The 57,671-nt window shown below is 62.7% G+C and carries 49 protein-coding genes and 3 pseudogenes (1 of these 52 running past the window's edge); 20 read left to right on the top strand and 32 right to left on the bottom strand.

The genetic code is table 11. The annotated features are described in order from the left end of the window. From AX709_RS14995 to AX709_RS14985, 3 genes are all read left to right on the top strand, one after another. Positions 1–1,444, top strand: the 3' portion of a protein-coding gene (locus AX709_RS14995) for a sensor histidine kinase (protein WP_066550575.1). The gene continues 92 nt to the left of window position 1, outside the view; only the last 1,444 of its 1,536 coding nucleotides appear in the window; the start codon falls outside the window, past its left edge; it ends in the stop codon at positions 1,442–1,444. Then, positions 1,434–2,057, top strand: coding sequence for a response regulator transcription factor (locus AX709_RS14990; protein ID WP_013039093.1), 624 nt, complete (start codon positions 1,434–1,436; stop codon positions 2,055–2,057). The genes AX709_RS14995 and AX709_RS14990 overlap by 11 nt, the downstream gene beginning before the upstream one ends. An 81-nt stretch (positions 2,058–2,138) precedes the next feature. Further along, on the top strand, positions 2,139–2,546 hold the full coding sequence (locus AX709_RS14985; protein ID WP_021245219.1) for a response regulator: 408 nt from the start codon (positions 2,139–2,141) through the stop codon (positions 2,544–2,546). A 61-nt stretch (positions 2,547–2,607) separates the two neighbouring features. Here the strand turns inward: AX709_RS14985 and corA are convergent, their stop codons facing one another. Continuing rightward, positions 2,608–3,576, bottom strand: a complete 969-nt coding sequence (gene corA, locus AX709_RS14980) for a magnesium/cobalt transporter CorA (RefSeq protein ID WP_004212726.1) — start codon at positions 3,574–3,576, stop codon at positions 2,608–2,610. 449 nt (positions 3,577–4,025) lie between these two features. Beyond that, positions 4,026–4,856: an SDR family oxidoreductase gene (locus AX709_RS14975; RefSeq protein WP_066550611.1), complete on the bottom strand. Its 831-nt coding sequence runs from the start codon at positions 4,854–4,856 to the stop codon at positions 4,026–4,028. 69 nt (positions 4,857–4,925) lie between these two features. On the opposite strand from AX709_RS14975, the gene AX709_RS14970 reads away from it, so the two are divergent. Beyond that, positions 4,926–5,492: a TetR family transcriptional regulator gene (locus AX709_RS14970; RefSeq protein WP_066550571.1), complete on the top strand. Its 567-nt coding sequence runs from the start codon at positions 4,926–4,928 to the stop codon at positions 5,490–5,492. A 207-nt stretch (positions 5,493–5,699) separates the two neighbouring features. On the opposite strand, the gene AX709_RS18355 is transcribed toward AX709_RS14970, so the two are convergent. The 16 genes and pseudogenes from AX709_RS18355 to AX709_RS14885 all read right to left on the bottom strand — a co-directional run bounded on the left by AX709_RS18355 (position 5,700) and on the right by AX709_RS14885 (position 19,275). Further along, positions 5,700–6,047 (bottom strand): PepSY-associated TM helix domain-containing protein, encoded by a 348-nt coding sequence (locus tag AX709_RS18355; RefSeq protein WP_082731804.1) that lies wholly within the window; start codon positions 6,045–6,047, stop codon positions 5,700–5,702. A gap of 315 nt (positions 6,048–6,362) precedes the next feature. Continuing rightward, positions 6,363–6,770, bottom strand: a complete 408-nt coding sequence (locus tag AX709_RS14960; protein ID WP_004212722.1) for a single-stranded DNA-binding protein — start codon at positions 6,768–6,770, stop codon at positions 6,363–6,365. Between the two features lie 315 nt (positions 6,771–7,085). Then, a pseudogene (locus tag AX709_RS14955) lies at positions 7,086–8,256 on the bottom strand (IS3 family transposase). A gap of 97 nt (positions 8,257–8,353) precedes the next feature. Further along, positions 8,354–8,479 carry a hypothetical protein gene (locus AX709_RS19410; protein ID WP_004212719.1) on the bottom strand — a complete coding sequence of 42 codons (126 nt, stop codon included), beginning with the start codon at positions 8,477–8,479 and terminating at the stop codon, positions 8,354–8,356. A gap of 39 nt (positions 8,480–8,518) precedes the next feature. Continuing rightward, positions 8,519–8,728: a cbb3-type cytochrome oxidase assembly protein CcoS gene (gene ccoS, locus AX709_RS14945; RefSeq protein WP_004212718.1), complete on the bottom strand. Its 210-nt coding sequence runs from the start codon at positions 8,726–8,728 to the stop codon at positions 8,519–8,521. Beyond that, positions 8,725–10,986 carry a heavy metal translocating P-type ATPase gene (locus tag AX709_RS14940; RefSeq protein WP_004212717.1) on the bottom strand — a complete coding sequence of 754 codons (2,262 nt, stop codon included), beginning with the start codon at positions 10,984–10,986 and terminating at the stop codon, positions 8,725–8,727. The genes ccoS and AX709_RS14940 overlap by 4 nt, the downstream gene beginning before the upstream one ends. A gap of 2 nt (positions 10,987–10,988) precedes the next feature. Next, positions 10,989–11,807 carry a DUF2189 domain-containing protein gene (locus tag AX709_RS14935; protein WP_004212715.1) on the bottom strand — a complete coding sequence of 273 codons (819 nt, stop codon included), beginning with the start codon at positions 11,805–11,807 and terminating at the stop codon, positions 10,989–10,991. Positions 11,808–12,005: 198 nt separating this feature from the next. Further along, positions 12,006–12,884, bottom strand: coding sequence for a cytochrome-c oxidase, cbb3-type subunit III (gene ccoP, locus AX709_RS14925; protein ID WP_004212713.1), 879 nt, complete (start codon positions 12,882–12,884; stop codon positions 12,006–12,008). Further along, the gene (locus AX709_RS14920; RefSeq protein WP_004212711.1) at positions 12,875–13,045 is read right to left on the bottom strand and encodes a cbb3-type cytochrome c oxidase subunit 3; all 171 of its coding nucleotides are present in this window, start codon (positions 13,043–13,045) and stop codon (positions 12,875–12,877) included. Before AX709_RS14920 ends, ccoP begins: the two co-directional genes overlap by 10 nt. Before the next feature lie 15 nt (positions 13,046–13,060). Continuing rightward, positions 13,061–13,813, bottom strand: coding sequence for a cytochrome-c oxidase, cbb3-type subunit II (gene ccoO, locus AX709_RS14915; protein WP_004212709.1), 753 nt, complete (start codon positions 13,811–13,813; stop codon positions 13,061–13,063). 3 nt (positions 13,814–13,816) lie between these two features. Further along, entirely contained in the window at positions 13,817–15,460 is a 1,644-nt protein-coding gene (gene ccoN / locus AX709_RS14910) for a cytochrome-c oxidase, cbb3-type subunit I (RefSeq protein ID WP_004212708.1), read from the bottom strand. Positions 15,461–15,805: 345 nt separating this feature from the next. Further along, positions 15,806–16,594 (bottom strand): YbaY family lipoprotein, encoded by a 789-nt coding sequence (locus tag AX709_RS19230; RefSeq protein WP_004212707.1) that lies wholly within the window; start codon positions 16,592–16,594, stop codon positions 15,806–15,808. 249 nt (positions 16,595–16,843) lie between these two features. Beyond that, positions 16,844–17,305, bottom strand: a complete 462-nt coding sequence (locus AX709_RS14900) for a hypothetical protein (protein ID WP_004212706.1) — start codon at positions 17,303–17,305, stop codon at positions 16,844–16,846. A 12-nt stretch (positions 17,306–17,317) separates the two neighbouring features. Next, a complete protein-coding gene (hmpA, locus tag AX709_RS14895) occupies positions 17,318–18,529 on the bottom strand; it encodes an NO-inducible flavohemoprotein (protein ID WP_004212704.1) in 1,212 nt (403 codons plus the stop codon). A gap of 40 nt (positions 18,530–18,569) precedes the next feature. Further along, the gene (locus AX709_RS14890; RefSeq protein WP_004212703.1) at positions 18,570–18,845 is read right to left on the bottom strand and encodes a DUF1971 domain-containing protein; all 276 of its coding nucleotides are present in this window, start codon (positions 18,843–18,845) and stop codon (positions 18,570–18,572) included. Then, positions 18,838–19,275, bottom strand: coding sequence for a group III truncated hemoglobin (locus AX709_RS14885; RefSeq protein ID WP_004212701.1), 438 nt, complete (start codon positions 19,273–19,275; stop codon positions 18,838–18,840). The genes AX709_RS14890 and AX709_RS14885 overlap by 8 nt, the downstream gene beginning before the upstream one ends. 109 nt (positions 19,276–19,384) lie before the next feature. Here AX709_RS14885 and AX709_RS14880 point away from each other — a divergent pair, with 109 nt between their 5' ends. The 3 genes from AX709_RS14880 (at position 19,385) to AX709_RS14870 (ending at position 22,911) form a co-directional block, all read left to right on the top strand. Next, positions 19,385–19,843 (top strand): Rrf2 family transcriptional regulator, encoded by a 459-nt coding sequence (locus tag AX709_RS14880; RefSeq protein ID WP_066550566.1) that lies wholly within the window; start codon positions 19,385–19,387, stop codon positions 19,841–19,843. Between the two features lie 257 nt (positions 19,844–20,100). Next, entirely contained in the window at positions 20,101–20,565 is a 465-nt protein-coding gene (locus tag AX709_RS14875) for a cupin domain-containing protein (protein WP_004212697.1), read from the top strand. A 78-nt stretch (positions 20,566–20,643) separates the two neighbouring features. Further along, positions 20,644–22,911: a nitric-oxide reductase large subunit gene (locus AX709_RS14870; protein WP_066550559.1), complete on the top strand. Its 2,268-nt coding sequence runs from the start codon at positions 20,644–20,646 to the stop codon at positions 22,909–22,911. 710 nt (positions 22,912–23,621) lie between these two features. Here the strand turns inward: AX709_RS14870 and AX709_RS14865 are convergent. The 12 genes and pseudogenes from AX709_RS14865 to AX709_RS19225 all read right to left on the bottom strand — a co-directional run bounded on the left by AX709_RS14865 (position 23,622) and on the right by AX709_RS19225 (position 34,597). Beyond that, positions 23,622–24,080 (bottom strand): TonB-dependent receptor domain-containing protein, encoded by a 459-nt coding sequence (locus AX709_RS14865; RefSeq protein ID WP_004212694.1) that lies wholly within the window; start codon positions 24,078–24,080, stop codon positions 23,622–23,624. Between the two features lie 171 nt (positions 24,081–24,251). After that, positions 24,252–24,980, bottom strand: coding sequence for an IS21-like element helper ATPase IstB (istB, locus tag AX709_RS14860; protein WP_025549137.1), 729 nt, complete (start codon positions 24,978–24,980; stop codon positions 24,252–24,254). Beyond that, positions 24,967–25,661, bottom strand: a pseudogene (locus tag AX709_RS14855) (Mu transposase domain-containing protein); the annotation flags it as partial. The pseudogene AX709_RS14855 and the gene istB, both read right to left, overlap by 14 nt. A gap of 401 nt (positions 25,662–26,062) precedes the next feature. Next, the gene (locus AX709_RS14850; protein WP_004212690.1) at positions 26,063–26,344 is read right to left on the bottom strand and encodes a type II toxin-antitoxin system YafQ family toxin; all 282 of its coding nucleotides are present in this window, start codon (positions 26,342–26,344) and stop codon (positions 26,063–26,065) included. Continuing rightward, the gene (locus AX709_RS14845) at positions 26,331–26,594 is read right to left on the bottom strand and encodes a type II toxin-antitoxin system RelB/DinJ family antitoxin (RefSeq protein WP_004212689.1); all 264 of its coding nucleotides are present in this window, start codon (positions 26,592–26,594) and stop codon (positions 26,331–26,333) included. Before AX709_RS14845 ends, AX709_RS14850 begins: the two co-directional genes overlap by 14 nt. 383 nt (positions 26,595–26,977) lie before the next feature. Next, positions 26,978–27,415, bottom strand: a complete 438-nt coding sequence (locus AX709_RS14840) for a DUF411 domain-containing protein (RefSeq protein ID WP_007683347.1) — start codon at positions 27,413–27,415, stop codon at positions 26,978–26,980. Positions 27,416–27,494: 79 nt separating this feature from the next. After that, the gene (locus AX709_RS14835; protein ID WP_007683345.1) at positions 27,495–28,736 is read right to left on the bottom strand and encodes an MFS transporter; all 1,242 of its coding nucleotides are present in this window, start codon (positions 28,734–28,736) and stop codon (positions 27,495–27,497) included. Continuing rightward, on the bottom strand, positions 28,730–29,716 hold the full coding sequence (locus AX709_RS14830; RefSeq protein WP_004212678.1) for a copper resistance protein B: 987 nt from the start codon (positions 29,714–29,716) through the stop codon (positions 28,730–28,732). Before AX709_RS14830 ends, AX709_RS14835 begins: the two co-directional genes overlap by 7 nt. After that, positions 29,713–31,419, bottom strand: coding sequence for a copper resistance system multicopper oxidase (locus AX709_RS14825; protein WP_015449263.1), 1,707 nt, complete (start codon positions 31,417–31,419; stop codon positions 29,713–29,715). The genes AX709_RS14830 and AX709_RS14825 overlap by 4 nt, the downstream gene beginning before the upstream one ends. Positions 31,420–31,444: 25 nt before the next feature. Further along, a complete protein-coding gene (gene adhP / locus AX709_RS14820; protein ID WP_037569599.1) occupies positions 31,445–32,470 on the bottom strand; it encodes an alcohol dehydrogenase AdhP in 1,026 nt (341 codons plus the stop codon). Between the two features lie 25 nt (positions 32,471–32,495). Then, on the bottom strand, positions 32,496–34,016 hold the full coding sequence (locus tag AX709_RS14815) for an aldehyde dehydrogenase family protein (protein ID WP_066550558.1): 1,521 nt from the start codon (positions 34,014–34,016) through the stop codon (positions 32,496–32,498). 251 nt (positions 34,017–34,267) lie between these two features. Then, positions 34,268–34,597, bottom strand: coding sequence for a hypothetical protein (locus AX709_RS19225; protein ID WP_021224454.1), 330 nt, complete (start codon positions 34,595–34,597; stop codon positions 34,268–34,270). A 153-nt stretch (positions 34,598–34,750) separates the two neighbouring features. Here AX709_RS19225 and AX709_RS19220 point away from each other — a divergent pair, with 153 nt between their 5' ends. The 13 genes from AX709_RS19220 to AX709_RS14760 all read left to right on the top strand — a co-directional run bounded on the left by AX709_RS19220 (position 34,751) and on the right by AX709_RS14760 (position 56,885). Beyond that, positions 34,751–34,921: a hypothetical protein gene (locus tag AX709_RS19220; RefSeq protein WP_231727543.1), complete on the top strand. Its 171-nt coding sequence runs from the start codon at positions 34,751–34,753 to the stop codon at positions 34,919–34,921. Continuing rightward, on the top strand, positions 34,918–35,097 hold the full coding sequence (locus AX709_RS14805) for a hypothetical protein (protein ID WP_007406401.1): 180 nt from the start codon (positions 34,918–34,920) through the stop codon (positions 35,095–35,097). The genes AX709_RS19220 and AX709_RS14805 overlap by 4 nt, the downstream gene beginning before the upstream one ends. A 446-nt stretch (positions 35,098–35,543) precedes the next feature. Beyond that, positions 35,544–35,765: a hypothetical protein gene (locus AX709_RS18985; protein WP_046765852.1), complete on the top strand. Its 222-nt coding sequence runs from the start codon at positions 35,544–35,546 to the stop codon at positions 35,763–35,765. Positions 35,766–36,171: 406 nt separating this feature from the next. Continuing rightward, a complete protein-coding gene (locus AX709_RS14795; RefSeq protein WP_021243539.1) occupies positions 36,172–37,854 on the top strand; it encodes a multicopper oxidase family protein in 1,683 nt (560 codons plus the stop codon). Between the two features lie 1,160 nt (positions 37,855–39,014). Continuing rightward, positions 39,015–40,025, top strand: coding sequence for a universal stress protein (locus tag AX709_RS18335; protein ID WP_082731803.1), 1,011 nt, complete (start codon positions 39,015–39,017; stop codon positions 40,023–40,025). A 2-nt stretch (positions 40,026–40,027) separates the two neighbouring features. Beyond that, on the top strand, positions 40,028–48,457 hold the full coding sequence (locus AX709_RS14790; protein WP_040602510.1) for a GH36-type glycosyl hydrolase domain-containing protein: 8,430 nt from the start codon (positions 40,028–40,030) through the stop codon (positions 48,455–48,457). Between the two features lie 35 nt (positions 48,458–48,492). Beyond that, entirely contained in the window at positions 48,493–50,562 is a 2,070-nt protein-coding gene (gene tkt / locus AX709_RS14785) for a transketolase (protein ID WP_066550554.1), read from the top strand. Between the two features lie 3 nt (positions 50,563–50,565). Then, positions 50,566–51,696, top strand: a complete 1,131-nt coding sequence (gene tal / locus AX709_RS14780; RefSeq protein WP_066550549.1) for a transaldolase — start codon at positions 50,566–50,568, stop codon at positions 51,694–51,696. Between the two features lie 4 nt (positions 51,697–51,700). After that, positions 51,701–53,362 (top strand): hypothetical protein, encoded by a 1,662-nt coding sequence (locus AX709_RS14775; RefSeq protein WP_066550546.1) that lies wholly within the window; start codon positions 51,701–51,703, stop codon positions 53,360–53,362. A 15-nt stretch (positions 53,363–53,377) separates the two neighbouring features. Further along, positions 53,378–54,364, top strand: coding sequence for a phosphogluconate dehydrogenase (NAD(+)-dependent, decarboxylating) (gene gnd / locus AX709_RS14770; RefSeq protein ID WP_021243095.1), 987 nt, complete (start codon positions 53,378–53,380; stop codon positions 54,362–54,364). Between the two features lie 6 nt (positions 54,365–54,370). Beyond that, a complete protein-coding gene (gene zwf / locus AX709_RS14765; protein WP_021243094.1) occupies positions 54,371–55,807 on the top strand; it encodes a glucose-6-phosphate dehydrogenase in 1,437 nt (478 codons plus the stop codon). Positions 55,808–55,995: 188 nt separating this feature from the next. After that, complete coding sequence (locus tag AX709_RS18980) at positions 55,996–56,142, top strand: HAD hydrolase family protein (protein ID WP_231729621.1); 147 nt, start codon at positions 55,996–55,998, stop codon at positions 56,140–56,142. After that, positions 56,139–56,885, top strand: coding sequence for an HAD-IIB family hydrolase (locus AX709_RS14760; RefSeq protein WP_009824013.1), 747 nt, complete (start codon positions 56,139–56,141; stop codon positions 56,883–56,885). Before AX709_RS18980 ends, AX709_RS14760 begins: the two co-directional genes overlap by 4 nt. A gap of 146 nt (positions 56,886–57,031) precedes the next feature. On the opposite strand, the gene AX709_RS14755 is transcribed toward AX709_RS14760, so the two are convergent. Then, positions 57,032–57,472, bottom strand: coding sequence for a four-helix bundle copper-binding protein (locus tag AX709_RS14755; RefSeq protein WP_026109687.1), 441 nt, complete (start codon positions 57,470–57,472; stop codon positions 57,032–57,034). Positions 57,473–57,486: 14 nt separating this feature from the next. Beyond that, positions 57,487–57,671, bottom strand: a pseudogene (locus tag AX709_RS14750) (DUF1622 domain-containing protein); the annotation flags it as partial.

The raw sequence follows: 57,671 nt of genomic DNA, 5'->3' as shown, positions 1-57,671 counted from the left end.
GACGCTGCTCGATCCTGCCGGGATCGTGCTGAGCTATAATGAAGAAGGCGAGCGTGCCGAATGCTGGCCGCTCGACCGCGTCCTGGGACAGCCCCACGACCTGTTCTACCCGCCCGACGAGATTACGGCCGGCCGGCCGTGCGTAGACCTGGCGGCCGCCCTTCACGAGGGCACGCTGGAGCGCGAAGCGTGGCGGGTCTGCGAGAATGGAGCGGAGTATCTCGCGCGCCTGACGATCAGCGCCCTGTTCGAAGGCGACGCACATCGAGGCTTTGCCTGCATCAGTCGCGATGTCACCGACGAGGCGGCGGTCCGGGCGTCGATCGAGACCCGCGAGCAGCATCTCCAGTCGATCCTGGCGACGGTGCCGGATGCGATGATCATCATCGACGAGACCGGCGCCATCACATCCTTCAGCGCAGCGGCACAACGCCTTTTCGGCTACAGCGAAGCCGAGCTCGTCGGCCGCAACGTCTCCTGCCTTATGCCCCAGCCCGATCGCGACCGGCATGACGAATATCTCGCGCATTATCTCCAGACCGGCGAGCGCCGGATCATCGGCCTCGGCCGCGTCGTGGTCGGCCAGCGCCGCGACGGCTCGACCTTCCCGATGCAGCTGTCGGTCGGCGAGGCCGGTGAAGACGGGCAGCGGTTGTTCACGGGCTTCATCCGGGATCTCACCGCCAAGGAGCAGGATGAGCTCAGGCTCAAGGAACTGCAGGCAGAGCTGGTCCATGTCTCCCGGCTGAGCGCGATGGGCACGATGGCTTCGACTCTTGCCCACGAACTCAACCAGCCGCTTGCCGCGGTCGCGCTCTATCTCGAGACGATCCGCGACATGCTCGACGAGCGGGACGACGAACCCTTCGTGTCGCTGCGGTCGGTGATGGATGATGCCGCCCAGGAAACGCTGCGGGCCGGCCATATCGTCCGGCGCCTTCGCGATTTCGTCGCCCGCGGCGAGGTCGACAAGAGCCTCCACGAGCTGCCGCAGGTCATCGCCGAGGCGAGCCAGCTCGCGCTGGTCGGCGCACGCGAGCGCGGCATCCGCAGCTTCTTTGCGGTCGAGCACGCCGCGACGCCGGTCCTCGTCGACAGGGTGCAGATCCAGCAGGTGCTGGTCAACCTGATGCGCAATGCCATCGAGGCGATGGCGGAGTGTCCGGTTCGCGACCTCAAGGTGGCGACCAGGTTGCGCCCTGACGGGCTGATCGAGGTGACCGTGGCGGATACCGGCCCCGGCATCGCCGACGAGGTCCGGGAGCAGCTCTTCACGGCGTTCAAGTCGACAAAGGCCGACGGCATGGGCCTCGGCCTTTCGATCTGCCGGACCATCATCGAAGCGCATGGGGGCCGTATCTGGATGGAGCGCCCCGACCGCGGCGGCGCGCGCTTTCATTTTACCTTGATCCATGCGCGGGCGGAGGAGGAACATGGGGGATAGACGCGTCATCCATCTGGTCGACGACGAGGAGAGCATCCGCAAGGCGGCGAGCTTTGCGCTCAAGACCGCGGGCTACGACGTCGTGACCTATGCCTCGGGCGTGGAGTTTCTCAAGGAGGCGAAGTCGGCGGCCGTCGGCTGCGTCATCCTCGACGTGCGCATGCCCGAGATGGACGGTCTCGAGGTTCAGGCCGCCATGGCAGCACGCGGGGTCAACATGCCGGTCATCGTCCTGACCGGCCATGGCGACGTGTCGGTTGCGGTGCAGGCCATGAAAGGCGGCGCGGTCGACTTTCTCGAGAAACCCTTCGAGAAAGCCGCCCTGCTCGGCGCCGTCAGCCGCGCGTTCGCGCGTCTCGACGATGTCGACCTTCGTACCCTGGAAACGTCCGAAGCAGGGGTGCGGGTCGCTGCACTGACGCCCCGGGAGCGGGAAGTGCTCGAAAGGCTGGCCAACGGCCTGCCCAACAAGACGATCGCCTATGACCTGGGCTGTTCATCGCGAACGGTCGAGGTCCATCGCGCGAGCCTGATGGCCAAGCTCGAGGTCCGCAATCTGTCCGAAGCCCTGCGGATCGCCTTTGCCGCGGGCATGGGCCGCAAGCCGAAGTGACTGCGACCTCTACGTAGCGACGGGACGAGGCGCGATATGCGATCGATGGTGCAATCGTCACACGGGTGTCCGCTTCTCGCAATGCCATCGGTCCGTTCCACCCAGCATGATGGCAGATACACCATCCTCGTCTCCGACGACGATCCCGGCGTGCGGCGTGGCCTCCAGCTGCTGCTGAGATCGCGCGGCTATGCCGTGTGGGGATATACGACCGGCCGCGCGCTGTTGGCCGACCCCCGCGCGAAGGAGGCGGACTGCGTCATCCTCGACTATCGCATGCCCGACATCGACGGATTCGCGATGCTGCGTCACCTTCGCGAGATCGGATGGTCGGGACGGGCCATCATGATCTCAGGCTTTCACGACACGCTGCTGGCCTCGCGGGCCGCCGAGGCGGGCTTCGATCACGTTCTCGCAAAGCCGTTGATCGGCAGGGCTTTGCTCGATGCGTTGGACCGGCACCGCGCCGAGACGCTTCGAAAGCATTGAACTGTGGCAACCTGCCCCCGGCGGCCTCAGCCCTGCGCGATGTGGACAGCGGTCAGCGACGTCAAAGCCAGTGGTTGCGTTTGAACCGGATGTAGAGTCCGATGCAGACCGCAGCGATGACGCCGAGGATGACGAAATATCCCCACTGCGTCTTCAGTTCGGGCATATTCTCGAAGTTCATCCCGTAGATCCCGGCAATCGCGGTAGGCACCGCGAGGATCGCGGCCCAGGCGGCGAGCTGACGCGTGATCGCACCCTGGCGCTGCTGTTCGAGCAGGTGACTCGCCTCGAACACCGAGATCAGGATGTCGCGGATGCCGGTGATGGCGCTCTCAACCCGGAGCATGTGATCGAGCAAATCACGGAAATAGGGTTTGGAGGCCTCATCAAGCCGCGGAAGCTGCAGGTTCACCAGCTTGCGACCGACCTCGAGCATGGGTCCGAGCACGCGTTGGAAGCGGACGAGCTCACGCCGCAGCGTGAAAATCCGGGTCACCTCCTCGCGGGTGAGAAAGGCTGCAAGCATGCGCTGCTCCATCTTGAGGACGTCCTCCTCGATCGCCTCGACGATCGGGAAATAGCCATCGACGATGAAGTCCAGAATGGCATGGAGCACATAGTCCGGGCCCTCGCGCAGCAGGTCCGGCGTGATTTCGAGATGCGCGCGAAGCTCGCTGTGCGAGCGTGCCGAACCCTGCCGAACGGTGATGAGGAAATTCTTGCCCAGGAAAATCGCGGTGGAGCCGTAGGCGATATGATCGCCTTCAAGATGTGCCGTCCTGGCGACGATGAACAACTGGTCACCGTAGACGTCGAGCTTGGAAATCTGGTGGCCGTTGCCGGCATCTTCCACGGCAAGCGGGTGAAGGCCGTAATTTCCGGCGATGTCGGCAAGTTCTGTTTCGCTGGGCTGGGAGAGGCCGATCCACACAAAGTCATCCTTGGCGATATGCTCGCACGCCGGATCGATCAGGGTCACCGGCCGCAGCCGTTTGCCCTCGTGATAAAGAAAGGCGGCGACGACGCTCATGGCACTTTCCGGTGCCGCCACCTGCGGCGGCGACCGGAAGCCGTGTGCCTCGCCCATTGAGACGCGTGCACAAGCAGGCGCGCCTCGCCCTTTAACCCCAGTCGCAGGAAGACGAAGGCGGCGCGCAGCAATTCGAGCGAGAGCTTATAGAAGATGCGGCGGAGCGTTGGGTTTCGCAGAAGGCCGCTCCCGTTCATGACGCGCGTGGCTGGGCGGCGCGCTGCCACATCAAGGGCACGCAGACTGCGAAGGTCCGCGCACCCTTGATTGGCGACCGCGAAGGTTTTCCTCTCTTGCGATGGTACCAAGCGATTGCCCGTTTGGCGCTTCGGCAATCGTGTCGGATGGCTATACCTAAGTATCGGATAGCGGCGCTGACGACAGGGGTTGCCGGGCCCCGGTGAGGCGCATCGCACCGCGCGGAGACGAAAGCTGGAAGACGGGAAAGCTCAACTGTCGAAAGCGACCGAGCGCGCGAGCGCTTCCTGGGACTGCAGAAAGGCGAGCCGCGATTGCAGCGCCGCCTGGACAACGCCGAAAGCGTCACCCCCCAGAGTCACGCGCAGCGGCGGATGGTCGCTGGTTGCGACATCGACGATCGCTTGCGCGATCTTTTGCGGGTCGAGCGTGTAGAGCTCGTTTCCGGCGGTCTCGAACATCTTGCGGATATCGCCGGCGGGCGTATCGCGATAGGCGGCGATCTCGCTGGCGAATTGCAGGTTGTGGCTGAAGCTGGTGCGCGCGCCACCCGGCTCGATCAGCGTCACGAACAGGTTGAAGGGTTCAAGCTCCTGGCGGAGGCATTCGCTGAAGCCCTCCAGGCCCCATTTGGCCGCATGATAGAGACTGCTCGTCGGAAGCGAGCCCTGACCGCTGGCGCTGGAGATCTGGATGATCCGGCCGCTCCCGCGCAGGCGCATCGCGGGGACAAAGGCGCGGGTGATGTGGATGGGCGCCATGAGATTGAGCGCGATCTGGCCTTCGACCTCGGCGTCCGACATCTCTTCGGTGGCGCCGATCACGCCGCCGCCGGCGTTGTTGACCAGAATATCGACGGGTCGACGCGACTGCGCCCGGGCCACGACCGCAGCAATATCGTCCTTGACCGTGACGTCGAGCGCTTCGACGCGCAGCTGGCTCGGATATTTCGCCGCAAGGTCGTCGAGGCTTTCGGGCCTGCGGGCCGTCGCGGTAAGGTCGTCGCCCGCGGCCAGGATCAGTTCGGCCAGATGGCGGCCAATGCCGCTGGACGCGCCCGTGAGAAACCAGTGATTGGACATATGCTGCTCCATATATTACCAACTGGTAGGTAGCTTTAAACGTGGAACGCGTCAATGCTTGGAGGTGTGATGAAGCAACGAACCCGGCGGAATGCCGCACAGAGCCGCGAGACGCTCCTGGCTGCAGCGACCGAGGAGTTCGCGTCCCATGGGCTGGCGGGCGCGCGGATCGACCGCATTGCGCAGGCGGCGGGTATCAGCAAGCCGATGCTCTACACCTATTTCGGGGACAAGGAGGCGCTCTTCGACGCCGCGCTGACGCAGGAAGTGATGGACGCGGCGCAGGCCGATCGCTTCGATCCCGATGATCTTGAGGGTTATGCGGGGCGCACCTATGACTTGCTGGTCGAACGCCCGCGCTTGTGGAGGCTACTGACCTGGCATCATTTGGAGCGTGGCCAGGATGTTCTGATGCTCCCGGCCGGCGAGGTCCTTCTCGGGGAAAAGCTGGACGGGATCGCAGCGGCGCAGGCCGAGGGGCGGATTATCGCCGACTTCACGCCCATGGACGTCGTCCGGCTTGTCGCCGCCCTCACCCAGCTCTGGTGCATGACCGGAGCCGCACGCGACGCTACCGAGCATGCGGCGCGCAGGGCGACGATCATGCGGGCGGTGGGGCGACTGCTGCGCGTGTGATCGTGCGAGGCGCGCGTTGCCCGCCCGCGCGCCGATCAGGACACAGCAAGCTCCATCGCACCCCGCGACATTACCCGACCGCGAAGATACGGCGGCTCATCTGCTCGCGCTGCCCGTGGGCACGGCGGGCCGAGCGACGATCAGAATTGCGCGGCCACAGCCGAACCGGAGTGGATCGGCAAGTGAGCCCGTCGCAGCGCGATGACCTCAGGTCGCAGGCCTTGATGCGCGACGTTTCGTCAGCAGTCGTTTGAGATCCTTCGCAAGGCGATAAAACAGAATGACGATCCCGGTGACCACGATGAGCAACGTCGCCGATGCAGCGACAACGATCAGTGGATGGTTGTAACTGCGCGAGGCGCCAAGGTTCATGATATGGATTTTGTAAAAGAAATCATAGAAGTCCCACAGGTCCGAACGGCGACTGAGCACCTCTCCGGTGAACGGATCCAGATAGAGGCGACTATGCTCCTTGTCGGCGAAGCTGGCGCGCCACAGCGGCCCGCCGACCTGCGCTTCCTCGGGCGCCGTTTCCTGATAGTCGACCGCCTGCAGCCTGCCGGGATCCTTTGTAGGACATCAGAGCATAGCGCCGAGCGTCTGCCAGACTGATCTCATCGACATTTTCGCCAGTGTAGGCGTTCCACCAGCTTTCGCTTCCGCCCCGCGCCTTGAGGACCCATATCGGACCGCGCGGCGTATTTTTGAGCGTGGCCTCGTTGAGGTCGGTGTGGCATGCGATCTTCGATCCCATGCGACGGAAAGCGGATAGTGCAGACGCCCCCGCCTGCAAAATCCCTCGCGAGCTATGGCAAATCCGGCTCGCCGCTGGATGCCCCCGCGCGCCACAAGCGCGCGGGGATCCGGGGGTCAGAAGGGCACGTCGTCGTCGAGCTCAGGATCAGGGTCGCCGGCCTCGTCGGACTTCGATTTCGCCCGGCTGAGGAAGTCGATCGTCTCGGCGATGATCTCGGTGCCGTAGCGCTCGACGCCGTCGCCATCGGTCCATTCGCTGTAATGGATGCGGCCGCGCACCAGCAGCTTCATGCCCTTGGTGCAATGCTCCTGCACGGTCTTGCCGAGGCCATTGAACGCGGTGATCCGATGCCATTCGGTGTCCTGGACGCGGTAGCCTTTCTCATCGCGAACGACCTTGCCTTCCGAATAGCGGGGACGCGAGGTCGCCAGGGTGAAGTGGGTGATGCGGGTCCCGCCCTGGGTGGTGCGGCTCTCCGGATCCATGCCGATATTGCCGGCAAGAATGACGATGTTCTGCATGATCAAATCTCCGTTGCTTCCGTCCGAGGGACCGTCCCTCCGACGAGACCCGGCCAAGACCGGCGGGAGACGAGGGCATCGACGCGCAAGCGGCGACCCGACCCACAAGGGCCGGAGTGGTGCGGGCAGGCGCGCGAGCGACAACCCGGTCCGGCACCGCGGGGGTTGCCCCACGGCAACCGTCCGGGCTTAGGGGATCAGTCAGGCGGAGGGCGCTTTCCCTCGGCGCCAGGCAACGGCAGAGCCATGTCGCAACATCGCGATGGGCCGAGCTCAGGACATGGACTGCCCGCAATGACTGGTCCGGTTGTGTAGTTAGTTGATCTGCGCCTCTGATACCAGCCTGGGCGGGAGGCGGAGCGTAGCGGAGCCGAGCGGCCAGGCTGGCATCTTGATCGTCTCCGGGGCCGGTGGTCGATATCCGAGACTGCTGTGGGGCCGTGCTCGGTTGTAATGATCGCGCCACCAGCCGGTGACGATCCGCACCTCCTCAAGGCTGTAGAAGATTTCGCCGTTGAGCAGTTCATCTCGCAGACGGGCATTGAAGCTTTCGATATAGCCGTTCTCCCATGGGCTGCCGGGCTCGATATAGAGGGTAATGACGCCAAGCCTGCCGAGTCACTCGCGCACCGCATTAGCGACGAACTCGGGGCCGTTATCGGATCTGATATGCTCGGGCGGCCCATGCTCGATGAACAGATCGGTCAGCACGTCAATCACGTCGTTCGACCGGAAGCGCCGCAGCGGCACCATCGCCAGGCATTCCCGGCTGAACTCGTCGATAATGTTGAGCATTCGGAACTTGCGACCGTTGTGCGTCTGATCCTCGACGAAGTCGTAGGACCACACATGCCGCGATGCTCCGGGCGCAGCCGGATGCACGATCCGTCGCCGAGCCAGAGCCGCCGCCGTTTCGGTTGCCGCTTCGGCACTTTAAGACCCTCCCGCCGCCAGATACGCTCAACCACTGACAGGCTGACCTGCCAGCCCGCCTGGCCCAGCAAGACATGGATGCGGCGATAGCCATACCGGCCATAGTCCTTGGCCAGCGCGATGATGTCGGCTGTTAGCCGCCGCTCGTCGGCATCATCCTTCGGTGGATGGCGCTGTGTCGAACGATGCTGGCCCAGAACACGGCAGGTCCGTCGCTCCGATACCGGCAACGCGCGACGGATCTGCTCGATCGCCTCACGGCGACGGGAGGGACTCAAAAAGTCAGCTTCGACGCCTCTTGCAGGATCGCCTTGTCGAGCGCGAGGTCGGCCACCAGCTTCTTCAGCCGCGCATTCTGGCGCTCCAGATCCTTCATTCGCCGCGCCTGGTCGACCTTCAGCCCGCCATATTCCTTGCGCCACCGATATAGCGTCTGCTCCGCGATCCCGATCTGGCGGCAAGCCTCCACCGCTGTGCCGCCTCGCCCCACAATCACCTCTACTTCACGCAGCTTCGCTATGATCTGCTCCGGCGTAAACCTCTGACGTCCCATACATTTCTCCAATTCTCATGCCCAAATGGGCTCTCTTCAGAATTGGACCAGTTTTTCCAAGGTAGACCACTATCCCTCCGTCAGACCGATGCCAGCCTCACAGGAGGTTTCGGGCAACAGCGGCAAGACTGAGTGCAAGCGCGACAAGGCTGGGAATGATGACCGCCGCCCCGCAGATGAAGGCAAGGACGCCCACCCAATTCCAACTCGGTGCCTGCATCATCACTTCGTCCTTTGCCCAATGGTGTCCACACCACCATCCTTATCGCAAACGATTTGCCTCGCCCTCGGTTTCGGGTCGCCAATCATCAGGTTCGACAAGAGGCTGGTCTGACTTGGCGTCGGTCACGACTCGCTCGGCCGCTCCATCCAGATCATCATACTGCCCGGTGCGCATCGACCAAAGAAAGGCGCCCAGCCCAGCAAGGCCCATCAGCAGCGCGACCGGCACCAGCCACAGGATCCCGCTCATCGGGTAGCGGCCAGGGGAACGAGGGTCGGTGCCGGCGCTCGCCTGCTAAGCCGTGATCCGCGTGCTGCGGGAATTCGCAGAGAGTTCGCAACGACCGAAATCGACGAAAGCGACATGGCGACGGCAGCAAGCAGTGGGGTGACATAGCCCGCCATGGCCACAGGAATCACCAAAAGGTTATAACCGACGGAAAGCGCCAGGTTCTGGCGGACACGTTGCCGGGCCGCGCGCGCGATCTGCACAGCGCGCGGAACCGCATCGAGATCCTGGCCGAGATAAACAATATCCGCGGCCGCCCGACCGATGTCGGCGGCATTGGAAGGAGCCATCGAAACGTGCGCCGCCGCCAGTGCCGGTCCATCGTTCAGCCCATCACCCACCATCAAGGTCAGGCGCTGACTGTCCGCCAGCGCCTGAAGCCGCTCCACCTTATGCTGCGGCAGCAATCCGGCACGCCAGTGGGCGATACCGATCGCGTTCGCGAACCCCGACACAGAAGCAATGTGATCGCCCGAAAGCAGTTCGATAGGCAGCCCAAGCGCGTCAAGCTTGGCCACCGCTTCCCGCGCACTCGTCTTTTCAACGTCCAAGAAGGCAAAATGGCCGGCAAGCTCACCATCGACCGAGAACACGGTCTGGAAACCGCCACTCTCGCCCGTGCCTGGATTCAAAGCCCAATCGGCACGCCCCAGGCGAAACAGATGGCCGTTCCGCTGGCCCTCCAAACCCCGGCCCGGCAGCTCGGAAAAACTGTCCAGATCGAGGCCGGACAAGGCGCCGCCGTTGGCGGCAATCGCGCGTGCGACGGGATGGTTGGAACGCGACGCCAGCGCCATCACGATTGCGCGATAGGGTTCATCGATGGCGATCTTGCTCACTCGCAAATCGCCATGAGTGAGCGTGCCGGTCTTGTCAAAAATCACGGTATCGACCTGTGCAAGCCGCTCGAGCGCGCTTCCATCCTTGAGCGCGATGCCGTGCTCGAACAAGCGCTTCGCCGCGGCGACCTGAACCATGGGTATGGCGAGACCAAGCGCGCAGGGACAGGTCACAATGAGCACCGAAATGGCAATGGTCAGCGCCCGATGCCAATCGCCTGTGTCAAGGAACCACCCGGCAAACACGGCCAAGGCCAGCGAATGGATGATCGGCGAGTAATAGGCCGCAACACGGTCGGCGAGACGGCGATAGCGTGCTCTGCCCTGCTCGGCCGCTTCCATCATTCGCACCATTTCGGATAGAAAGGACCGCGCGTGGCTGTTGGTCACACGCACCTTGAGCGAACCATTGAGATTCAGCATGCCCGAAACGAGCGTGCTTCCCGGTCGTACCGGCACCGGCATCGCCTCGCCCGTGACCGCGGCAGTGTCGAGATCGCCCTCGCCCGCAAGGACAAGACCATCCAGCGGAACACGCTCGCCTGGCGCGACGAGGATGACATCACCCACCGAGACATCCTCGAGCGGTCTAAAAGCGCGCGATCCATCCGTGCCGATTACATTCGCGCCCGCAGGCGTCATTCGCGTCAGCCCGAGCACGGCCGAACGGGCCTTGTCACGCATGGCATGGTCGAGCGTTCGTCCGACAAGCAGGAAAAAGATCAGCGTCACGACCGCGTCGAAATAGGCATGGCGTCCGAAATGCAGCGTGTCGTAGATGCTGAGACCCAGTGTCAGGACGATGCCGATCGAGATGGGCACATCCATATTGGTGCGTCCCGCGCGCAATGCCGACCATGCCGACAAGAAGAAGATGCGCCCCGAAAAGAATACCGCGGGAAGCGCGAGCAGCGCCGAGATGAGATGGAACAGCTGCCGCGTAGCGGGGTCGGCGCCTGACCAGACCGACACCGAAAGCAGCATGATGTTCATCGCCGCGAAGCCGGCGACCGCTGTCGCGACGATCAGCCGGCGCTTTTCGGGATCGGCGCGTTCGTCCGGTTGGCTGAGAAGATTTGCCTCGAAGCCCGCCTCGTTCAGCGTTGCCAGCAAAGGCGGTGCACTCGCGGTTTGCGCTTGCCGCCATGTGACGGTCACACGCCGCGTCGATAGATTGACCCGAGCCGCTACGACGCCCTCGAGGTTACCAAGGATGCGCTCGATCTTCGCCATGCATCCGCCGCAATGCGCGGTCGGGACCGACAGTTGCGTCCTCATCGTTCCGTCATCCAGCGATTGGCTGGCGAAGATGAGTTCATCGACCGATTGCCCGGTCAATGATGTCGGCGCCTGGACGGCAGGCATGGCATGGCTGGCCATGTCTAGGCCTGCGTGTCTGAGACCGCGCGATAGGCATGCCATGTGGCATGTCCAAGCCACGGGAAGATGACGATGAGGCCGATCAAGCCCGTAGCCGCGCAGAGTATGAAAAGCGCAAGGACGATGGCGCCCCAGACGATCATCGGCGCAAGGTTGTTCCAGACGAGCGCCGTGCTTGTTCCCATCGCCGTGAGCGCATCGACCTTGCGATCGAGGAGCATCGGAATGGCAAAAACACTGATCGCAAAAGCGAATGAGGCGAACAGGCCGCCCACCGCCGTGCCGACGCCGAGAATAATCCATCCCACCGGCTCGGTCAGCAGGAAGGCGGTTATGTGAGGCAGGCCGGGAAAGGGGCGCACGCCGAAGAACAACGCATAGATGAGCACCGCGGATCGCATCCACAGTAGCATCAGCAGGCTGAGCAGGACCCCGGTGAAAAGCACCTGCGGGCCCGCCGCCGGTTTCACCAGGAGCATTTCGCGCAGCGACGTATCGCGTCCCGCTTCTCGGTTGCGGCTTTTCTCATAGAGTCCGATGGCCAGCAGCGGGGCAATGATCATGAAGCCGGCGAGCGCGGGAAAAAGAATATAGTCGCGGCCATACAGCGCGAGCATCGCGACAGCAGCGAGAGACAGAAGGAAAATGCCCAGACCGTAGGCCAGGCTCGGCATCGGCCGATGGAAAAGATCCTGCCATCCGGCCTTGAGCCATTGGAAGCCGATGGAAGCGGGAAGATGGCGCTGAAACCGCGCGCTCTTCGTCTCCTCGATGCCCGAGGTCTGGCTCAGCAAGCCATAAGAGGGGCTTTTATCGCTCATGTCCCGCTACCTTTCAGCATGCCGATTTCGCCGCGCGATACTGCCCGCTCCCGTTCGCGCGTTCCTTCAAATGTCCCACGCATTCGGGCTGCGAGCGAAAGGCGACGTAGAAAAAATGCGCGTTCGCAAGAACGAACAGCAAAAGGCCTGCTGCCACCAGCGTCCAGACCAGCCACCGGGATCGGGATCGCATGGCCGTCATCGCTGAGGCGCGCTCAGCGAATGAACATAGAGCGCCAATATCTTGATATCCGAGTCCGTAAGCCGCTCGTCCCATGTCGGCATATGCCCCTGGCGTCCGCCATGGACGGTCTCCACGATCTGATCGATGTCTCCTCCATAGATCCAACGCGCGTCCGTCAGATTGGGAGCGCCGACATCGCGCTTCCCGCGCGCATCCTCGCCATGGCAAATCGCGCAATTGGCCATGAAGACCTCGCGCCCCGATACAATCGACGTCCGATTGGCATTCGTCACGAACTTGGGATGCGACAAGGCGTAGACATAGTTGGCCGCCAGACTGACCTGATCGGCATCGAGTATCCCGTCGCGTCCGAACGAGGGCATCTGCGAGACGCGCCCCTGCGGATGCTCCACATTGACCCCAACGCGCATGGTCTGCGCGATCGTCTCAAGGTCGCCGCCCCAGATCCAGTCGTCATCGGTCAGATCGGGATAACCATAACCCCCCTTGGCATTAATGCCGTGGCAGGCGGCGCAGTTGTCGCCGAACAACCGGTGGCCGGTGCTACGCACGATGGTCATGAGCCGGGGGTCGGCCGCGATCTGCTCGAGGTTCTCGCTTTCGATCCGCTTTATCCAGTCGGCCCGTCCCGCCTGCGAATCGACCAGGTGCTTTTCGACCGAGGTGCGCTGGTCGATGTTGAGAATTCCCTTGGTGTAGGTGTCGCCCAAGGGCCAAGTCGGCATGAGAATCCACCAGGCGAAAGCGAAGAGATGGGTGACGATCAGAAAAATCAGCACACCCTTGGGGACCGGCGTATCGAGCTCCTTGATGCCATTCCAGACATGGCCGGTCGTTTCATGACCGCTGACGGGATCGCGCTCTACGTCCATGGCTTGTCGTCCTGATCGAGAACGCTTTGTTTGGCTCGGTTGAACTTGCCACGATTGGACGGCCGGAACGTATAAATGAGGACACCGATCATCAGACCGATGAGGTAGAACAGCCCCCAGCTTTTCGAGAATGCAACAAGAGCCTCGTGGCTTATGTCCATGCCTGCCTCCTCATGTCATTTCACCGGCTCTGGCGGCTTCTGCGGCGCGGCCGTATTCTTGTACGGCACGTCGGTCAGCCGGCCGAGAACCTGAAGATAGGCGACGAGCGCGTCCATCTCGGTGACCTCGGTCGCCACATCGTCGAACACGCGAACCTGCGTTTCTTCGCCATACCGCTCGGTGATACCGGACGAGGTCGAGCTTTCCGGTGTCGCCTGGTCGAAGGCATCGACGCTCGCATTCTCGATCATGGCATCGGTGTAGGGCACCCCCGCGGCCCGCAGCGCCTTGAGGTGCAAGGGCAGATCAGCGAGGCGCAAGGGCGTCCGCGCCAGCCAGGGATAGGCCGGCATATTGGAATCGGGCACCACATCGCGCGGATTGGTCAGATGGGCGACGTGCCAGAAATCGGAATATTTGCCGCCAACGCGGGCGAGGTCGGGTCCGGTGCGCTTCGAACCCCAGAGCATCGGATGGTCATATTTGGATTCGACCGCGAGCGAATAGGGACCATAGCGCTCAACTTCGTCCTGCAGCGTCCGGATCATCTGGCTGTGACAGGCATAGCATCCTTCGCGCACATAGATGTTTCGCCCCGCCAGTTCGAGCGGCGTGTAGAGCCGCATGTCTGGCGCCTCCTCGACCGTCTCGTCGATCGTGAAAAGCGGAGCGATCTCGACGAGGCCGCCGACACTGGCAGCCGCGATGATGGCGAGCACGAAGCCGATCGCCGAACGTTCGAGCTTGCGATGAAACAGTTCCGCCACGGCTCAGGCCCTCCCCGCCGCCGTCGCGGCCTGTAGCGGGACGTCGCCTTCGAACGGCGCCTGGGCCGAGGCGGCGCGAATGGTCCTCCACATATTGTAGGCGCCGATCACAGCACCGATCAGGAACAGAAGGCCGCCGAGCGTACGCGCGATGTAATAGGGATACATGGCTCTGAGCGAATCCAGGAAGGAGTAGGCTAGCGTGCCTTCCTCCGTATAGGTCCGCCACATCAGGCCCTGGATGATGCCCGAGTTCCACATGGCAAAAATGTAGACAAGAGTGCCGGCAAGCGAGAGCCAGAAGTGCCACTCGACCAAGGCGGGCGAATACATCGCCTCGCGCTTCCACAAGGACGGCACCAGCGTGTAGAGCGAGCCGAAGGTGATGAGCGCCACCCAGCCGAGCGCGCCGGCGTGAACATGGCCAACCGTCCAGTCGGTGTAATGCGAAAGCGAATTGACGGGCCGGATGGCGAGGAACGAACCTTCAAAGGTCGAGATGCCATAAAACACCGCCGCGACCATCATGAAGCGGAGCGTCGCATCATCGCGCACGCGGTGCCAGGCGCCGTTCAATGTTAGCAAGGCGTTGCCAGCCGAAGCCCATGACGGCACGAGGAGCATCACCGAGAAGGTCATGCCCAGCGTCTGAACCCAGTGCGGTAGGGCGGTATAATGAAGGTGGTGGGAACCCGCCCACATGTAGAAGAAGGTAATGCCCCAAAAGCTCAGGATCGAGAGACGGTAGGAGAAGATCGGCCGCTGGGCCCGGATGGGCAGGTAGTAATAGAGCATGCCCAGGAAGCCCGCCGTCAGGAAGAAGGCGACGGCGTTATGACCATACCACCACTGCACCATAGCATCCTGGACGCCCGACCAGATGGTGTAGCTCTTCGCATGGCCCAGCGAGACCGGAATCGCGAGATTGTTGATGATATGGAGTATCGCGACGACGAGAATGAAGGCCATGAAGTACCAGTTGGCCACATAAATGTGTGGTTCCTTGCGGCGTGCGAGCGTCCGGATGTAGAGGATGAAGTAGGTCACCCAGACGATCACCAGCCAGATGTCGGCATACCATTCGGCCTCGGCATATTCCTTCGATTGGGTAACCCCGAGCAGATAACCGCTGGCCGCGAGGATGCAGAACAGGTTGTAGCCCACCAGCACGAACCAGGCCGAAAGCTGATCGGGAAGACGCGCCCGCGAGGTCCGCTGCACGACATGCAGCGAGGTGGCGATGAGCGCGTTGCCGCCAAAGCCGAAGATCACGCCGCTGGTGTGCACCGGTCGCAAGCGGCCGAAGCTCGCCCAGGCACTGTCAAACGTCAGGTCAGGGAATGCCAGCAGCGCGGCGACCCAGACCCCCACGAACATCGCCACCACCGCCCAAGCCATGCTGGCGATGATGCCGGCCTTGATGGGCTCGTCATAGTAGCTTTGCAAACGGGATTTTGGCGGTTCCGGTCCCCAGATGCCGCGGATTACGATGATGGCGCAAATGGCGGCAATGGCCAGGATCAGCCAGCCGTGGATTTCCATTGTGTCCTGATTGCCTGCCGCTGCGAGAACGAGGCCGCACAGACCGACGGCAACGGAAATGGCGAGCGCGATCTGGCGTTCGGTCTCGGTCAAGGTCAGTATCATGGCCGATCTATTTCCCCCCTCATCGGTCATCGCCACGGGCTGACAGCGCAGCAGCAGGTTCGCTCCCGATGGGAACACAGCTCGCGCCGAACCAGCAACACGCGGGTCGGACGGAAGTTCCCAACTATTGCCCTGCCGTCTCCCGCGGTAAACACCAAAAAATCAGTGGTCAGCGTCGCTCGCCACGCATCGCGGCCGAATTTGAACCTGTGTTTGGCGACGGCGCAATGGACTTTTGCCGATCAAGCTCTTGGACCGTTAAGCCTGTGTCCAAGACTGGCTCGACCTCCGTCTCCGATCGGTCAGGACTGAGCGGCAGCCGCTCTTCAGCATACTGCGGTCGAATCAGCGTATCGCCGCCAGGTATCGTCCGTCGTCGGCACGGAAGAGCACTGACCCATTGCTGTTGACGGACCATGAGGTCACATCCTGCAGAATGGCCAGGAACCTGGTTTCCTGGTTCCCGAGCGCCGGCACGCAAGCCCGGCGCGTCACGGCGAGCGGTCCGATCCGAAGCGACTGTTCCTCGATCGAATAGTCGCCGGTGAACCTGTTGCAGCCGGCCGATCCGCTCACTCGGCCGTCTTGCGAAAACTGCACCGTCACATTGGATTTGTCGATCAGACCGGTCTGATTGATGTCCTCCACCTTGAATTGCGGGCCGATCAAGCCTGAAGCCGCCGGGCGGTCACCAACGCGAACCATATTGAGCGTCCCCAGATCCTGCTCGAACCGCGTGGGATCGACCGAATGAACCGTATCCGTGGTCCATATCGGGTTGCCCTCGGGATCGGTAATCGTCGCACGGACTGCGTAACGCATGTTGGTCTTCAAGTCCTGTTCCTTCACCCTAATCGAAAATGGCAAAGGAACCTGCTGCCCTGCTGTCTCGCGCGTTTCCTTGGCAATGATCACCGATCTCGCATCGGCGCGCGAAACGTCCAGCAGTCTCACGTTGAATTTCGCGCGGGCGGGCAGAGCGATGCGCTGTCGATAGGATGCGTTGCCGGTTACGACCTTGTCTCTCAGCTCCGCAATGGGGGCTTGGGGATCGACGTATCGCGCGCCTGTCGCGCAGCCGCCGAGCGCGAGCATGGTCATCGCCAGTACGGCTGTGAATGGCTTGTTGAACATGGCGTTTCACTTTGCTGTGCGATTGGAGCGGAAGAGAGCAGGTCAGGCGGAACCCATGGCATCGGCAATAATGGGAGGGCTTCGAGCGGCAGTCCTGTGGGAATCGACTTCGCATAGGATGGTTCCGAACCACGAACGTCCGATGGCGGGCGGAAGATTGGGCTGGATTGGCGCGGGCGGCCCCGGCGGATATCTGATCCCCTCTTGGGAGACAGCCACTGAATTTTGGAACCACACGAAAAGCGCAGTCTAGAACCCGTGGCTTCCCGCCACTGCGCCGAGAACCGTGACAGCCGCGATACCCAGCAATATTCGGTGAAGTGTCTCCATTCGGGCAAAATCTGCGGCGGGCTTGACCGATGTCATCATTCGGCGGTGGAGAAACAGCGGCTCGATCACGAAAAGCATCGCGGCGAACACGGCCCACAGCCCTACCATCGCATGCATCCACCAGAAGCGAAGATCGAAAAAGCGGTCCCACATCTGCGCGCGATAGATCATCCAGAAGCCGCTCAGTCCTGCCAATAGCACCCAGATGCGCGCCTGCGCCGCAAAGCGCCCCTCCAGTCGATGAAAGGCCGCCAGCCGCTCCGCCGGCGGATTGGCGGCGCGCACGGACGGCATCACCACAAGCGTCACGAACGCCACGCCGCCGATCCAGACAAGGACCGCCAGGACATGAACGGCCCGGGCCAGGATGATGTCGTCCATGCCTCCGCTCCCTCAGGCCGCGAGCAGTTCGTCGGCCGGGCCGAAGAACTCATAGTGGATCCTGTCCGACGGCACACCCGCCAGCGACAGGGTCGAGACCGCATGACGCAGGAACGGACGCGGCCCGCAGATGTAATAGTCCGCTTGTGCGACCGGTGTGCTGGCGACCAACCATTCATCGGTAATTATGCCGGCCACATCGTAGTCGCTGCCCTCTGTTTCATCCTCGAGCGGGGTCTGGTGAAAATCGGTGATCGCGATCGATTGGCCATGGCTCGCCACAGCGCGGACATGGTCGCGCATCGCATGGGTGTCGCGGTCATGCGTGCCGTGGATGTAATGAACCGGCACTTCGGCGCCGTTCTGAACGAGGGCTTCGAGCATCGCCACCATCGGCGTCAGGCCCACGCCGCCCGACAGCAGTACGACCGGCCGTTCGACATGATCGGCGAGGAAGAATTCGCCAGCAGGCGCGGCCACCTTCAGGATCGTCCCGGGTTTCGCCTCGTCGTGCAACCAGCCCGACGCGAGCCCTTGCGGCTCGCGCTTGACCGAAATGCGATAGGTTTCGCCATTGGCGGCGGCCGAAATCGAGTAGTTGCGCTTGACCGGCGGATGTCCGGGAATTTCGAGCCAGAAGGTAAGATACTGGCCCGGCTTGTGGCGCATGACGGGGCCGCCGTCGACGGGGCGAAGGACAAAGGAATTGATGACGCTGCTTTCGCGCACAACGTCTTCGACGCGGAAATCGCGCCAGCCGTTCCAGCCGCCGGCCGCGTCCTTCTGTTCGGTGTAGACGCGCTGTTCCCGCGCGATCAGGATATTGGCGAGAAACCAGTAAGCTTCCCCCCAGGCCCCGAGGATTTCGTCGGTCGCCGCATCGCCCAGCACCGCCTTGATCGCACCGAGCAGTGCTTCGGCGACGTGCGGATAGTGCTCCGGCAGTATCTGGAGACCGACATGCTTTTGCGCGATGCGCTCGACCGCGGGAGCCAGCGCGCCGAGATTGTCGATATTGCTGGCATAGGCGAGAATGGCGCCGGTGAGCGCGCGCGGCTGCGAACCGGCGTCACCATGATGCGACTGGTTGAAAAGATCGCGAATGTCCGGGTTCTGGAACATCCTGGAATACATTTCATGCACGATATCCAGACCATGCGCTTCGAGCGCGGGGACCGTCGCCTTGACGAGCGCGATGGTCTGATCGCTGAGGGGCTGCGACATAAACTTCTCCTTGTTGGAAGGGATTCGAGTTTCCCGGCGATCAGGCGCCGGGCGGCTGATCATAGAAATCGACCCGCATTTTCATGGCGCCGATGGGCGTCACGAAGTGCGGCTGCTGCGGCAAGATCAATCCGGGCCGTTCGGGCGTCAGGACAACCTCCGACGGTGGATCGAGATAGGTCAGCCGAAGCTCACCCTCCAGAACGCGGATCAAACCCCAGACACCCGCCTTGGTATCATGGCGTGCCCGCAGGGCGGCCGGGAGCGTGTCCTGATCGAACACCGGCGTCGAACGATAGGGTAGAATGTCAGGCATGGGTGGGTACTCGCCGTTCGCAATGAATGGACCCGGCCTCGCCGTCAGCGACGCTTGGCCGATCGAGCCGAAAAAACATGGCAAGCTGCAGGCTCTCGGCAATCCGCTTCGCTTTCGCCTGCAGAGCCGCAGCTGCGTCGGGCGCCATCATCTCGTTTGTCGTACAGTCCCACAGCGCGAGCCAGCGGTCGAAAAGCGCTGGCGTTATCCTCGACCTGTGCTTCAGGTGCGCTGGCACGGGCTGGCCCTTGTATCGGCCACTGGCGAGCATGACGGATGACCAGAACGCCGCCAGCTTTTCGAGATGTTCCGGCCAGTCATCGATCGCGTCGTTGAAAATCGGCCCCAGGTCGGCATCTGCGCGAACGCGCGCGTAGAAGGCGTCGACAAGCTGCTTGAGCGCCTCATCCTTCAGTTCCAGCTCGGTCATTCGCCCGACTCCAATCATGTATCCCGAATGCATCTATACTTTTCCCTGAAAACATGCAAGATGAATACATCTTAATGCGACGAGCTGAGGAAGAGAGTGGGAACGCCCCATGAAACTGACCCTGTTCACCGACTATTCGATGCGCGTGCTGCTCTATCTGGGCGCGCGGCCTGACCGCCTGTGCTCGATCGGTGAGGTCGCGCAGGCCTACGGAATCTCGCAGAATCACTTGATGAAGGTGGTGAACCAACTCGCACGCAGTGGTGATGTGGAGAGTGTGCGTGGACGGTCGGGCGGCATCCGCCTGGGGCGGCCGCCCGAAGAGATCAACATCGGCGCACTCATACGCCAGACCGAGGACGGCTTCGGTCTCGTTGACTGCGGCGGATGCGTGGTCGCGCCTGCATGTGGGCTGACGGGCGTGCTGAAGGAGGCGCTCGGCGCGTTCCTGGCGGTACTTGACCGCTATACGCTTGCCGACCTGCTGACGAAGCGGCGAGATCTCGCGTCGCTCTTCGAGCGTAACGCGGCCGATCGGTTCGAAACCCCTGCGGCGCCAGATGGATGATTGACGTCTTGGCGCATCGAAGCCGAAAAGGAGGAACGTGACATGTTCTGTCCAGAATGTGGTGAACCGGTCGATCCCGCTCCCTTTGACGGTCGTCGCCGCGCGTCGCGGTCATGGATCGCCGCAGGACTCCAAATCGGCGCGCGATGGGTAAAGGTATTGCGCGCTGGACGCTCCAAGCCGGACCGCACGCGGCAGTCCGCTTGCCCGTCTTGCTCCAATCATAAAACCACGAACACGGAAAGGAATTGAACGATATGGCCCTTCACCACGCAGCGCCCGGAGAAGTCGTCGATCTCTTGCCCGAGAACGTGACGACACATGAAGAACATTCCACAGCGATCGTGAAGGCGGACCATTTCGAAACCATCCGGCTGGTGATCCCGAGCGGCACCGAAATGCGCCAGCATCAGGTGCCGGGCAGCATCATGCTGCATTGCCTCGAGGGCCATGTGAAAGTCGAGCTCAGCGCAAGCTCGATCGAACTGCGGCGTAACCAGTGGGTCTATCTCGAAGGAGGCGCGCCGCACTCGGTCAAGGGCGCGGAAAACTCTGTGCTGCTTCTGACGATCCTCTTTCCGCCTGTAGAAGGATCACAGGCAAAAGCCGGCGCCGAGACCTTGGCGGTCGATGCCTATGACGATTGCGACTGTGTCGACCGGTGGGAAGCGGAAGGCGGTCCGGTCGTTCAATCGGATCAGCCTGCCCCCAGGAAGAATTGATCACGGGCGGCATGATGGCACGGCGCGCAGCGCGCTAGTCGCTTTGCTGTACCGCCTCGTAGCCCATAGGGGAGAACCATGGATCGAACACGTCAGCTCTGGATTTGGCTTCTATCATTGCTGGCAGTCTCTTTTGCCGTCCTGCTTCTGGTTGGCCGCGACATCAGCATTCAGGCGCCGCCGCTTCCCGCCAAGGTCGTGACCGCAAACGGCGAAACCGTCTTCACCCGTGCCGAGATGCAGCGTGGCCGCCAGGTCTGGCAATCTATGGGCGGCATGCAACTGGGCTCGATCTGGGGACACGGCGGCTACGTAGCGCCCGATTGGTCAGCCGACTGGTTGCACCGGGAATCACTGGCACTTCTCGATCTCTGGGCACAGCGGGATCTGGGCGGCGCCTTTGAGAGTTTAAACGAGGAACACAAGGCGCTCCTCCAGCGGCGGCTGCAAACGGAAATGCGCCGAAACACGTTTGAAGCGAGCACGGATACCATCACGATCAGCAACGATCGCGCGGTGGCAATCGAGCGGGTGGCAAAGCACTACGTCAATCTGTTCGGCAACGACCCCGCCACCGCCGAGCTGCGCGAAAACTATGCCATGAAGAACGATACGGTCCCCGACGCAGGGCACCGAGCCGCCATGACCTCCTTCTTCTGGTGGACGGCCTGGGCGGCCACAACGGAACGACAAGGGCGGACGACAACGTATACGAACAACTGGCCGAGCGAGCCGCTGGTCGGGAATCGCCCACCATCAAGTACATTCATCTGGTCGGCCTTCAGCGTCACCTTCCTGCTTGCCGGCATCGCGCTGTTGGGTTGGCACCATGCGGTGACGCACGGACGAAGGGAGAAGGAGCACGACCTCCCCGCGAAAGATCCGCTGTGCGAGATCGCGGTGACGCCTTCGATGCGGGCGACAGCCAAATATTTCTGGGTCGTTCTCGCACTGTTTCTCGCGCAGATCATGCTGGGTGCAATGACGGCCCACTATCAGGTCGAGGGGCAGCTGGTTTATGGCTATGAAGCGGCCGAGATCCTGCCCTATTCGATCACCCGCACCTGGCACACGCAGCTTGCCGTGCTGTGGATCGCGACAGCCTGGCTGGGAACGGGCCTCTACATAGCTCCTGCGATCTCGGGCCATGAACCGAGGTTCCAGGCTCTGGGTGCCAACATCCTCTGGGCCTGCCTCCTGATTATCGTCGTGGGCTCCTTTGCCGGGCAATGGCTCGCGGTGATGCAGAAACTGGGACTGGAGAGGAACTTCTGGTTCGGACACCAGGGCTGGGAATATGTCGATATGGGGCGCTTCTGGCAGTGGTTTCTCTTCATCGGCCTGATGCTCTGGCTTGTGCTCGTCGGCCGGGCGCTCTGGCCTGCGCTCAAAGAGAAGTCCGAATCCCGCCACATCACGATGCTGTTTTTCCTATCCGCCGTAGCCATCGGACTCTTCTACGGTGCCGGGCTGTTCTGGAATGAGCATACAGCGCTCTCCATGATTGAATATTGGCGTTGGTGGGTGGTCCATCTGTGGGTCGAAGGCTTTTTCGAGGTGTTCGCCACCGCGGTCATCGCCTTCCTCTTCACGCGCCTCGGCCTCATTCCGACACCCACCGCCACGGTCGCCGTCTTGTTTGCCACGATCATCTTCATGGCAGGCGGAGTGCTGGGAACGTTGCACCATCTCTACTTCGCGGGAACCTCGATCGCGGTGCTGGCGCTTGGCGCGAGCTTCTCAGCGCTCGAGGTCGTGCCGCTCGCCTATATTGGCTTCGAAGCTTATGAACACTGGAAGCTGAGCAGCGCGACACCCTGGATGCAGCGTTATAAATGGCCCGTCATGTTCTTCCTCGCGGTATCCTTCTGGAATCTCGTCGGAGCAGGCCTGTTCGGCTTCCTCATCAATCCGCCGCTGTCGCTCTATTACATGCAGGGTCTCAATCTGACGCCGCTGCACGGACACACCGCATTGTTCGGCGTATACGGCATGTTGGGCGTCGGGCTCGTCCTGTTCTGCCTGCGTGGCATGTTGCCGAACCTGATCTGGAACGAAGGCGTGCTGAAGACGAGCTTTTGGTGCTTCAACATCGGCCTTGCGTTGATGGCGCTCCTGACCTTGCTGCCACTTGGTACGCTTCAGCTGATCGCCGCGATTGACAAGGGCTACTGGTACGCTCGCTCGGCCGAGTTCATGCAGCAACCGGTGGTCGATCTGCTGGTGTGGCTGAGGGTTCCTGGAGATATCGTCTTTTCTGCCGGGGCGGTAGCGCTCGCCTGGTTTGTCGCCAGTCTTTGGCTCAGACCCCGGTCTGACGACAGCGAGGCGCAAATTGCACAGTGATCGATCGAGGAGTCCGATGCCGCGCAGTCCCAGCCAACCCTTGCTCGTGGGCTAGCCACGTTCTGTCGACAAACGCCACACTTGGATGCGAGTTTCGGTGAACCTTTTGTCCATGCGCACCAAACTTCTGTTCGCAGGTCTGGCAGCCGGGTCGATGGCTGCTCTATCCTCGCCCGCGATTGCTCAGATGCCGCCCGGCTCACGGGACTGTTCATTCCAGTCGCTATCGCCGGAGGAAAAGTCTCGGTACCAATCCCGTTACCGGCGCCGCGTGCGCGTCGATGGGCAAGCTTTTGCCGATAAATGGCTGTATGAACAGGTGTGCATGACAGCCTCTGAGCGCAAAGCCCTCCGGCGTCCCCGCAAGGGCAAAAACTGCCGCGCCGTTTCGCGCCCCGTCACCAGCTTGGACGGATCCATGACAGTTGGCATCGGGCGCAAATGCGACTGACGCGCTCGATGCCGCACATGGCGATCATGGTGCGTTTCCAGGAGGGGACCAAATCCTACGCTAAGAATTTTGGCCAGCGATATTCTTCGCCGGTCAGGGTTATGTGCTCCCACCCCGCTCCTTACGGAGATCGAATCCACTGATCACTGAATTCTGACTTTAGAAACGTTTCTTGAATCGGGATCCATGGATGAAAAGGGGCCGACTCTCTGCATTCAGCGAATATTCGAACGCGAAGGCAGAAGGCCGGCCTGATCGATCAGAAGCTGATCGTTGCCGTGCCCCAAAAGCGGCGCCCTTCATCGAGCATCCAGTTGCCGTCGAGACCATCAAACCGGCCGCGGTCATCGACCGGCACGATCTTGTCGGTGACGTTGAGCACCGCCGCCCTCAGCGCGAAATTCTCATTGATCGTGAAATTGATGCCGACATCGAAGGTCGTGCTCCCTTCACGGGTGCGGGTGTTGAGCGCGCCGTTGCGGAACCCGCTGAAAGTCTGCTTGCCCGAGTAGTAGCCGAGCACATAGGCCGCGATCTGCTCGGTCGCTTGCCAGTCCAGGCGAACGTTGGCCATGTGCCTGGGCGTCTTGTCGAGCGGCGTTCCGTCAAGCGAACTGCCGTCGAAAGCGGGCTCGCCGCCACCCTTCCGGACGGAATCGGTGTAGGTATAATTCGCGGTCAGCAGCAATGCCGGGGTGATCGGCAGTCTGCCATTCACTTTGTCAAACGGCGCGCAAACGGGACCCCGTATAGGCGTTGAAGGGGGACCCCCTTTTCGAGATTGAGCGGAGGGTTGATGCCCTGCGCTGTGTGCGGCGGAGGTCGGGCGTAGCCCGGCCGGAGGCGTACACAGCGCAAGTTCGTTTTGAAGCTGGGGTGAGAGTGGCGGCTAACTGCGGTTTTTGAAGCGCCAGCTGTCGTTGCCGGTCTCGACGATATCGCAGTGATGAGTGACGCGGTCGAGCAGAGCCGTGGTCATTTTGGGATCCCCGAACACGGTAGGCCATTCGCCGAAGGCGAGGTTGGTCGTGATAACGACGCTGGTGCGTTCGTAGAGCTTGCTGATCAGGTGGAACAGGAGCTGGCCACCAGAGCGCGCGAACGGCAGATATCCCAACTCATCGAGCACCACCAGGTCGAGCCGTGAGAGCTGTCCCGCCAGGGTCCCGCCCTTGCCGATCCGGGCCTCCTCTTCGAGGCGTGTCACCAGATCGACGGTGTTGAAGTATCGTGCCCGAGCCCCTTTGCGCACGACGTTGGCGGTAATCGCGATGGCGAGGTGGGTCTTGCCGGTGCCCGTGCCGCCGACGAGCACGATGTTGCGACGCGCCGGTAGGAAGGAGCCATCATGCAGGGAGCGGATCAGTCCCTCGTTGATCGGCGTCCCTTCGAAGCTGAACCGCTCCAGGTCCTTCACCACCGGCAGCCGCGCGGCCGTCATGCGATATCGGATCGAGGCGGCGTCGCGATGGGTGGCTTCCGCGCGGAGCAGATCGGTCAGGATCTCCATGGTGGTGCGCTGGCGCTGGAGGCCGGTGGTGACGGCCTCGTCGAACGCGGCCACCATGCCCTTGAGGCCCAGGCCGCGCATTGTGTCGATCATCTCATGCCGCTGCATCATAGCCTCGCAGTCGGTCATAGCTGGCACAGTCGGCGATCGGCGGGTGACTCAGCATCCGGTCTTCCGAAGTGACGATGCTATGGGGCGTCGCCGGCTCGCGGCGACGGGAGAGGATGTTGAGGATCAGGTCGTCGCTGACCGTTCCGCTCGCCAGCGCTTCGCGCACCGCCGCCTCGACCTGCTCCAGCCATCGGTGAGCACGGCCGAGAGCACCCGCACGAACCTGCGATCCGCCTCATCCCCGTGCCCCAGCCTGCGTCGCAGGCGATGGAGGGATGGCGGCAACTCCCAGTCCTGGAACGGCGCGCCGTTGCGCAGGGCACCGGGCTTGTGGGCCAGAACCGGCAGATAATGCCAGGGATCGTAAATGGTGCGGTTCCGCCCGAAGTGACGCTCATGTTCCCCGACGATCTCTTCGCCGCAGCGGATGACGATCCGGCCCGCATAGGCGCGCACCTGCACCGTGCGCCGCGCCGCCCTGGACATGACCGAGTAGCGGTTGCGGTCGAAGCTGATGAGGCAGGTGCCGGTGACGGCATGCTCGCTCTCATGGAAGCCATCGAAGGGCGCCAGGATCGGCTGCAGGACAGGCCGCTCCATCTCCAGCGCCTAGGCCACGGTGATATCGCCGCGCTCGGGATGGGTGTGGTGCTCGGCCCAGCGCCGGCACTCCGCCTTCCTTCTCACGATCTGGCTTTTGAGCCATTCGAGCATGGAATCTTTTGCCATCATGGGCGTCGTCGTCGCTCTCGGCAGCATCGTCTACCGGGCCAGCATCCGCCGGTCATCAACGTAGGGGTCACGACGGTGGAGCGAGCGGTCGGCTCTTCAAGCCCAACGCGATCGGCTCATTTCTCGCTCACCAGTCGTGAACTAACGGCAAATTTGTCAGAATTTGAGGGTGAAAGTGATTTATGGCCCTCATTTTTGTTTCAAGCAGCGCCTGCCGAATGCATCTCTGCGATTGATGTCTTCTGCAAAAGCTTGTTGGCATCGGATGCTCGCTGATCACACCTAACCCGTAATCGTGCCTCTGGCTGACATACCCGACAAACGTATAAGCTCGCCATGCGCGGGCGTCACCAACCCAATTCCGCGTGCGATCCCAAGCGCACAAGCTGCAAGGTGTCGTCATCGGGCTTGCGGTAAATCAGCACGAGGTCGGGCTTTATGTGGCAATCGCGATGGTCGCGCCAGTCGCCGGTCAGCGCATGGTCGCGGTGGCGCGGTTCAAGCGGCTCGTCGGATGCCAGCGCCTCGATGATCGGGATCAGGTCAGCGTCCAGCGTCTTGGCGTGCTGCCCCTTCTTCTCCCGCTTGTAGTCGCGCTTGAACCGCCCGAAGCGTTCAATCGTCCGCATTGAGGTCGGCCATCAGGTCGACCACCGTGGCGAACCGCTTGCCCTTTCCCTCGCGCGCTTCCTTCATGGCCTCGATCGTCTCGGCATTGGGCACCAGCGGTTCAAACGGCAAGGCCTTGTCGCGGGCAACGCGGGTCAGCATCAGGCGCACGGCATCGGAGACGGTCAGCCCCATAGCAGCCAGCACGGTCGCGGCTTCCTCCTTCACCGCTCCGTCGATCCGGGTCTGCACAAGAGCGTTTGCGGCCATGTCGATTTCCTTTCTGCATGACGATGTAATGCAAGCGAACGCAAAGTGCAATCAGGCAAAGCCCCGGCTATCGACATGGCGACCGGGCTTCGCGTTTTTCACCTTCAATGCTGTGAGTGCCATCGGTTCGGGGCCCTGATCGGGAATGTTGGGGCCGTTCTCACACTTTCGGTGGGCAAACGGTCCCACAATCGTTCCACATTTTGGGCCAAATTCAGGCAAATCAGGGAGACGACCGCGAACAACTTACAAGACAAATCGTTGCTTTTTCAGTGTAGGTAGGGGTAGGGACGCCATCAGCTCGCTTGACACAAGGTTCTACACTCGACAGCGGGGTCCTCTACCACCGGGCAATTCTGCAGGATGCTGCAAACCGCGCGATATCAATGGCGGGCGAAAATTCGCTGACCGGCGCTGCCGAAGGCCACCACCGTATAGGGTTGGCGGGCAGCGCCTGCCACTTCCATGCCCTCCGAACCGATCGGCATCCCCGCAACCGCAATGCCTTTGACGCCCGCAGGACGGGTCGCCAGCAAGCGCTTGACGTCGGATATCGGGACATGGCCCTCGATCATATAGCCATCGACGATCGCGCTGTGGCAAGATGCCAGCGTCCGGGGCATGCCGGCCTTGCGCTGAAGCTCGCTGCGCGACGCATCGTCACGCATGACGACCTTGCGTCCCAGCTTCGCGCGCACGGCCTGCGCCCACTTCTCGCAACATCCACATCCCGGATCCCGGTGGACGACGATATCACTGGCCGCAAGCGCTACGCCGGGCATGGCGAGGAACAGCAAGGCGACGAATAGGCGGGTCTTCATGAAATGACTCGCGGAAGAACGATAAGCATGGGGCAGAGGCCCCTTCTTTTCTATACGCATCAATGCGCCCCTCCCCTCATCACGCAGATGATTTTACGATGGCGGGCGGCCTCCAGGCTAGCGGCAGGGACACAAGCAGCGCTAGCGATAGACCACCAATCCCCCACAGAACGAGCGGCTGCGCCCCGGGAGCGACGATGGCTATCGCCAGCGGCGCGAGCGCCTGCCCGATGCTGGCGGCGGAATGCTGGAAACCGAGCTTCACGCCTGAAGGGGCCCCGCCGCCGCTGATCCAGAAGCTGGTGACCAATCGAAGGGTTGCCGAGCTCCAGCCGGCAGCAACGATGATCCCACTGAGCTCGGCCATACTCGCGGCGACAGGAAACATGAAAAGTGCCACAGCCAGCAGGCCCAGCGTCAATCCGGCAAGCCGCCTCGGCACAGTGACCAGCCAATCCAGCTTTGCATGGAAGATCTGTGCCGCCAGCATGCCCAATCCGCAGAGACTGAGCATCCAGGCGATCTCTTCGCGGCTCAGCGAAATGGCGCTCCGCGTCACCAGGAGATTGACATGCATCGCCGCCAGCCCGCCGCCCGCGACGATCGTGATAAAAAGCAGGATCAACGTCGCGCCGAGCGTAGGCGCGGGCAGGTCTCCGCCATCGATGCAAGGTGCACACCAGCGCGGCAGACGCACGGCGCAAAGCGCCGCCCCGACGGCACCGATGCCGAGAGCGAGGATCATGAGGGGAGCGCGGGGCAGGATCGCGGCCGAGACCTCCGCCACCAGCGGACCGGCGAGATCGCCCAGAAACACGAAGGCGGTCAGCCAGGTGAAGCGGCGCGCCTGGTCCGCGCGCCCGCTTGCGGCAAAGCTCGCGCAGAGCAAGCCCAACGGTATGATGGCGGCCGACGCCATCCCCGCCACCAGACGCAATGCATAAAGCTCAGGCAACCCGACGAGGCCGATCGGCGCGGTCACCAGCGCGAGGATGACCAGCGCTGCGCGCAACATCGCCCGATAGTCGACCCGGTCCGCGATCCAGCCCCAGAGCGGCGCCGCCAGCAAGGCTGCCAGGGGATGGACCGCGGTCAGGCTCGCGACGTGAAAATCATGAGCGCTTGACGATAGCGCGCCACGAGCCGGGTCGACCAGTGCCGGAAGGAAGGCGAGAATGGCCGTCTGTCCCGCCGACGCCGCAGCCGCCGCGAGCAACAAGACGAAAAAGGAGGCCGGCCAGCGACCGTTGGCTTGCGATCCAGCCTTGTCACGCGGCGCGTTCGCGGTCGATCCCTCGAGTGGCCATCCGCGGATCACCACCAGGCGCGCAAGCCGATCACCAGCCTGTGTTCGGAAGGCCCTTCCCTGCGCAGGCGACGGAAATCGGCCGTGCCGTCAAATGCGCGCTCCCAGACGAAGCCGATATAGGGCGCGAACTTGCGCGACACCTCGTAGCGCAACCGTCCGCTCAGCTCGACATTGCTGAAGCCGCTGCCGAGCTGCCGATCGCTCGACCGCTTCGAATAGATATTGGTTTCCACCTGCGGCGTAAGGATCAACCGATTGGTGAACAGGACCTCATAGGAGGCCTTGGCGCGCGCCGCGAGACGCCCATCGGTCCCTACATAGCCGGTGAGCTGGACGTCGAACCAATAAGGCGCCAGTCCCTCGACGCCGGCGGCCAGCCATGTCGTCGCGCCCTTGCCGAGATCCTGCCTGACCCCGAGCAGCGTGCCCCAGAACGGGTTCTTGCTGTGCCACCACAGCGCCTCGACGCTGCTCTCCGGATCGAGACGTTGGTCGCGGGAGTTCTTGAGGCCCTGGCTGCGCAGCCAGAGCTTGTCATTGTCCTGACCCTTGGTGACGAGCACGGTCCAACCCACGCCCTGACCCTCGTTGCCGCTGGCGAATTCGAGCTCATCGACAAGTATCTTGGGGATCGAGAGCTTGTCGGCCATCTCATAGCCCGGCAGCGTCGAGTTGCGATAGCCGTCGGCATAATCGTCCGAGTTGCGCGCGTCCGGCGGGGCCTTGCCACCCTGCATCGAGCCCATGTCCATCGTGGCGCCGTTACCGGACGCCTTCGTGTCGGTCATATCCATGCCCGGCATGTCCATGCCCGCATGGTCCTGAGAGCCTTGCGCGGAAGGGGTGTGCTGAGCGGGAGTGGCCGTTTGGGCAGGGGTGGCGGCGGGCGACGGGGGCGAGGCATCCTGCGCGAGGGCGGGAGCCGTGATCGCCGGCGCCAGGAAGAGGGCAGCGCCAAGAGCGATGCCGCGCGAGGGGAAAATCCGGATCATGCGACCACCACCTCCCGGAACATGCCGGCCGCCATGTGATAGAGCAGATGGCAGTGGAAGGCCCATCGGCCCATGGCGTCGGCGGTGACGCGGAAGCTCACCCGCTGGGCGGGCTGGACCACGACCGTATGCTTGCGGACCTGGAAGGCGCCGTCCGGGCCTTCGACATCGCTCCACATGCCGTGCAGATGCATCGGATGCGCCATCATCGTGTCGTTGACGAAGGTGACGCGCAGCCGCTCGTTTGGCTTGAAATGAAGCGGCCTGGAATCGTTGAGCTTGATGCCGTCGAGCGACCAGATGAACCGTTCCATATTGCCCGTCAGATGCAGCTCGATGTCGCGCTCGGGCTCGCGCGGGTCGGGATCGCCGCCCGGCGTGCGCAGATCGGCCAGCGTCAGCACGCGCCAGCCGCGCCCGCGCAGCCCGGCGCCGGGATCGTCGAGATTGGTGCGCGGATAGTCGACGCGCATGTCGGTATTGGCGCCATATTCGGTGCGGGCGTGCCGTGCCCTGGCCGGCATCTCGGTCATGCCGTGCCCGGCATGCGCGTCGCCTCCCATTGCGCCCATCGTCGCCATCGCGCCCATCATGTCGACCGGCTCGAGCCAGGTCCGGGCATCGAGCGGCGGCACGGCTGCCGCCATGCCCGGGGCCGGTGCGATCGTGCCACGCGCATAGCCGCTCCGATCGATCGCCTGCGCGAAGATGGTGCGGGCGCCGCCCTCGGGCATGGTGAACTCGACGTCGTAGGTCTCGCCCGGGCCGATCCGGAATTCCTCGACCGTGACCGGCTCGACCGGCTGCCCGTCGGTGGATACGACCGTCAGCTCGACCCCGGGGATCCGCACGTCGAAGAACGTCGCCGTCCCCGCGCCGACGAAGCGCAGGCGCACGCGCTCGCCGGGCGCGGCGATACCGGTCCAGTTGCCGGCGGGCGGCGCGCCGTTCATCAGATAGGTGTAGGTCGCGGCAGAGACATCGCTGTAGTCGGTCGGGTTCATCCGCGAGCTGTTCCACATCCGCCGCCGCTCGAGCGCCTTGCCCAAGCCCATGGTGCCGACATCCTTGAGGAAATCGCCGGCGGTCGGCTGCGCAAAATTATAGTAGCTGCTCTGCTTCTTGAGATTGAGGAAGATCTGCAACGGCGGCTCGTCCGACCAGTCGCTGAGTACGATGCAATAGTCGCGATCGGGCGCCCGCGCCGTCGGCACCTGTTTTGGCTCCACGATGATCGCTCCATAGAGTCCCGTCTGCTCGGCGAGCGTGTGAGCGTGATACCAGTAGGTTCCGCTCTGGCGGACCTCGAAGCGATAGGTGAAGGTCTCGCCCGGCGCGATGCCGGCAAAGCTGATGCCGGGCACGCCGTCCATCTCCGCCGGCACGATGATGCCGTGCCAATGGATGCTCGACATCTCCTTGAGGCCGTTGCGTACGCGCAGCGTGACCGTGTCGCCTTCGCGCAGGCGCAGGACCGGCGCGGGCACGCTGCCGTTCACGGCGGTCGCGATACGGCGTTTGCCGGTGAAGTTGACCGGCAGCTCGGCGATCTCGAGGTCGAACTCGGTCCCGCTCAGCTCAGCGGGCAAGGTTGGTGCGGATCGCGCGAGAAGCGCCGGGGCGAAACCGGCGACCGCGCCGCCGATCGCCAGCCCCTGGACGAAACGGCGCCGCGCGATCGGCCGGATATGTAAGGGAGACATGAACTGTACTTTCGCGAAGTCGGCTTCAGGCGAGGTCGAGGACGATCCGGCCCTCGATGTCGCCATGATGCATGCGGGAGAAGACGTCGTTGATGTTCTCGAGCCTGTCCGCATGGACCGTGGCCTTGACCTTGCCCTCGCCGGCGAACGCCAGTGCCTCGAGCAGATCGAGCCGCGTGCCAACGATCGAGCCGCGCACGGTAATGCCGTTCAGCACGGTGTCGAAGATCGACAACGGGAAGTCGCCCGGCGGCAGGCCGTTGAGCGCGACCGTGCCGCCGCGCCGGACCATGCCGAGCGCCTGCTGGAACGCCTTGGGCGAAACGGCGGTCACCAGCGCCCCGTGCGCGCCGCCAATGGCTTTCTTGAGCGCTGCCGAAGGGTCCTCGTTGCGCGCGTTGACCGTCAGTGTGGCGCCAAGGCGTGTAGCGAGGTCGAGCTTGCTATCGTCGATGTCGACCGCGGCCACATTGAGACCCATGGCTCGGGCATATTGCACCGCCATGTGGCCGAGCCCGCCAATGCCGGAGACGACCACCCACTCGCCGGGTCGGGCCTCGGTGGCCTTCAATCCCTTGTAGACGGTGACGCCCGCGCAGAGGATCGGCGCAATGTCGAGGAAGTCGACATTGTCGGGAAGGTGACCAACATAGTTGGGATCGGCGAGGACATATTCGGCAAAGCTGCCATTGACCGAATAGCCGGTGTTCTGCTGTTCGTGGCAAAGCGTCTCCCAGCCACCCAGGCAATGCACGCAGTGCCCGCAGGCGGTGTAGAGCCAGGGCACACCGACCCGGTCGCCTTCCTTCACATGGGTGACGCCTGCACCGACGGCGGCGACATGCCCGACGCCTTCATGGCCAGGAATGAAGGGCGGGTTGGGCTTGACCGGCCAGTCTCCTTCTGCCGCGTGCAGGTCGGTATGGCACACGCCGGTTGCCGCAATCTTGACCAGGATCTGCCCGGGGCCGACCGCCGGGATCGGCGCCTCCTCGATGACCAGGGGCTTGCCGAATTCGCGGACGACCGCCGCCTTCATGGTTTTCGCCATGTCCGTTTCTCCTTTGAGCGAGGGGTCAGAACAGGCCGAGCGCGTGCTCGTCATAGGAGACGAGCAGGTTCTTGGTCTGCTGATAATGGTCGAGCATCATCCGGTGATTTTCACGCCCGAAGCCCGACGCCTTGTATCCGCCGAAGGCGGCATGGGCGGGGTACTGATGATAGCAGTTGGTCCAGACCCGCCCGGCCTCGATCGCGCGGCCGAGCCGGTAGGCGGTGTTGCCGCTCCGGGTCCAGACGCCCGCGCCAAGACCGTAGGCGGTGTCGTTGGCAAGTGCGATCGCCTCCTCGACCGTCTTGAAGGTGGTGACCGACAGGACGGGACCGAAGATCTCCTCCTGGAAGATGCGCATGTGGTTCTGACCCACGAACACCGTCGGCTGCACGAAATAACCCTGGTCGAGCGCACCGCCCGGCAGCGCCCTGGCGCCACCGACCAGACACTGCGCGCCCTCGGCCTTGCCGATATCGATATAGCCCAGGATCTTGTGGAGCTGGTCCTCCGACGCCTGCGCGCCGACCTGGACCGAGGGGTCGAGCGGATCGCCCTGGCGGATCGCGGCGACGCGCGCCACGGCGCGCTCGATGAAGCGGTCGAAGATCGACTCATGGATCAGCGCGCGCGACGGGCAGGTGCAGACCTCGCCCTTGTTGAACGCGAACAAAGTAAAGCCTTCGAGCGCCTTGTCGAAGAAGGCATCGTCCTCGTCGAGCACGTCCGCCATGAAGATGTTGGGCGACTTGCCGCCAAGCTCCATAGTCTGGGGGATCAGATGGTCGGCAGCCGCGTGCATGATCTGCTTGCCGGTGACGGTCTCGCCGGTGAACGAGACCTTGGCGATGCGCGGATTGGCGGCGATCGCCTGGCCGACGGTCCGTCCCGGGCCGGTGACGACATTGAGCACGCCGGGCGGCAGGATGTCGGCGGTGAGCTCGGCGAACATCAGCAAGGTGAGCGGCGTCTGGGATGCGGGCTTGATGACGGTGCAGTTGCCCGCCGCCAGCGCCGGGGCGATCTTCCACGCCGCCATCAGCAGCGGGAAGTTCCACGGGATGATCTGGCCGACGACGCCGAGCGGCTCGCGGAAATGATAGGCGATGGTGTCCGCATCGATCGTCGAGATGCCGCCTTCCTCCGCCCGGATGCAGCCGGCGAAGTAGCGGAAATGGTCGATCGCAAGCGGCACGTCGGCAGCGCGGGTCTCGCGGATCGGCTTGCCGTTGTCGATCGTCTCGGCAAGCGCCAGCAGCTCCAGATTATCCTCGAGCCGGTCGGCGACGCGATTGAGAATCCTGGCGCGCTCGGCGGGCGCGATCCTTGCCCATTGATCCCTGGCGGCGTGCGCCGCATCGAGCGCGCGCTCGACATCTTCCGGCGTCGACAGCGCGAACTCGGCGATCTGGGCACCATTGATCGGGCTCTTGTCGGCGAAATACTCGCCGCTCGCAGGAGCGTTCCATCGACCACCGATGAAATTATCATAGCGGTGTCGGAAGGAGGCCGCCGCATTGATGGTCCCGATCGCCTTCTCGAACATTACCTGACTCCATCTCTATCGATGGCCTGACGGAGTAATCTCTTTGCCCGGGCGGCCTATAAGTAAGTTCCGCAGAAGGTAGTTTGGTATCGGTGTCGCGGTCTTTGAGGGTCAGACACGCCAACGGAGCCGATGAGTATTCATCGACTCCCGAACCTATTCGCGCACGCATGATCGGAATTATGCCGAGACACGCTACTCGGCTGATTCTTCTTTTGGGGAGGGCGGCGCTTGGCATTCCAATTCTGGCGTTACGCCCGGACGCGCTTTAGGCTCACCCAATCGCCTTTCTGAAGCGTCCCGTCCCTCACGCGGAAATGAGCGTAATGGTCGTCGAAAATCTGGTCGACTTCGACATGACCGACAAGGCGGCGGTGGCGCGGCGTTGCGTGATAGACTTCGAGTATCTGCCCGATGTGCGCGCCATCGGCTTTGCCCAGGCAGGCCACTGTGCCGCCCGCATCCGTACGGACGATCTTGCCGCGCATGAACAAGCTATGGCCGATACCCTGTGCGAGGAGCGGCGTGCTGCCAAAGAGCAGAAAGCCAACAGCAGCACCGACGCCAAGATGTTTTCGCATCACTGTTTCCTCTCTCACGTCAGTTGCTCGGTCCCGGCTTTGAAAGTTGGGAGCACGGGGCGACGCTGGGCATCGTCAAAGAACTGGCCCGCCGCGGGGGCGGCGGCGGGCCCTCAGCCCCGGGGGGTGTTTTATCGGGGCTGGAAACTTCACATGTCGCTCATCGGCTTGTCGGCCATGGGCTTGGCGGTCTTCTTCGCGGCCGGCTTGGCCTTCTTCATCGGCATCTTGCAGCAGCCACTCTTCGCCTTACCGGCCATGCCCGAGCCGTTCGATGCAGGCGACCCGCCGGACATGCCGGCCATCCCCGACATGCCCTTTTGATCCTGCTGGGCCGGTTGCCGCTGCTGCTTCTGCGCGCCGGCCTGATGATCCTTCATCATCTGATCGTGCATCTGCTGCCCGCCATGATCCATGCCCTGCTGGTGGGCATGGGCCGGCGCAGTCTGCGCGGGCGCGGGCGTCGACTGGGCGAGAGCGGTGCCGGCGGCGAAGGTTAGCGTCGCGAAGAGGCTGATGGTCGCCGCGCGAAATGTCGTCTGTCGCATTGAGGGTCTCCGAGTGTTCGTCCTGTTGCCCGATCGACGTTCCGATCCCGGCAATTCCGAAGCTTCAATGCTGCTAGCGAGACGCAGTCTGTATACGTAACTTACGAATCCGCTTTGGATCGCGACTAGCATGCGCGGGATCGTGCGGGGTGGACCATGGTCCAAGGTCAAGCGAATTCATGATCCCGCTTGATGGCGGCCGACAGCGAAGTGCAAAAACCAATTGGCCCGCCGTGGGAGAACGGCGGGCCAAAGCTGCAGTTGAACCAGGCCACGGTCGTTGGCCACCCAGCCTCGTGATCGGAGCTGGCTTAAGTGCAGGGTCAGCAACCGCCCCGCGACCTACGCAACATGCGGGAGGCTCCGTCCTGGGTTCCCATCTCCCGCATAGCGATCCGATGGTCCTGCATCATCTCACCGTGCATCGGCACTTCGCGGTGTCGCATTCCTTGCATCTGGGCCGTGTCGGACCGAGCCGGCGCCGGCTTCGCCTTGAGCGTCTGCTCAAGGTCCGGCATGCCCGGCGGCATCCCATCGGCGAGAACTGGCCCGGCGCCGACGGCAAGGACGCCAAAGGCTGCGAGCGAAGCGATAATCGCTGCTTTCTTGCGCAAATATGATTCCTTCAAGTCTGAGTTTCAGTTCGACCGGACACATGCCCGGTCGATTCTCGCTCCCCAGGGAGCTTGCCGTTGAGATGGTGTCGGCCTGGAGGCGGCAGTATACGTAATTTGCGAAGCCGGCGGTCAGCCTGCCATGTCCGCTTTAGTTCGGCTATTAGCAAAAGCTGGGCGCGGATGACCGAAGACGGCGGCCATCAAAGCCTCCGCCTAGCCCGAGCACTGGAAAGCGACGCCGCCTGCTGCAGTGGCAAACAGCGAAACGTAAATCGCACGCCGCTTTTGCTTCGGCGCGATCGTGGCAAGGCTCACCGCCGAACCAGCCACTCGGACTGGCCCAGGTTAAATTGTCGGAATAGACGCTCGCTCGGATCGGTGCCGCAGTGATTGAACGCTCGCCTGGCTGATGATTGATCAACTGGCGAGGGCCGCAACCAGCTTAGAAGGGCAATTTTTTCTTCCCAGAGGGGGCGGGCACAAAAGCGATCGGTTCGGGTATTACGGATATTGCCCTCCCGAGCGCCCTTTAAGGGAAGAGCGGCGCTTCGCCTCGGTGGATCTCATCGGGATCGAGAAAAGCGCGTTTGCGTCAGTTTCACGATTGCTCAGGAGGGGCTTCGAAATGACTTTTCTGAGCCGGCGAACTCTCTTGGCGGGCGGAGGCCTCCTGCTGGGGGCGGCATGCACGCGCAGATTTGCGACGCCGGACCAAGCAGGCACGCTGCCCATTCCTCGCCTGTTAGATGCACGCGACCATGGGCAGAGAATTGGACTGAGGGCGCAGGAAGGGGAAACCACTTTCTTCCCAGGGCGGCGGAGCGCCACCATGGGATACAACGGCAGCTATCTCGGCCCGACTCTGCGGGTACATCGCGGGGACGACGTGACGGTGACTGTCAGCAACAATCTGTCTGCTGATACCACGGTTCACTGGCACGGGCTGCTCGTACCGGGAGAGCTGGACGGCAGCCCCCACCAGACCATTAGTCCAGGCGAGACTTGGCGTCCGACGCTGCCGATCCGTCAGCCGGCGGCCACTCTCTTTTATCATTCCCATGCACACGGCCGAACGGCGGAGCAGGTCTATGCAGGCCTAGCGGGATTGCTCTTCGTCACCGACGAGGAAGAGCAAGGTCTCGGTTTGCCTTCAGATTACGGCGTCGACGATCTACCAATATTGATCCAGGATCGGCAGTTCGTGGATGGCCGTCTGGTGTTACCGGCGGGCATGATGGTGGCGTTGGACGGGAGGCGGGGCAACGTTATTCTCGTAAACGGCGCGTACAACCCGCGAGCAGACGTTCCCAGAAGCTTAGTGCGGCTGCGGCTTGTAAATGGTTCGAATGCCCGGACTTACGATCTTTCGTTCAGCGACGGACGAGCCTTTTATTGGATCGGCACCGAGGGCGGCCTTTTGGAAAAGTCCGTTGAATTGCAGTCCCTCACTCTGGCCTCCGGTCAGCGGGCGGAGATCTTGGTGGACTTCAGCGATGGCAAACCGGTCTCGTTGGTCTCGGCTCCGGACCAAAGCACCCTGAGGATGCATGGCATGGGCATGATGCATCGGCACGAGGCTAGCGAAAACAACGCAGGCAATGAAACTGTCCTCACATTCTCACCGCGCTTGGCATCGAGCAAGCGAGGTAGCACCACGCTTCCGCTCCTCTTGGCGTCCCGCGCGGTGCCAAATCCGGCGACGGTCGTCGCACGGCGACGTCTGGTGCTCAACATGAGGCTGGGGGGCATGATGGATAGCGACGAAGAGCCGCTAACGATCAACCACAGGCGATTCGATATGGATCGAATCGATGAGGAGGTCGAGCTTGGCGCCGTCGAGATATGGAAAGTCTCCGGGCAGAAAATGGCCCATCCCTTCCACATTCATGGAGTGCACTTCGACGTGCTAAGTCGCGATGGCGAGGAGCCAGATCTTCTTGATCAGGGGCCACGTGACACCATCGTCGTGGACGAACCGGTCGAGTTATTAATCCGCTTCGACCAGCCTGCTTCAAAGGCGCCCTTCCTGTTCCATTGCCATATCCTGGAGCACGAGGACGAAGGCATGATGGGTCAGTTTTCCGTGACGTAGTGGGAACAACTCAAGAATCGAAATCCCGCATATGCCAATAAGGGGGCAATGCTCGACGTATGACTTCGAACTCCACTCTCGTTTTTGTTCCCTTTTCGGGCTTGGGCCAGAACGTTTCGCACATCTCGATCGAAGGCATTCGATCATCCCGGACACTTGTGCATCACATGACGAACCCTGCGGTTCGTCACGGCCACTAGGCGCCGCGGGCCGCGCTCTATAATGACCATACGCTTGTCGGGCCGTCCCGCGGCCGCTGTCAGTACTCGCGGCAATGAGTAATAGATGGTATCGCCGCGTTCATACCACTTTCCTCCGCCAAGCGGCGTCTGGTCAGGCAATCGGATTTCGCTGTAAGATCCGTTGCGATTAAGAACCCAGGCCATCCCCGACTTACAGCCGGATCGGCCATCAAATGACCAGACACCCGCGAGCTTGGTGGTCGAGGTATCTTCCCCTGCGGGAACGACCCTGGCCGGCGAAGGTAGCGTTGGCACAGTGAGCGCGGCGAAAATCGCCCAGATGGAACACGACCACCGTGTGAAAGTGAGCAGCCGGCATCGAAATAACCCGTTAAGCGCGATCGTCATACTATTTCCTTCCAATCCACACTCACTGCGCTGAGAGCTTCGTTGGTTGCCCTTGGCAGACTATGCAGACCATCTGCCGGCGGTAATGCGTATTTGCCGCTAGACAGAAGGGACGCCTGCCACGGCATCTGATCGCAGATCGCCCAGGACAAGGCAGGCGGCGCAGAACTTGGGATGACGGTGATCGGCTCATGCGCAGGGCAAGCGAGCGACCATATGAGCGGTAACGGGGGCGACGAGTTCGCTTCCGGACGAGGAAAAGGTGGCCCGGTGACCTTCACTCTATCCCGACATGTTGGTTTGGACGCTCAAGCCGGGTACCGAGGCGGAGGCATATAGGCCCGCCCGATGTACTAGTCGCAAGCGACCGGCTTTCGGTTCTGATGCTCTTGCGACCCGGTCAACCGACCGATCGCCATTCGTATATATCACAATTTCGCGGGTCGTTCCCCCCAGATAGGGTCAGAGCAGGTTCGAGTCGTGGAGGGTACGCCAGGCCGAAATGCCGGATGTTCCCGCTGTCCTAGCCGCCACGAATTCGATGGAGATCCAAGGCAAGAGGAGCATTTGATGTCAGCCGCTTCAGCATTTCCAGCTCTGGCGCAGGCGTCCCCCCGACCGCAGTCCGGGATTGTCGCCTGCATCGATTGCTCCGATCATGATGCGTGGATCTACTCACACGCTCGTGCGCTCGCGACAACGCTCGACGTTCCTATTACCCTGCTACAAGTACTTGACGGCGAGGGCTCGACGCGCTCTCGTCCAGACCCGATTGAATGTAACCTCCGGCGGCGCGAAGCCCTGCGCGCCCTCGATCGATGCGCCGCCGCGACCAGCGCACCTCCAACCAAAACCTCCATCGAACTGGCCGAAGGCCAAACCGCGGAGGAAATTTGCCGCTTTGTCCGAGAGTGCGACGACGGCATGGTCGTACTGGGAAGACGAGGCAGGCAAGAGGCCGGTCGCCCGGGCATGGGGGCAACCGTGCACAAGGTGCTCATGCAGACGCCAGCCCCGGTCCTGCTCGTACCGGTAGAGGCCCCGCTTCCGGCAGCGCCCTACAGAAGGGTTGTGGTGCCGCTTGACGGCTCTCGCTGGGCTGAGAGCGTGCTGCCCCTAGCTGTGCGTCTTGCGAAGGCCTCGGAAGCGGAACTCCTGCTTGTCCATGTCGTCCCTACGCCCGAGATGATCGAGGCACGGCCCCTGGAAGTCGAGGACAAGAAGCTTCAACAAGCCCTTATAGAGCGAAATGAGCAAGCAGCACGCAGCTACCTGGATCGAACGAAATCCAACCTCTCGGCGTCCGGTCTACGAATGCGTACGATTTCGATCCGTGGCGAGGATGTACGCGAGGTGCTGTGCGATCTTATTCAGCGCGAGAGGGCCGATATTGCCGTCCTGTCCGCGCGCGGCCACAGCCATCGGCATGTTTCCGACGTACCCTATGGAACGGTCGCCTCCTACCTGATGACGCATTGCAATGTACCAATGCTCGTAACGCCTGCGACAATCCGCTCGGGAAACGCGCAGATCGCCGTAGGGCATAATTGCCTCCGGCTACCCCTCGCCGCCCAAGCCTGATCATGGCCGATATTGAGGGGACCGACCCTATTTCGGGGGCGGCCGACGAGACCGCCACACGACACCAGCTGACAGGATTGATCAGTCGCTCAGCGCCTCTTCCCATCTGGGCGCATCTCGACGCCATGAAAGACTGGCTGGCTCGAGCCCGCCAGGCAGCCACGCAAGCCGACCAGCGCGGCAGCGCCGCAGCCGAATGGCTACTCGACAACGACTATCAGATCCAGCGCGCGATCCTGCAAATTGGTGAGGGTCTTCCGAAGGCTTTCTACGCGAAACTTCCCGGTCTTGCTGAAGACGGCCTCAGGCGACCGCGCGCCCATCAAGTCGCGCGGTCTCTGCTTCTGGCGTCTCACCTGCAGGTCTCACTGTCCTCGGCTGTCGAATTCGTCGTTCGATATCAGAATAGGATGCCGCTCAGCATCGCTGAAACCTGGGCGATTCCTACGATGCTGCGTATCGTTTGTCTTGAAATGATCGTTACGGGTTTCACCCAGCTTTTTCCTCAAGTCGCTCCCCCTTTTGCACTAACGGACTCTCCCGACGTCGCGACCGGGGGATTCGACAACACGGAGTGCGTGGCACGCGGCATAGCCAATCTTGCCGTGATCGCGACCATCCAATGGAACGACTTTTTCGACAGAACCAGCCAGGTCGAGGCGATCCTGAAGCGTGATCCTGCAGGAATTTATCCGCGCATGGATTTCGCTACTCGCGACCAATATCGTCACGCGGTAGAACGGCTCGCAGCGCGATCCGGCCTCCTGGAACGAGAGGTTGCCCAGCGCGCTCTGCGACAGTGTCAAAGTAGTGAAGAGGCCCCCTCGGGGCATGTCGGTTATTGGCTCATCGATGCCGGCCTGCCTGCTTTCACGGATGCACTCGATCCCCGCCCATGGACACCCGGTTCGATTCTGCGACGCATATTGCGTCATAAGGGTATGCTTTACGCGACCGCGCTGGTGTTTGCCGGTATCGCGGCCTCTGCAGTTCCTGCAGCATATATGTCCTCGACCGGACCGTCTCCCTTATCCTGGCTGCTGTGTATCGCACTGACGCTGCTGCCGGCTTCCATCCTCAGCATCACCTTTGTGAATTGGATGGTCACGCAAATCGTTCCTCCATGCGTGCTTCCCAAGCTGGAATTCAAGAAAGGAATTCCCGGAGATTGTGCGACGGCCATCGCAATCCCCGTTCTCGTCGCTCGGACCTCCGACATCGCTCCCCTTCTTGAGCGACTTGAGGCGCATCGCCTAGCCAACCCTGATGAAGCGCTGGAGTTCGTTCTCCTGACCGACTTCGCCGATGCCGCAACCGCCAGGGTTCTGGGCGACGATGAGATCGAGCAGATGCTGGTACGAGGCATCGAAGAATTGAATGCCCGCTACAAGGACGCAAGGGGCAATGGACCTTTTCATCTGCTCCACCGACCGCGCCTCTTCAACGAGGCGCAGGGCTGTTGGATGGGCTGGGAGCGTAAGCGAGGTAAGCTGGAGCAGTTCAACGCCTATATCCTGCGCGGCGACGCCACTGCATTCCATTTGACCACCGGCAAGGTGGAAAGGCTGCGGCGATGCCGCTTCGTACTGACGGCAGACGCAGATACCAGACTTCCGGGTGGTGTGGTGCGCCGTCTGGTCGGCACTCTCGCCCATCCACTCAATCGGGCTCATTTTGCCCCCGACACCGGCATTGTGGAACGAGGCTACACTATCCTTCAACCTCGCGTTGAACTAGGGCCGGAGGGCCCCGAGCAATCCCTGTTCGCTCGCCTCTACGGCGGCGATACTATGATCGACATCTACTCTCGCGCGGTTTCCGACGTGTACCAGGACCTTCTGGGCACCGGCGTGTTTGTGGGCAAAGGCCTCTACGATGTGGCGGCATTCGAACGGAGTCTGGAGGGCCGTGTCCCAGAGAATGCTTTGCTTAGCCATGACCTGTTCGAGGGGCTTCATGGGCGCGCGGCGCTCGTTAGCGACGTCATTGTCTACGAGCGCTTTCCGACCGGGTATCTCGACTTTTCCGCGCGCTGGCACCGCTGGGTGCGGGGTGATTGGCAAATCCTGCCCTGGCTGTTTCCTTTTGTCCCAGGGCGTGACGGCCGATGGCTGCGCAATCGGCTTGGGTGGTTCGACAGGCTCAAGATCTTCGACAATCTAAGGCGCAGTCTGGTACCCGCCAGCATCGTTGCCTTGCTCCTAGGCGGTTGGTTCCTGTTTCACGGTCGACCCTGGGTCTGGACATTGCTCGCGATCGTCGCGCCCGGGGCTTATCTTTTTACCGATCTCGTAACGGGCTTCGCTCAGGGCCGCCGTCGCGGCGTCATGCAGCGCGTCCTGCGGCGCCTCACGGATCATCTCGGACGCTGGATTTTAGCCATCGCCTTCCTCGTCAGCGACGCATACATCGCGCTGCACGCCATAGCCGTCACGATCTGGCGGCTGCAATCGGGGCGGCGGCGGCTCGAATGGACCTCGGCCGCTCATATGGCCACGCGAAACGCGGCGCGCCATCCGCGATTGGCGGCGTGGCGCGACATGTGGAGCTCGCCCCTTCTTGCGGTGCTTATAGCTGGCGCATTACTCGCTTATGCGCCGGGATCGATGCCTGTCGCGGCGCCGCTATTGCTGCTCTGGTTCTTCGCACCCGAGATCGCGGTTTGGATCAGCCGCCCGCGTAGACCACCGATCGAGGCGCTTACCGAAGCAGACAGGAGATTTCTCAGACTCGTCGCTCGGCGCACCTGGCTTTTTTTTGAAACCTTCGTCCGGCCCGAGGACAATTGGCTGCCTCCCGACAACTACCAGGAGCCGCCCGACGAGGACACCGCTCACCGAACGTCGCCTACCAACATCGGCATGTTGATGGTGTCGATCCTGACAGCGTGGCGGCTTGGGCATATCGGTCTCAACGAGCTGGCTACCCGTCTTGGCGACACGTTCGATACGCTTGACCGGCTCGAACGCTACCGCGGCCACATTCTCAACTGGTATGATACCAGGACGCTCGCTCCCCTTGAGCCACGTTACATTTCCACGGTCGACAGCGGCAATCTTGCCGTCAGCCTGATTACCGTTGCCCAGGCTCTTCGAGATGCTGGGAGGGCACCGCCGGTAGGCCGCGAGCTCTGGCAAGGCCTAGAAGATATCATCGGGCTGCTCTCCCAGGCGATCCGGTCTATCGGGACCGAAGCGGGCTCAACGGCCGGTGTGATCCTGGCTACCGTCGGCGAGACGGTGAAGCGGGTTTCGGACGATGAGCGCGAATGGCTCAGGGGGATCGACGATCTCATTTCGGCCGACTTGCCGAGACTGCGCGAGCAGGTGGGCGTGATGGCCGCGAGCGTTGCCGAAGCCGACGTCGGCATCTTGCGCGAAGTGCAAGTCTGGCTCGAGCGGCTCGAGCATCACGTGTCCGGGATACGTCGCGATTTGCAGGTTTTCTGCCCGTGGTGGGAAGTTATAACCGACCATCCCACAGACTGCGCGGAAACCGCAGCCAAGGTCGCCGATTTCATGGCTGGCGGCTCGGCGACGCCATCCGATTCGCGCACCGCGCACGTCATCAGCCTGCTCAGCGCGACCAAGGAAGGCGGATTATCCGACGCGGCCCGTCAATGGGTCGACAAGATGCTGGCTGCCATCGCGGAAGGGCAGGCCGTCTCGCGCGAGCTTCATGGTCGCTTCGACAGCCTTGCCCGCCGGGCCAACGTCAGTGCGCACGCGATGGACTTTTCACTTCTGCTTGATGAAGGTAGCCGGCTCTTTCACATCGGCTACAACGTCAGCGCCGACCGCATAGACGCGCATCACTACGATCTCCTCGCCAGCGAAGCACGGCTCGCCAGCTTCTTCGCCATTGCGAAGGGCGATATCGATCCTTCCCACTGGTTCCACCTCGGTCGCCCCATCACGAAACAGGAGGCCGGGCTTGCGCTGCTGTCCTGGAATGGCTCGATGTTCGAATATCTGATGCCAAACATCTTTTTGCACAGCGATCCCGGCACGCTGCTTGGTATGAGCGACCGAACAGCCGTCAGCATCCAGGCCGCCTTCGGCAAATCGCACAAAATCCCTTGGGGAATCTCCGAATCATCGTTCGCCTCGATGGGGTCTGATCGCATCTATCGCTATCACGCCTTCGGCGTCCCTGCCCTCGGACTTCAACGTGGCCTCGGCCACGACCTCGTCGTGAGCCCCTACGCAACGGCGCTTGCGCTTATGATCCGGCCAGCACTTGCGACAATCAACCTCAAGCTGCTGGCCGAGCTGGGGTTAATTGGACGGTTCGGCTTCTTCGAAGCCGCCGATTTCACGCCGGCCCGCCTGCCGGCGGGCGAGCGGTTCGCTATCGTCCGCTCGTACATGGCGCACCACCATGGCATGAGTCTCGCCGCGCTGGGAAATGCACTGTGCGACAACATGCTAGTGCGCTGGTTCCATGCGGACCCTTACGTCGGCACCGTCGATCTCCTGCTCAACGAACGCATACCGTGGGAGCTTCCGCCAGAAATTGCACGAGTAGAGGTTCGCGACCCGCCCGCTCACGCCGAAGGGAACATCCCGGCGCTGCACAGTTGGTCGCCAGACCGACCGTCGGGGCAGCATGCTTGGCACATCCTCGGCAACGGCCGGCTTTCGAGCCGAATCCGCACGGACGGTGCCGGGGGTCTAAGCTGGAATCAGCATGCGCTTACCCGCATCGAACCTGCAGATGACCAAGCAGGCTTCTGGCTCTATCTGCATGATCTCGATCAAGGCGATATCTGGTCGGCAACAGGGGGGCCATTCCCCGCCATCGGCGAGCCGCCGGAGGTCATGTTCCATGCCCATCAGGTCGAATTCCGTCAGCGTTCGCGCGGTCTGTCGATCTCGACGCTAGTCAACGTTGCCCATGGCGACGATCTCGAAATCAGACGCATCGCGCTCGTCAATGAGGAGGATCGTGCCCGGACAATCGAACTGACGGGCTACGTCCAGGTGGTGCTCGCCCCACCCCAGGATGCCGCTCGGCATCCTGCTTTCAGCAAGCTGTTCGTGGGCGCTGAAGCCTTGCCCGGAGGCGATGGACTCGTGTTCATGCGCCGACCGCGCAATCCCGACGAGCGGCCTCCGGTTTTGCTGATTCGCATAATCGGAGATGACGAAGGAGTCGCCTTGCTCGGACTTGAGGCTGATCGAAGAGCCTTCATCGGTCGCCATGGCAACGTCACGCATCCTACCGCGATGACAGAGGAGCCTCTGATTGGCGCATTGGGCTGGTCGCTCGATCCGATCTGCGCGATCAGGGCAAAGGTCATGCTGCCGCCGCACGGGCGCCGCGAACTCGCTTTCGTCACGATCGCGGCGGGATCGCGTCAGTCGGCGCTAGACCTGGCCGACCGCTATGCAACGTTGTCCGCGCTGGATTGGGTGGTTAGCGATTCCATCGCGGCAAAAGCGCGCGAGATGCACGACCTGGGCCTACAGCCACAGTTCGTACCTCAGGTACAGGCCCTCCTTTCCCATCTTTTTACTGCCCGCACAAACCCTGCACCCGGAGGTGAACGGCTCTTCCGGCAGGTCGATCTCTGGTCGCTTGGTATTTCAGGCGATCATCCCATCGTGATGCTGCGCGCCGGCACCGCGGAACAGACCGGTATGCTCCGCTTCGTTCTCGCTGCGCATTGGCTCGGCCACCAGCGCGGCATCCTCTTCGATCTCGCGATCGTCCACGAGGGCACCTCAGGTTACGTCGAACCGGTCCGCGAGCGCCTTCTGGAAGTCCTGAGAGACGCCGGCGCGCAGGAACGTCTTGGCACCCATGGCGGCATCCACCTAGTGGGCGTCAGCTCCTCCGATCACGAGCGCGTGGCGCTCCTCGAGCAGGCCGCCAAGCTGATCCTTGAAGACGACGGCGTCACGCTTGCCGACCAGCTCGCCCGGGTAGATCAACCTCCGCACCCCGGCCCGCCGTTTGCCCCAGTCGGCACCAACGTGCCGCCAGCCACCTCCGCACCCGTGCCGCGGTCCGTAGATCTCCTCTTCGACAACGGCTGGGGCGGCTTTGCGCCTGATACTGGCGACTATGTGATCAACCTAGAGCCCGACGCTCCCACCCCGGCTCCGTGGTCCAATGTCCTGGCCAACGACGCGTTCGGCACGATCGTTACTGAGGCCGGGCTTGGCTTCGCCTGGGCGATCAACAGCGGCGAGAACAGACTCACGCCCTGGTTCAATGATCCCGTCGAGGATCCCCAAGGTGAACGGCTCTATCTGCGCGACGAGGAGAACGGGCGGCTCTGGACCCCGACACCCTTGCCATCGGGCGGCGGCTCCGCGTGCCGCATTCATCATAGTCCCGATCGGACCATATGGCACCGCCACAGCGAAGGCCTGGAGCAGGAGCTGTCGACCTTCGTGCCAATCGACGATCCGGTAAAACTGGTGCGTCTGCGCCTACGCAATCAAACGCCACGCTCGCGCCGGATCACGGCGACCTACTATGCGGAATGGCTCCTGGGCGCGGTGAGGGGCGAGCAAGCCCCTTTTCGCACATCGCGCTATGACCCGGCCTCCCATGCAATTCTCGCACGCAATTCCTGGACGGACGAGTTCGGCGATCGCGTCGCCTTTCTTGCCACGACCCAGGCCGTTCATAGCTTCACTACCTCACGCCGCGATTTTCACGGTGTTGTTGCCGACCCGGCCCGACCGCTCGGCCTGCTCAACTGGGATCTGGGCAACCGCCAGGATTCTGCCGGCGACGATTGCTGCGGCGCCCTCCAGGTGCATCTCGATATCCCCCCTGAAGGAACCGTCGAAGTTTGTTTCATCCTCGGCCAGGGTGATAACCTCGAGCACGCAATCCAACTTATCCGGCATTGGCAATCGCCGTCCATCATCGAGACTGCTGCCCGGGTTCGCGTAGCGGACTGGGCCGATCGGTTGGAAAAGGTTCAGGTCAAGACACCCGATCCTGCCTTCGACCTGATGGTCAACCGGTGGCTGCCTCACCAATCGCTAAGTGCCCGCGTGCGCGCTCGCGCCGGTTTCTATCAGGCCAGTGGCGCGTTCGGATTTCGCGATCAGCTCCAGGACGTCCTTGCCCAGATCCAGGTCGATCCGAACGCAACGCGGCAACATATCCTCGCCGCCGCTGCGCACCAATTCGAAGAGGGCGACGTACTCCATTGGTGGCACCCGCCTTCGGACCGCGGGGTCCGAACCCGCTGCTCCGACGATCTCGTCTGGCTTCCTTATGCCGTCGCGCACTATGTCGAGGCGACCGGCGACAAATCCATTCTGGACGAAGAAATTCCATTTCTGAGAGCGCCGCCGCTCGCGGCCGGCGAGGCCGATCGTTACGCCCGATTTGAAGTTACCGACTATAAGCAATCGCTGTTCGTTCACTGCGACCGCGCGCTTGCCCATGCCTATCGCCTCGGAGCTCACGGCCTTCCCCTGATCGGCAGCGGGGATTGGAATGACGGCATGGATCGGGTCGGCGAGCGGGGACGCGGCGAGAGCATATGGCTGGCCTGGTTCCTCATCGCAACTATCCGGAACTTCACACTGCACTGCGTCGATGAGCGGCAAACCGAGTTTCGTGATCGCTGGGAAGCGCGTGTCGAAGCGCTCGCCGCAGCGGTCGAGCAGTCTGGCTGGGATGGCGAATGGTATCTGCGCGCCTTTGATGACGACGGCAGGCCTTGGGGCACATCCCAGGAGCAGGAATGTCGCATCGATTCCATCGCTCAATCCTGGTCCGTTCTCTCAAATGCTGCAGATCCGGAGCGAGCCAGAACGGCGCTCGCGTCGGCCAGGCGCTACCTAGTACGCAACGATGATACCCTCATACGCCTGCTCGATCCCCCCTTCGACCACACGCCGCGCGAACCGGGCTATATCAAGGCCTATCCGCCTGGCGTCCGGGAGAATGGCGGGCAATATACCCATGCGGCAACGTGGCTCGCGATCGCGTTCGCACGGATACGCGACGGCGACGTGGCCAAATCACTGTTCGACCGAATTAGCCCGATAACGCACAGTTCGACACGCGAAGGCGCAGAGCATTATCGAACCGAGCCATATGCTGTCGCGGGCGACATCGCCGGTGTGGCACCCCATCTCGGCCGCGGCGGCTGGACTTGGTATACAGGCGCCGCAGGTTGGACATGGCGGCTGGCCGTTGAAGAAATTCTGGGCGTTCGCTTAATCGGCGGCAAAATACAGATACGTCCAGCAATGCCGAAAAACTGGCACAAAGCGGAATTGACGCTCCGGCGCGCCGACGGAGCCATCCAGATAACGATCGAAACGGACCCGTCTCTTGAAGGTGACGGAGAGGAAATTACCATTGACGGCAAGCTCCTGCGAGAACCCGGGGTTTGCTTTCCCCACGACGGCGCGACGCGGATTGTGCTCGTGCGGGTTCCGCTAAAGGCCTGACGTTGATTCGACAACGGCAATACGAAAGGATTCTCATGTCGACCATCCCCGCTTCTACCCTGCATGGGGACGGCAGCCCGGAACGGCTGGCGATCGACACGATCCGCACCTTGTCGATGGATGCGGTCCACGCCGCGAAATCGGGTCATATCGGCACGCCGATGGCCCTGGCACCGGTCGGCTATACGCTCTGGTCGCAATTCCTGCGCACCGATCCCGACGCGCCGGATTGGCCCAACCGCGACCGCTTCGTCCTGTCGGTCGGCCATGCGTCGATGCTGCTTTACTCCCTGCTGCATCTCGCCGCAGTCAAGGAGATCGACAAGGACGGCAGGCTGACCGGCAAACCGGCGGTGAGCCTGCAGGACATCAAGGATTTCCGCCAGATCGGCTCGAAGACGCCGGGTCACCCCGAATATCGCCACACCACGGGCGTCGAGACGACTACTGGACCGCTCGGCCAGGGCTGCGGCAATTCGGTCGGCATGGCGATTGCCGAGCGCTGGCTCGCGGCGCGCTACAATCGCGACGGTTTCCCGATCTTCGACCATGACGTCTACTGCCTCGCCGGCGACGGCTGCATGATGGAAGGCGTCGCGAGCGAGGCGGCGAGCCTGGCCGGCCACCTGAAGCTCTCCAACCTCTGCTGGATCTACGATTCGAACCATGTGACGATCGAGGGCGGCACTGAACTCGCCTTCGACGAGGATGTCGGCCAGCGCTTCGACGCTTATGGTTGGCACGTCATCCATGTGGACGACGCCAACGATACCAAGGCGGTCGCCGCGGCGATCGAAAGCTTCAAGGCGACCACCGACAGGCCGACGATGATCGTGGTCCATTCGATTATCGGCTATGGCAGCTCGATCGCCGGAACCGCCAAGGCGCATGGCGAGGCGATGACCGGCGATGACATACGCGGCACCAAGAAAGCCTATGGCTGGCCCGAGGATTCGTCCTTCCTCGTTCCCGACGGCGTGCCCGAGCATTTCGGAGGCGCCATTGCCGGGCGCGGCAAGCCGCTGCGTGCCGAATGGCTGGCGATGCGCGAACGCTATGCGCAGGCCGAACCCGCCCTGGCCAAGGAGCTCGAGGCGATCTTTGCCGACCGGCTTCCCGACGGCTGGGATGCCGCCATCCCGACCTTCCCCGCCGACGAAAAAGGCATCGCGACCCGCGATGCCGGCGGCAAGGTGCTCAACGCGATCGCGCCCAACCTGCCCTGGCTGGTCGGCGGCTCGGCCGATCTTGCCCCCTCGACAAAGACCCTGATCGAAGGCGCGGGATCGTTCCAGACGGGCAGCTATGCCGGCCGCAATCTCCACTTCGGCGTGCGCGAACATGCGATGGGTTCGGTGGTCAACGGCATGGCCCTGTCGCACCTGCGTCCCTATTCGGCGACCTTTTTCATCTTCCTCGATTATATGCGCCCGCCGGTCCGCCTGGCGGCGCTGATGGAGCTCGGCGTCACCTTCATCTTCACCCACGATTCGATCGGCGTCGGCGAGGACGGGCCGACCCACCAGCCGATCGAGCAGCTGACCATGCTGCGCGCCACACCCGGCCTCGACATGATCCGCCCATGCGACGCCAACGAGGTCGCCTGGGCTTGGCGTGCGGCGCTGAGCAAAAACAACCGCCCGACCGCCCTGGTCTTCTCGCGCCAGGCGATCCCGACGCTCGACCGCGGCAAATATGCCGGCGCCGAAGGGCTGCTGAAGGGTGCCTATGTCCTCGCCGGCGACGACAAGCCTGAAATCATCTTGATCGGCACGGGCAGCGAAGTCGGCCTGGTGGTGTCGGCATACGAGAGACTGACCGAAGCCGGCGTCAAGGCACGCGTCGTATCGATGCCGAGCTGGTATCTCTTTGAACTGCAGGATCAGGCCTACAAGGACAGTGTCCTGACCCCCGGCGTCGAGGCACGTCTCGCAGTCGAAATGGGCGGCGAGATCGGTTGGGATCGCTATGTAGGCTCGAAAGGACGGACGATCGCCATGTCGACCTTCGGCGCCTCCGCCCCTGCCGCGAAACTGCAGGACGAATTCGGTTTCACCGTCGACAATGTCGTCAAGGTCGCGCGCGAACTGATCGGAAAGGCATAAGCCATGTCGAGCCTTCTCAAGCAGCTTCAGGAATCGGGCCAGGCGCCCTGGCTCGATTTCGTCGATCGCTCGTTCCTCAAGGAAGGCGGCCTCCGGAAGCTGGTCGAGGAGGACGGCCTGACCGGGGTCACCTCGAACCCGTCGATCTTCGAGAAGGCGATGGGCCAGGTCACCGCCTATGACGATCAGTACAAGGCGTTCGTCACCGCCAATCCGGGCGCATCGGTGGTCGAAACCTACGGAGCGCTGGCGGTCAAGGACATCCAGGATGCCTGCGACACGCTGCGTCCGGTGTTCGACCGGCTGGACGGCAAGGACGGCTATGTCAGCCTCGAGGTCTCGCCCTATCTCGCCAACGATACCGACAAGACGATCGCCGAGGCGCGGCGGCTCTCGAAGATGGTCGATCGCCCGAACCTGATGATCAAGGTGCCGGGAACCAAGGCCGGCGTCCCGGCGATCCGCCAACTGATCGAGGACGGGATCAGCATCAACGTCACCTTGTTGTTTGCGCGCGAGGCCTACATCGCCGTGGCGATGGCCTTCGTCGAAGGGCTCGAGGCGCGGCTCGCCAAGGGCGAGACGATCGATCGCATCGCCAGCGTCGCCAGCTTCTTCGTCAGCCGCATCGACAGCGCGATCGACAAGAAGATCGACGAGCGTGTCGCCGGCGGCGACAAGGATGCCGACGCGCTCAAGGCGGTGCGCGGCAAGGTCGCGATCGCCAACGCCAAGCTCGCTTACCAATGGTATCTCGACTTCGTGAAGTCGGACCGGTGGAAGAAGCTTGCCGCCGAAGGGGCGATGCCGCAGCGTCTGCTCTGGGCATCGACGGGCACGAAGGATCCGTCCTTCCCCGACACGCTCTATATCGACGCGCTGATCGGCCCCGATACGGTCAACACCATTCCACCCAAGACGATGGACGCGTTCCGGGACCACGGCACGCTCAAGCAGACGCTGACCGCGGACGTGCCGGGGGCTGAACACGTCCTGGCCGAGACCGACCGGCTCGGGCTCGACCTGCCCGGCGTTACCGCCAAACTGGTCGAGGACGGTGTGGAGCTGTTTGCCGACGCAGCAGACACATTGCTCGGCGCGATCGAAGCGAAGAAAGCCAAAGCGGAGGCCTAAGCGCATGAACCATTTCCACGCCGACCTGCCCGAGCCGCTGCGCCACGCAGTCGATGCCAGGCTCAAGACGGCGGCGGCGGAGAAATGGGGTACGCGGCTGTGGGCCGCCGACGCGTCGCTATGGACCAACGGCGACGAAGCCAAATGGGTCGGCTGGCTCGCCGCGGGGGAAGGCAAGCAGGTCGATTTCGCCCTGCTCAAGGCGATCGCCGCCAAGGCGCGCGGCCATAAGAACGTCGTCTTGCTCGGGATGGGCGGATCGCGCCTCGGCCCCGAAGTGCTGAGCGAGATCATCGGCGCGGGGCCCGGTTTTCCGACCGTCCACGCGCTCGATTCGACCGATCCCGGCCAGATCGGCACAGTCGCGGCGAAGATCGATCCGAAGGAAGCCCTGTTCCTTGTCGCCTCCAAATCCGGGTCGACGATGGAGCCCGAACTGCTCCGGGCGTATTTCTGGGAGTTGTCCGGCAAGGATGGCGACCGCTTCGTCGCGGTGACCGATCCGGGATCGAAGCTCGAGAAGCTGGCCAAGGAGCATGGCTATCACGCCATCTTCCTCGGCGATCCGGCGATCGGCGGGCGTTATTCGGTCCTGTCGGTGTTCGGCATGGTGCCGGCAGCGATGATGGGGATCGACGTCGAAGCCTTTTTCGCCGCGACCCAGCCCCTGGTCGAAGCGTGCAAGGGCGACACCGCCAATCCCGGCCTGATCCTGGGTGCGATCATGGGCGAGGCGGCGGTTTCCGGCCGCGACAAGCTCACCATCCTGACCAGCCCCGGCCTCGAGCCGATCGGCGCCTGGCTCGAACAGCTCATCGCCCAATCTACCGGCAAGCATGGCAAGGGAATCGTGCCCGTCGATGTCGAGCCGGATGCCCCCGCCGCCGATTATGGAAGCGACCGGCTGTTCGCTTTGCTGACGCTCGACGGCGAGGACGTGAGCCGGTTGACTCAGCAGGCCGATGCCCTGGTTGCCGCCGGTCAGCCGATGGTGCGCATCACGCTCGCGTCCAAGGATTTGATAGGGCAGGAATTCTTCCGCTGGGAAGTGGCGACGGCGTTTGCCGGCGCGGTGATCGGCATCGATCCGTTCGACCAGCCCGATGTCGAGGATGCCAAGATCGCGACGCGCGAGCTGATCGACAAATATGAGGAATCGGGTGCACTCGCCCCCGAAACGCCATTCCACCAGGATGCGGTGATGGCCTTTTCCGCGCCGGGCGACCACACGTTCGCCGCGACCAATCCGGTCGAGATATTGCGCGACCATTTCGCCAGCGCCGAACCCGGCGACTATGTCGGCTACCTCGTCTATCTCGAACGCAAAGCCGAACATGAGGCAGCCGTCGCACGGATGCGCGAGGCGGTGGTCGAGGCAAAGGGTGTCGCCACCGTCGCCGGCTTCGGCTCCCGTTTCCTCCATTCGACCGGCCAGGCCTACAAAGGCGGTCCGAAGAGCGGCGTGTTCGTCGAGATCACGCGGACGCCGAACCCGGACGTACCGGTGCCCGGACGCAAGGCCAGCTTCGGCACGGTCCAGCTCGCGCAGGCGCGTGGCGAGCTCGACGTGCTCGCTGCGCGCGGGCAGCGCACCTTGCGCATTCATCTCAACACAGGGGATCTCAATACCCTCGAAACATTGGTGGCGCGTTCGCTACAGAATTGAAGGGGATCAGCATAAATGCGTATCGCGATGATCGGACTGGGGCGCATGGGCGGCAATATCGTCCGTCGCCTGTTGCGCGGCGGACATGAAGCGGTCGTCTTCGATCGCAACCAGCATCTGATCGACGATCTGGTCAAGGAAGGCGCGGTCGGCGCGACCGGGCTCGACGATCTGCGCGGCAAGCTCGCCGAGCGCGCCATCTTCTGGGTGATGCTCCCGGCGGGTCCTCCGACCGAGGATACGATCACCGCCCTGCTCGAAAAGTCCCTGCCCGGCGACATCATCATCGACGGCGGCAACAGCTTCTACAAGGACGATATCCGCCGCGCGAAGCTCTGCGTGGCGAAGCAAGTCGCCTATGTCGACATCGGCACGTCGGGCGGCGTCTGGGGACTCGAACGCGGCTATTGCATGATGATCGGCGGCGAGACGGAGGTGGTCGACTACCTCGATCCGATCTTCAAGACGATGGCACCGGGCCGAGGGACGATCCCCCCCACGCCCAATCGGATGGAGCAGGAAGGCGAGGATGCGCGCGCCGAGCTCGGCTACATCCATGCCGGCCCGCCTGGCGCCGGCCACTTCGTCAAGATGGTCCACAACGGCATCGAATATGGTTTGATGCAGGCCTATGCCGAGGGCTTCGACATCCTGAAGTCGAAGAAATCCGACAAGCTTCCTGAGGATGAGCGCTTCGATCTCAACCTCACCGACATTGCCGAGGTGTGGCGCCGCGGATCGGTCATCTCCTCCTGGCTGCTCGACCTGACCGCGTCGGCGCTCGCCAAGGATCAGATGCTCGCCCAGTTTACCGGCACCGTGGCGGATTCGGGCGAAGGCCATTGGGCGATTGAGGCGGCGATGGAGGAAGCGGTGCCCGCCTACGTCCTCTCGGCCGCCTTGTTCGCGCGCTATCGCAGCCGCGTCGAACATACGTTCGGCGACCAGGTGCTGTCGGCGATGCGCTTCGGCTTCGGCGGCCATACCGAAATGCCGCAGTAGGCTCCCATGAAGAAGGCCCCACCCGCCACTCTGGTCATTTTCGGCGCGACCGGGGACCTGACCCGCCGCCTGCTGGTCCCCGCCGTCACCAATCTGTGCACCGACGGATTGCTGGGAAAGGACTTCACCATCCTCGGCATCGGCCGCAGCGATGGCGATGACGAGATGTTGCGCGCCAGCCTCGATAAGTTCGCGACCGAGGGCGATTGCTGGCGTGATCTGCGCAAGCGCATCGCCTACCTCCAGGGCGATTTCACCGCAGACCGGGTGTTCGACGATGTCGCCAAGGCGTTGGGCGACCGAAGCGCGGTCTTCTACCTCGCCACGCCAGCGCAATTCTTCGGCGCCATCGTCGAAAAGCTTGCCGCCAAAGGCCTGATGGCGGAAGCGGGCAGTCGGTTCCGCCGCGTCGCGATCGAAAAGCCGTTCGGCCACGACCTCGCCTCGGCCAAGGCGCTTGACGCCCGAATCCTCGCCTTGCTCCCGGAAAGCCAGATCTACCGGCTCGACCACTTCCTGGGAAAGGAAACTGTCCAGAACATCCTGGTCGCGCGCTTCGCCAACCAATGGTTCGAAGCGGTGTGGAACAATCGCTATATCGATCATGTCCAGATCACCGCCGCCGAGACGGTCGAGGTCGGATCGCGCGGATCTTTCTACGATGCAACCGGCGCGCTCCGCGACATGGTCCCCAACCATCTGTTCCAGCTGCTGGCGATGATCGCGATGGAGCCGCCCAACAGCTTCGATGCCGACGCGATCCGCGACGAAAAGGCCAAGGTGTTGCGCGCGATCCGCAAGCCCACCGCAGTCTGCGCAGTGCGCGGCCAATATGGCAAGGGCCGTGTCGGTAGCCGCAACGTGCCGGCCTATCGTAAGGTCCCGGATGTCGCTACCGACAGCAGGACCGAGACCTATGTCGCACTGAAGCTGGAAGTCGACACCTGGCGCTGGGCCGGCGTGCCCTTCTACCTGCGCACCGGCAAGGCGCTGGCAGCGCGCGATACGGAGATCGTCGTCACGTTCAAGGCAGTGCCCTACGCTTTATTCCGCGATTGTCCGATCGACCGCCTGCCAGCCAATCGCCTGATCTTCCAGCTGCAGCCGGACGAAAGCATCGTCTTAGACATGCTGGTCAAGAAACCGGGTCCAGTGATCAAGACCGCAGGGACAACGCTCGATTTCACTTATGCCGACCACTTCAAGCTGTCGGGCCGGACGGGCTACGAAACCTTGCTCTATGACATGATGACCGGCGACCAGACATTGTTCCAGCGCGCTGAGCAGATCGAGGCGGGCTGGGCCGCGGTCCAGCCGATCCTCGATGACTGGGTCAAGGACAAGGGCAGGCTTGAATCCTATGCACCAGGCAGCGCCGGCCCGGCCGGCGCAGATGCCCTACTCGAACGCGATGGCCGCTTCTGGCACAGGATCGGCCAATGATGCTGGGCCTCGTCATCTCCGACATCGACGGACTTTGGTTCGCAAGGACAAGAGCCTGGCGTCGGCGACGATTGCCCGGTCGCGGACCTACTATCTGGACGTCACCAACCCCTATGCCAACAAGCGAGCTGGCGTCGATGCCCTGGCGCGGGCGCTCGGCCACATGCCCAATGACCTGCCCTTTGCTCGTGCGCACCGGCCTATCGATCGCCATGGGCAAGGCGCCTGAGGAGATCCGTAGCGCAGCGCACTACATTTCAACCAGCGACGACAAAGATGGCATCGCCGATGCCATCGACGCATTTCTGCTGCCGCTTGTGGGAGGATCATCATGAAGCGACTGGCCGCTTTCGACCTCGATGGAACGCTCGCGCTCAGCAAGCAGCCGCTCGACGATGAAATGGCGGATCTGCTTACCCGCCTGCTCGACGTGACGATGGTAGCGATCATCTCCGGAGGCGACTGGCCGCAATTCGAGAAACAGGTGGTGTCGCGCATGCCCGCCCGTGCGCGGCTCGACAATTTTATCATCCAGCCGACCACGGGCACCAAGCTATATCGTCACGCCGACGGCCAATGGACGCGTATCTATGCCGATCTGTTCACCGGCGACGAAAGCCAGCGCATCCGCGAAGCACTGACCAAGGCGGTCGAGCAGGCGGGCTATGCAAACGAGAACATCTGGGGCGAGCAGATCGAGGATCGCGGCAGCCAGATCACATTCTCCGCGCTCGGTCAGCAGGCGCCGCTCGAGGCCAAGGACACGTGGGATCCCGATCACGCCAAGCGCAAGAAATTGCAGGCCCTGCTCCAGCCGTTGCTGCCAGGCTTTGCCATCAATATCGGCGGGGCGACATCGATCGACATCACCCGCGAAGGGATAGACAAGGCCTATGGCCTTAAGCGCCTTTCCGAGCAGACCGGCGTCGCACTCGACGAGATGATCTTCTTCGGTGACGCGATCTTCCCGGGCGGAAATGATTATCCGGCCAAGCATCTCGGGCTGGATACCGTGCGAGTCCGCGACGTTGCCGAAACCAAGTCGGTGGTTGGCGCGATCGCTGCCTGGCTGGTCTAGAAGCGCTACCGCCGATCCTTAACCAGTCCCGCTTTCGCACCCATACGACCCAGCTTCGCAGCGGTCCCACATTGTAGAGCCGACGGATCGCTTCAATGGTGCTGGAGCTGCTTGACCTCACTACGCCTGGGCGCGTTCGAGGAAACTCAGCTCGCCATGTCCGCCATCATCCGACAGCTGGCGGCGCAGTCCTTGCAGGTAGCCGAGCAACGCTTCATCCGCTCGTCCACGACGTGGCTCAGGCATTCCCGCGCACATCGTTCGCAGGCGTCAGCGCAGGCGCGACACAGGATGGTATGGAGCGGGGATTCGCGCAGCATCGAGTTGGCGGTCGCCTGGCACAGTTCCGCACAGTCGTTCAGCATGGCGATCAGCGACGCCGTGGCTGACGCGCCGCCTTGCTTCGTCAGCCAGGCGGCGGTTTCCAGGCACATGCGGTGAGACGCCACGCAATCGTCGATGCAGTCCGTCATCGACATCGCCATCCCTTCCATTCGATGCTGCTGCGCCGCCGCCGGCGCAGCCAGCGTTCCGGCGGCGGCAAGGCCGGCGCCCGCCATCAGCAATTCGCGTCTCTCGATCATGATGCGCCTTCCATCTGCTATCGCTTGAGCGCTGTGCCGCATCCGGCGGCCTCAGCCGTAGCCGGCGACCCATCCGACGCCGCACGCGCCTTCTCTCGCGCCATCCGGGTTTCCTCCCAGGGCCAGTGGCCGTTGATCTCGACCCCGAGCGAGATGCTCAGGAAGGTCCGCACCAGCACAAGCCCGGCCAGCACGATGAGAT

It is taken from the genome of Sphingomonas sp. CCH15-F11 (assembly GCF_001557005.1).
Taxonomy (GTDB): Bacteria; Pseudomonadota; Alphaproteobacteria; order Sphingomonadales; family Sphingomonadaceae; genus Sphingomonas.
The sequence above is the reverse complement of the archived record's forward strand: the minus strand, read 5'-3'. Positions and strand labels throughout refer to the sequence as shown.

What these genes read in the sequence shown, in the direction of transcription:
- AX709_RS14990 (WP_013039093.1), top strand. Translation starts at nt 1,434, where the DNA reads ATGGGGGATAGACGCGTCATCCATCTGGTCGACGACGAGGAGAGCATC.
- AX709_RS14985 (WP_021245219.1), top strand. Translation starts at nt 2,139, where the DNA reads ATGCCATCGGTCCGTTCCACCCAGCATGATGGCAGATACACCATCCTC.
- corA (WP_004212726.1), bottom strand. Translation starts at nt 3,576, where the DNA reads ATGAGCGTCGTCGCCGCCTTTCTTTATCACGAGGGCAAACGGCTGCGG.
- AX709_RS14975 (WP_066550611.1), bottom strand. Translation starts at nt 4,856, where the DNA reads ATGTCCAATCACTGGTTTCTCACGGGCGCGTCCAGCGGCATTGGCCGC.
- AX709_RS14970 (WP_066550571.1), top strand. Translation starts at nt 4,926, where the DNA reads ATGAAGCAACGAACCCGGCGGAATGCCGCACAGAGCCGCGAGACGCTC.
- AX709_RS14960 (WP_004212722.1), bottom strand. Translation starts at nt 6,770, where the DNA reads ATGCAGAACATCGTCATTCTTGCCGGCAATATCGGCATGGATCCGGAG.
- AX709_RS19410 (WP_004212719.1), bottom strand. Translation starts at nt 8,479, where the DNA reads ATGATGCAGGCACCGAGTTGGAATTGGGTGGGCGTCCTTGCCTTCATC.
- ccoS (WP_004212718.1), bottom strand. Translation starts at nt 8,728, where the DNA reads ATGAGCGGGATCCTGTGGCTGGTGCCGGTCGCGCTGCTGATGGGCCTT.
- AX709_RS14940 (WP_004212717.1), bottom strand. Translation starts at nt 10,986, where the DNA reads ATGGCCAGCCATGCCATGCCTGCCGTCCAGGCGCCGACATCATTGACC.
- AX709_RS14935 (WP_004212715.1), bottom strand. Translation starts at nt 11,807, where the DNA reads ATGAGCGATAAAAGCCCCTCTTATGGCTTGCTGAGCCAGACCTCGGGC.
- ccoP (WP_004212713.1), bottom strand. Translation starts at nt 12,884, where the DNA reads ATGGACGTAGAGCGCGATCCCGTCAGCGGTCATGAAACGACCGGCCAT.
- AX709_RS14920 (WP_004212711.1), bottom strand. Translation starts at nt 13,045, where the DNA reads ATGGACATAAGCCACGAGGCTCTTGTTGCATTCTCGAAAAGCTGGGGG.
- ccoN (WP_004212708.1), bottom strand. Translation starts at nt 15,460, where the DNA reads ATGATACTGACCTTGACCGAGACCGAACGCCAGATCGCGCTCGCCATT.
- AX709_RS19230 (WP_004212707.1), bottom strand. Translation starts at nt 16,594, where the DNA reads ATGTTCAACAAGCCATTCACAGCCGTACTGGCGATGACCATGCTCGCG.
- AX709_RS14900 (WP_004212706.1), bottom strand. Translation starts at nt 17,305, where the DNA reads ATGGACGACATCATCCTGGCCCGGGCCGTTCATGTCCTGGCGGTCCTT.
- hmpA (WP_004212704.1), bottom strand. Translation starts at nt 18,529, where the DNA reads ATGTCGCAGCCCCTCAGCGATCAGACCATCGCGCTCGTCAAGGCGACG.
- AX709_RS14890 (WP_004212703.1), bottom strand. Translation starts at nt 18,845, where the DNA reads ATGCCTGACATTCTACCCTATCGTTCGACGCCGGTGTTCGATCAGGAC.
- AX709_RS14885 (WP_004212701.1), bottom strand. Translation starts at nt 19,275, where the DNA reads ATGACCGAGCTGGAACTGAAGGATGAGGCGCTCAAGCAGCTTGTCGAC.
- AX709_RS14880 (WP_066550566.1), top strand. Translation starts at nt 19,385, where the DNA reads ATGAAACTGACCCTGTTCACCGACTATTCGATGCGCGTGCTGCTCTAT.
- AX709_RS14875 (WP_004212697.1), top strand. Translation starts at nt 20,101, where the DNA reads ATGGCCCTTCACCACGCAGCGCCCGGAGAAGTCGTCGATCTCTTGCCC.
- AX709_RS14870 (WP_066550559.1), top strand. Translation starts at nt 20,644, where the DNA reads ATGGATCGAACACGTCAGCTCTGGATTTGGCTTCTATCATTGCTGGCA.
- istB (WP_025549137.1), bottom strand. Translation starts at nt 24,980, where the DNA reads ATGCAGCGGCATGAGATGATCGACACAATGCGCGGCCTGGGCCTCAAG.
- AX709_RS14850 (WP_004212690.1), bottom strand. Translation starts at nt 26,344, where the DNA reads ATGCGGACGATTGAACGCTTCGGGCGGTTCAAGCGCGACTACAAGCGG.
- AX709_RS14845 (WP_004212689.1), bottom strand. Translation starts at nt 26,594, where the DNA reads ATGGCCGCAAACGCTCTTGTGCAGACCCGGATCGACGGAGCGGTGAAG.
- AX709_RS14840 (WP_007683347.1), bottom strand. Translation starts at nt 27,415, where the DNA reads ATGAAGACCCGCCTATTCGTCGCCTTGCTGTTCCTCGCCATGCCCGGC.
- AX709_RS14830 (WP_004212678.1), bottom strand. Translation starts at nt 29,716, where the DNA reads ATGATCCGGATTTTCCCCTCGCGCGGCATCGCTCTTGGCGCTGCCCTC.
- AX709_RS14825 (WP_015449263.1), bottom strand. Translation starts at nt 31,419, where the DNA reads ATGTCTCCCTTACATATCCGGCCGATCGCGCGGCGCCGTTTCGTCCAG.
- adhP (WP_037569599.1), bottom strand. Translation starts at nt 32,470, where the DNA reads ATGGCGAAAACCATGAAGGCGGCGGTCGTCCGCGAATTCGGCAAGCCC.
- AX709_RS14815 (WP_066550558.1), bottom strand. Translation starts at nt 34,016, where the DNA reads ATGTTCGAGAAGGCGATCGGGACCATCAATGCGGCGGCCTCCTTCCGA.
- AX709_RS19225 (WP_021224454.1), bottom strand. Translation starts at nt 34,597, where the DNA reads ATGCGAAAACATCTTGGCGTCGGTGCTGCTGTTGGCTTTCTGCTCTTT.
- AX709_RS19220 (WP_231727543.1), top strand. Translation starts at nt 34,751, where the DNA reads ATGTCGCTCATCGGCTTGTCGGCCATGGGCTTGGCGGTCTTCTTCGCG.
- AX709_RS18985 (WP_046765852.1), top strand. Translation starts at nt 35,544, where the DNA reads ATGGTCCTGCATCATCTCACCGTGCATCGGCACTTCGCGGTGTCGCAT.
- AX709_RS14795 (WP_021243539.1), top strand. Translation starts at nt 36,172, where the DNA reads ATGATTGATCAACTGGCGAGGGCCGCAACCAGCTTAGAAGGGCAATTT.
- AX709_RS18335 (WP_082731803.1), top strand. Translation starts at nt 39,015, where the DNA reads ATGTCAGCCGCTTCAGCATTTCCAGCTCTGGCGCAGGCGTCCCCCCGA.
- AX709_RS14790 (WP_040602510.1), top strand. Translation starts at nt 40,028, where the DNA reads ATGGCCGATATTGAGGGGACCGACCCTATTTCGGGGGCGGCCGACGAG.
- tkt (WP_066550554.1), top strand. Translation starts at nt 48,493, where the DNA reads ATGTCGACCATCCCCGCTTCTACCCTGCATGGGGACGGCAGCCCGGAA.
- tal (WP_066550549.1), top strand. Translation starts at nt 50,566, where the DNA reads ATGTCGAGCCTTCTCAAGCAGCTTCAGGAATCGGGCCAGGCGCCCTGG.
- AX709_RS14775 (WP_066550546.1), top strand. Translation starts at nt 51,701, where the DNA reads ATGAACCATTTCCACGCCGACCTGCCCGAGCCGCTGCGCCACGCAGTC.
- gnd (WP_021243095.1), top strand. Translation starts at nt 53,378, where the DNA reads ATGCGTATCGCGATGATCGGACTGGGGCGCATGGGCGGCAATATCGTC.
- zwf (WP_021243094.1), top strand. Translation starts at nt 54,371, where the DNA reads ATGAAGAAGGCCCCACCCGCCACTCTGGTCATTTTCGGCGCGACCGGG.
- AX709_RS14760 (WP_009824013.1), top strand. Translation starts at nt 56,139, where the DNA reads ATGAAGCGACTGGCCGCTTTCGACCTCGATGGAACGCTCGCGCTCAGC.